This window comes from Chloroflexota bacterium (genome assembly GCA_018825785.1).
Taxonomy (GTDB): Bacteria; Chloroflexota; Dehalococcoidia; order JACVQG01; family JAHKAY01; genus JAHKAY01.
Window position 1 is genome coordinate 54597 of the sequence record JAHKAY010000029.1, and the last position, 49867, is coordinate 104463.

Sequence of the window (49867 nt, forward strand, 5' to 3'; positions counted from 1 at the left end):
CACAACCCCCTGGCCTTCACCCGGGAGGCCCTCCGTGATTACATTGATACCGCCTGGGCCTGGGCCCAGAAGGCCCACCGGTATGACCCTCAGGCCAGGTATTTCTTCTTCATGTGGAACTGCCTGTGGAAGGCCGGGGCCACCCTGGCCCATGGCCATGCCCAGGTGATGCTGGGCCGGGACTGCCACTACGGGAAGATTGAGGGCCTGAGGCGGGCCGCCCTGGCCTATAAGGCCCAGTACGGCTCCAGCTACTTTGATGACCTCTACCGGGCCCACTGCGCCGTGGGCTGTGGCATAGAAAGGGGCGGGGTGAGGGTCTTCTCCTACCTCGCCCCCATCAAGGACAAGGAGGTGATGCTCCTGGGGGCAGACCTGGGCCCCGCCTTCAAGGATGCCCTCTACGATGTCCTGGCCTGCCTGCGGGACAGGATGAATGTCACCGCCTTCAACCTGGGGGTGGCCACCCCGCCCCTGGAGAAGGAGGGGGGGTGGGAGGACTTCCCCGTCCTGGCCCGGGTGGTGGACCGGGGGGACCCCCGCACCACCACCTCCGATATCGGCGCCATGGAACTATATGCCTCCAGCGTCGTCTCCTCCGACCCCCTGGAGGTGGCCCGCCTGCTGCGGGAACATCTCTCCCCCGGGAAGGAGTCCTAGCCGTGCCCAATGTGGTCATAGTGGTGGATATGCTGCGGGGCTTCATAGAGGAGGGCTATCCCCTCTGCTGCGGGAAGGATGCCCGGCGGGTCATCCCCTGCATCCAGCGCCTCCTGGAAAGGGAGCTGAAGCAGGGCTCCAGGGTCATTTTCCTGGCCGACAACCACGACCCCCATGACCTGGAGTTCAAGATGTTCCCCCGGCACTGCGTGGCCGGGACAGAGGAGGCGGAGATAATCACGGAGCTGGCCCGCTACCCGGGGGAGGTGATGCCCAAGAAGCGCTTTTCCGGCTTCTACGGCACCCCCCTGGAACAGAGGCTCAAGGAGCTGAAGCCGGAGAAAATCATTGTGGTCGGTGTCTGCACTGATATCTGTGTGATGCACACGGTGGCCGATGCCCGCAACCGGGACTACCCGGTGGAGGTCCCGGTGGACTGCGTGGCCAGCTTTGATGAGGAAAACCACCGCTTTGCCCTGGACCACATGGAGAAGGTCCTGGGGGCAAATCTGACAAGGGGGTGAGCATGCCTGAGTTTGAAATCCACCCCAGCGTCCTTTCCGGCGAGACGGCGGATATCTATTTTGTCCGCACCCTGGAGGTGCTGAAGAAGGCGGGCCTGAACCCGGTGGCCACCATGGAGGTCTTCCCATCCCGGGGGGGCACGCTCTGCGGCATGGATGAGGTGAAGGCCCTGCTCCAGAAGGTCCTCCCCCCCAAGGCGGAGGTGTGGGGGCTGGGGGAGGGGGAGAGGATGGAAAGAAAAGAGGTGGTCCTGCGCATCAAGGCCCCCTACCAGAGCTACGCCGTCTATGAGACGGCCTATCTGGGCATCCTGGCCCACTGCTCCGCCTGGGCCACCGCTGCCCGGGAGGTGGTGGAGGCAGCCCAGGGCATCCCGGTCATCGGCTTTGGTGCCCGCCATGTCCACCCCCTGGTGGCCGGGCAGCTGGACTACGCCTCCCAGGTGGGGGGCTGTGCCGGTGGCTCCTCGGTCCTAGGGGGCAAGCTCATGGGCCGGCCAGCTATGGGCACCATGCCCCATGCCCTCATCATCTGCTTCGGCGATACGGTGGAGGCCACCCTGGCCTTTGACCGGTATATGCCCCCCGAGGTGCCCCGCATCTCCCTGGTTGACACCTTCAAGGATGAGCCCGAGGAGAGCCTGAGGGTGGCCCAGGCCCTGGGCAAGCGCCTTCAGGGGGTGAGGCTGGATACCCCCACGGAGAGGGGGCGGGTGACCCCGGACCTGGTGAAGGAGACCCGGGCCCGCCTGGACCAGGCGGGCTTCCCCCAAGTGGGGATAGTGGTGAGCGGGGGCCTGGACCCCGAGCGCATCCGCCAGTTCATCGCCCAGGGGGCCCCGGTAACCGCCTTCGGGGTGGGGAGCCATATCTCTTCGGCCCCCCCCATTGACTTCACCGCCGACCTCCACGAGGTGGATGGCCGGCCCATCGCCAAGAGGGGGCGCATCCCCGGCATCACCCCCAACCCCAGGCTGAAAAGGATTATCTAGGCGAAACTCATTTCAGGAAATGTCTGAGAACTATTTGGTTCGTTGCATATTGTGGTAGAGGAATGGAAAGTCTGAAGCTAGGCATCCTGGAGGACCGCGAGGACCCGTTTATTCGGGACCTGATAGCCCATATGGGGGTGGAGGCGGAGTTCCTCAGCTTTGGGGAGGAGGTGGTGGTCCCCTCTCCCCCCTACCGGGTGGTCATAGACCGGGCCAGCTACAGCAATCCCTACCTGAAGGAGATGATGAAGGGGTTGGCCCTGGATGGCTGCTATGTCATCAACAACCCCTTCACCGCCTCGGCCACCAACAAGCTGATGGACATCCGCCTTTCGGCCCATCTGGGAATCCCCGTCCCCCGCACCCTGGTCCTGCCCGACCTGAAGGTGAAGGAGCAATTCCCGGCGATGGTCCGGGAGCCTGTCTGGGAGAGGGTCGCCCGGGAGGTGGGCTTCCCCTGCGTCCTCAAGCCCTTTGACGGCTACGGATGGACAGATGTCTTCGTGGTCAACAGCCCGGAAGAGATGAGGGACCTCTATGGTTCCCAGAACCACATCTTCATTGCCCAGCAGCTCATCTCCTATAGTGTCTATTACCGGGTCTTCTGCATTGACCAGAAGGAGGTGCTTTTCATGCAGTGGGTCCCCCGGCCCCTTGGGGCAGGCGAATACCTCCTCACCGACCCCACGCCCATAGAGGGCCTCAGGGACAAGCTGACTCTCCTGACCACGGAGCTGAACCGGGCCCTGGACCTGGATATCAATGTGCTGGAATGGTGCCTGGACAGGGAGGGCCAGCCCTGGCTTATTGACGCTTTCAACGAGGTGCCGGAGATAAAGAGGGAAAATCTCCCCGAAGAATATTACCGCTGGATTCTGGAGAAACTGGCCGCCTGCGTCCAAGACAAGCTCCAGCACCCGGAGAAGAGGAACCGGGCCGCCCTCGGGCTACCCCTGAACCCCTGAGACTCCGGGGAGCTAGCCTTTTAGCTCCTTCTCCAGCTCCTCTATAAGATGGGTATATTCGTGGTGCTTGTCCTCCCCCAGGCGCTTTTCCACCCCTTCATAGGCCTCCAGGAGCCCCTTCTTGACCCCTTCCGGGAGGATGTTCTCCCCCATGGGGTAGAGAATGTTGTCCTCCTTGGGGATGTGGCTGGCGAGGAGAGCAGCATAGCCCCGAGCGTTCTTGGCCAGTTCACCAGCCGCCACCCAGTCTCCCTTTCCCCAAGCATCCAGGGCCTTGGTCATGCGCCGGACATACTCCCTCCCTTGCTCATGCTCAGAGAGCATCACCGCTACAGGCCCCGCGTGGCGCGGGAGGCCGTGGGCCTCCAGGGCGTGGAAGAGGCAGTCCTCCTCCTTGCCGTGGTGGCAGCGGTCGGCGAAGTTGCGGATGAAGTCCAGGGCCCGGGCAAAGAGGGCAGGGGAGACCTCCTCACTCCTCTCCAACTTCCCTGCGGCCGATTCCAGCACCCGCAACAGGCGTTCAATAAGCCGGTGCTCCTCCATGAGAGTACTGGTAACCTCAATTTTTGTCATTTCCATCGTCTTGCACCTCCACGGGCAATTTTAGGTCCGAGGGGGGGCCTTTTCTGCGACCAAGGTCACAGAGGCGGGCCTTTTCGGGGGCTAGTCCAGGCGAAACCTGAGGTGGAGGACCTGGCGGGTGGTGGGGGTGAGCCGTGCCCTCTGGTCCACTCGGTAGCCCATCACCCAGAGGATGTGGCCGTGGGAGACCACCAGGGGCACCCGCTCCCGCCAGGCCCGTGGCACCTTCTCGTCCACGAAGAAGTCCTGCAGGCTCTTTTCCATATCCATCCCCAGGGGCATAAACCGGTCCCCCGGCTCTCTTGCCCGGACTATTAGCTTTTGCCCGGCGACAGCGGCGTCCAGGAAGGCGCTGAAGGGCTCCTCCCCCGGGACAGGGGGTGCGGGGAGGAGCTCGGCCTCTACCCGCCAGCGGGAGATGCGGGTTGTCCCGGGGATAGCCAGGGGGTGCTCCCCCTCCAGGGGGGGAAGAGGGCAGGGGGCGGGGCCGGGGCCCAACCTCGCCTCCCCGTAGCCCACGGAAAAGGTGAGGCCCCGGGGCAGGTGGAGGACCTTCCCTGGCCGGGGGAGGGTGGAGAGCATCCCTTCCAGATGGACGGCCTGGGCCCCCTGGCCCAGGAGCGCCTCCAGGGCCCGCAGCAGCACCCGGTGCTGGAGGGCGGGGGGAAGGCCCCGGAAGGCCTCCAGGTCCAGATAGAAGCCGTCCCTCTCCCGCACCGCCCGCGCCCAGGCCCTGGAGGTCTCCTCCTCCAGATAGGCCAGGTCCAGGGCCACGGCCCGGGAGAGGCGGAGGAGGGTCTGGCGAAAACTGGGATTGAAGCCCTCAAAGACCGGGAGGAGCCCCCTCAGCCGGCTGCGGGAAAGCTCCGGGGAGATGTTGGAGGGGTCGGCCACGGGTTTCAGGCCTAAAGAGACGCAGTAGGCCTCCGTCTCCTTGCGGGGGACATCCAGGAGGGGTCTGACCACCTTGAGCCCCTTCCAGGAACTGGTGGGGACCATGCCCCGCAGGCCCCGCAGGCCCGCCCCCCGCAGGATATGGAGCAGGACCGTTTCCACCTGGTCGTCGGAGGTATGCCCCACCGCCACCGCCCCTGCCCCCGCCCTCCGGGCGGTGCGGAGGAAGAAATCGTATCGGACCTCCCGGGCGGCCTCCTCCAGGGAGAGGCGTTTTCTTTGCCGGTAGGCCCGCACATCCCGACGGCCCACGGTGAGGGGGATGTCCAGGCCCCGGCAGTGCTCTTCCACCAGGCAGGCCTCCTGGCGGCCCTGGGGGCGAAGGCCGTGGTCCAGATGGGCGGCATGGAGGCGGAGGCCCAGCTCTTCTCTCAGCCCGGCCAGAAGATAGAGAAGGCAGAGGGAATCGGGCCCACCGGAGACCCCCACCAGGACCTGCTCCCCCGGGGAGAAGAGGCCGTGCCTTTTTGTAAAGGCCAGGACCCTGTCTTGCAGGTCCATAGCTACCCCCAGGGGAGGGAGGGGGCGATATCCAGGTCCCTGGGGGCCCGTTCCCCGCGGCCCAGCCGGAAGTAGCCGCAGGCGGCCACCATGGCGGCATTATCGGTGCAGAGACTGAGCGGGGGGATGAGGACGGGGAGGGGGGAGCGGGCCAGGAAGATCTCTCGCAGGAGAGTGTTGGCCGCCACCCCCCCTGCTACCAGGACCGCTTTCACCGGCAGGGAGCGGGCGGTTTCCAGGGTCTTCACCACCAGCATGTCCACCACCGCCTGCTGGAAGCTGGCGGCCAGGTCGGGGACGGGGAGGGGGCCGTCCATCCCCTCCAACATTCGCCTTAAGGCAGCTTTGAGGCCGGAGAAGCTGAAGTCATAGCTCCCCTTAATCCAGGCCCGGGGAAGAGGGAAACGGGCCTCCCCTTGCCGGGCCGCCTTTTCTATGGCCGGGCCTCCCGGGTAGCCCAGGCCCAGGAGCCTGGCCGCCTTGTCCAGGGCCTCTCCGGCGGCATCGTCCCGGGTCCTGCCCAGGGGCTGGATGTCTCCATGGTCCCTCATCAGGACCAGCTCGGTATGGCCCCCGGAGACCAGGAGGGCCAGGGCAGGGAGGGGTGGTGGGTTCCCGGCAAGCCAGAGGGAGTAGAGATGGGCCTCCAGGTGGTTCACCCCCACCAGGGGGAGCTTTCTGGCCAGGGCCAGGGCCTTGGCCAGGCTCATCCCCACCAGAAGGGAGCCGGGCAGGCCCGGCCCGCTGGTGACGGCGATGGCCTCCACCCCCTCAAGCCCCACCCCCGCCTCCCCCAGTGCCCTCTCCAGCACGGGCAGGATGGTGAGGATATGCTGGCGGGAGGCCACCTCGGGGACAATGCCGCCATAGCGGGCGTGGAGATCTACCTGGGAGGCCACGATGCTGGAAAGGATATGCTTTCCGCCTTCCACCGCCGCCGCCGCCGTTTCATCGCAGGAGGTCTCTATACCTAAGACCTTCACAATGTCATTCTATCACCTTCCTTTGACAGTGGGAAACGGCCAATGCTATTATGACCTGGATGTGGAATAACTTCTTCTTGTTTCTCTTGGTTGTGTGCATCGGGCTATCGGCCTTTTTCTCCCTGGTGGAAGCCGCCTTCCTTTCCCTGCCGAGGAGCCGCGTCAGCTACCGGGCCCAGCAGGGCTCCCTGCGGGCGGCCCAGGTGGAGGAGGTGATGCGGCACCCGGAGCGATTCCTGGCCACGGTCCTCTTCGGCAACGACCTGGCCAATACCGCAGCCGGGGTCCTGGGGGCGGCCCTGGCGATGTCCCTTTTGGGGCCCAGCTGGGGGGTGGTGGTGGCCACGGTGGTGATGGCCATCGCCGTCCTCCTCCTGGCTGATGCCATCCCCAAGACCTTCGCCGTGCGCCATGCCGAGGGGGTGGCCCTCTTTACGGTGGGGCTGGTGAGGCTCCTGGAGGGCTGGCTCTCCCCGCTGGTCACCGCCATCAGCTGGGTTGGGGCCCAGGTTACTGGCGGCAAGCCCCTGAAATACCTGACCAGCGAGGAGGAGATACGCTCCATCATCTCGTTGGGGGAGAGGGAGGGGACGGTGGAGAAGGCCGAGGCCCAGATGCTCCACAAGGTCTTTGAGTTCGGGGACCGGCCGGTTAGAGAAGTGATGACCCCCCGCCCCGATATTATCGCCTTGGAGAAGGGAAGCCCGCTGGATAAGCTGTTTGAGACCTATGCCCAGTATCCATACTCCCGCTTCCTGGTGTATGAGGGCTCCCTGGACAATATCGTGGGCCTGGTTACCATTAAAGATGTCCTCATGGGCCAGGCCCAGGGGAACCTGCCCCAGACCATAGATAGCCTTGTCCGGCCCATCCCCTTTGTCCCCTTGACCAAGCCCCTGGGGAGGCTCTTCACGGAGATGCAGGCCTCGGGGGTTCCTATGGTGGCGGTGGTGGATGAATACGGGGGCATTGCCGGCATTGCCACCCTGGGCCGTCTGGTGGAGGAGATTGTGGGGGAGATGAAGGACGAGCTGGCCCTGGAGGAAAAAGAGGTTGAGACCATTGGCGAGAACGCCTTTGAGGTGGATGCCAGCCTGCGGATTGAGGAGGTCAACCAGCAGCTGGGCCTGAGCATCCCCCCGGGGGACTATGAGACCCTGGCGGGGTTTGCCCTTAGCCGGCTGGGCCATGTCCCCCGGGAGGGGGAGCAGTTCAAGTACAACGGCTGGAAGGTACTGGTTGTCCAGGTAAAGGGGCTCAGGATAGAGAAGCTCCTTATCACTAAGGAATAGATGCTGCGCTGGAGGATAAGGTTCTCCCGGGGGGAGGAGCTGAAATACCTTTCCCACCTGGACCTGGTGCGCCTGTGGGAGCGGGGCCTGAGACGGGCAGGGGTGGCCCTGGCCTATTCCCAGGGCTTCAGCCCCCACCCCCATCTCTCTATGGTAGCCCCCCTCCCCCTGGGGTTCACCAGCCGGGGGGAGGTCCTGGAGGTCTATCTCAAGAGGCCTCAGAAGCTCCTGGCTCCCGCCCTGGAACGGGCCCTGCCCCCGGGGATAAAGGTCCTGGGGATGGAGCCGGTGCCCTTGAGTGCCCCCTCCCTCCCCTCCCAGGTCCGCTCTGCCCAATACCGGGTGGAGGTAGCGGGGGACAGGGGGCAGGGGGAGGTAGAAGAGGCCATCCGGGCTTTCCTGCAGAAGGAGAGCCTCCCCTGGCAGCACCGCAGGGACAAAGAGATAAGGCACTATGACCTCCGGGCCCTGGTGCTGGTGCTTGAGGCGGGGGGCTGGGACCCCCAGGGCTATTTCCTTGAGATGAAGCTGGTCTGTTCCCCCCAGGCCAGCGGCCGTCCGGAGCAGGTGGCCCTGGCCCTGGGCCTGAAGCCCCTGGCCGTGGAGCGCCTGGGCCTGGAGCTCGGGCTGTAATATGAGGCTCATCCTGGTCCGGCATGGGGAGACCCCCTGGAACGAGGCGCGCCGGGTCCAGGGGGGAAGGAGCGATATCGGGCTTGGGGAAAGGGGCCTGGCCCAGGTGGAAAGGCTGGCCGTGGCCCTGGCCGGGGAGAATATCCAGGCGGTCTATTCCAGCCCCCTGAAGCGGGCCCTGGCTACCGCCCGGGCCATCGCCCGTCCCCATGGGCTTGAGGTGCGTCCCCTCTCCTCCCTCCGGGAGATAGATGCGGGCCAGGCGGAAGGGCTCCCCGTTGACAGGCTCAAGGAGGACTTTGCCCCTTTCTGGAAGGAGTGGCGGGAGGGCGACGGCCCCATCACCTGGCCGGGGGGGGAATCGGTGGAGCAGGTTGCCCGGCGGGCCTGGGGGGCAATAGCCAGGCTCCGGCGCCGCCACCCTGGTGAGACGGTGGTGGTGGTGGGCCACGCCTTTGTCATCACCTCCATCCTGGTGAGGGCCCTGGGCCTGCCCCCGGGCCACTTCCGCCGCCTACGGGTAGAGGCGGGGAGCGTGTCCGTCCTGGAGCTGAACCAGAAAGGGCCGCTCCATAACCGGCTTCTCCTGCTGAACCATACCTGTCCCATAAGGGAGGATGGACATAGATAGGGAGGGAAAATGATAGCTATCGGTGAAAGCATCCATGTCATCTCGCCCAGGGTGCGGGTGGCCATTGAGGGGAGGGAGGAGACCTTTCTCCAGGAGCTGGCCCTGAAACAGGTGGCGGGCGGGGCCCAGATACTGGACCTGAACATCGGCCCCCAGAAGAAGGCCGGCCCCGAGGTCATGGCCTGGATGGTGGAGATTATCCAGGAGGTGACCGATGTCCGGCTGTCTCTGGATACCACCAATGCCGCCGCCATCGAGGCGGGGCTGAAGGGGGTGAAGAGGAAGGCCCTCATCAACAGCACCGATGCCACCCCTCAGAGGATAGAGGCCCTGATGCCCCTGGCCGCCAAATACAATGCCGGCATTATCGCCCTCACCCTGGCCGCCACCGGCCTGCCCACCACCGCCGATGCCCGGATTCAGCTGGCCTCGGAGTGCATCTTCCCTGCCTGCGAGAGATACGGCCTTCCTATGGAGGACCTCTACCTGGACCCTCTGGTCCTCGCCGTGAACGGGAACCAGGACCAGGCCCAGGCCACCATTGAGGCGGTGCGCTTTTTCAAGCAGATGGCCGACCCTCCCCCCAAGACCGTCTGCGGTCTCTCCAATATTTCCAACGGCGCCCCCAACGAGCTGCGCCCCCTCATCAACCGGGTCTTCCTCCTGATGATGATGGGGGCCGGGCTGGACTCCGCCATCATGGACACCCTGGATGCCGAGACCATGGAGGCCATCAGGGTGGTGGAGGCCAGGGACACCAGCACCCTCAGAGGCCGGCTTCATCTTGCCATCTACGATGCCTACTGCCGGGGGGAGAGCTTTGACCCCTCGGGCTTTGACCCCAAGGACCCCCAGACCCGGGATATTCTCCGCACCGTCCAGATGCTGGAGAACCGGTTCCTCTACGCCCACGGCTACCTCAAGGTCTAGGGCCTTGAAATCTTAAACGGTTCCGTGTAAAATAGGGCCATGAAAAGGCCCTGGACGGCGAAGAAGGTCCGGGAGCTGAGGCAGCACCTGGGGCTCACCCAGGGGGCGATGGCCCAGGAGATGGGGACCCGCCAGCAGACCATCTCGGAGTGGGAAAGAGGGGTATACGTGCCCCGGGGCACCTCCTGCACCCTCCTGAACATCATTGCCGAGAGGGCGGGCTTCAAGTATGAGGCCGCCGGACCCCTAGACCATGACTGAGAAGGAGCTGGCCAGGCGCTGGAGGGGGCTGAGGGGGAGGGAGGTGCTCACCAGCCGGGGGAAGGTGAGGGTGCTCTACCCGGGGAGGGCCAACGGAGGCGGGGGGCCGGACTTCATCGGGGCCGCCCTCCTGGGGGAGAAGGGCATGGTGCGGGGAGATGTGGAGGTGCACCTCTCCTCCCGGGACTGGCGGGCCCACGGCCACCACCGGGACCCCCACTATGATAATGTGGTCCTCCACGTGGTTATGGTGGATGATGCCCCCGGCCCTATCCCTTCCCTGGTCCTGCGCCCCCCGGCGGGGGAGGACCCCCTCCCCTGCCCCCGGAATGCCCCCCCTCCTGTCCTGGTGCGCATGGGGGAAGAGCGCTTTCGGGCCAAGGGGCAGAGGTTGCTGGGGATGGCCGAAGCCCGAGGCCCCGGCCAGGCCCTCTATGAGGGGGTGATGGAGGCCCTGGGCTACTCCCGAAACCAGGGGCCCATGGTGGAACTGGCCCGCCTTCTGCCCCTGGCGGTCCTGGAGGAGGAAGGCCCTTCAGCCCTGGAAGGGAGGCTCCGAGAGGGGGCCGGGAAAATCCCGGGCTGGGAGCTATCAGGGGCAAGGCCCACAAATCACCCCTTGCGATGCTGAACACAATCACGTCTTCCCCCTCAGATTTGCGGTAGCCCTCGCTAACCCCCGCCTGGAGGGCATGCCCCGGTGAATGTTGGGGATCCCATCCCACAGCCCAAGGCTTATCTGGACCCGGAAGAGGTTGAGAAGCTGACAGCCGCTGCCTGCAATCTGAGGGACCGGCTCCTCATCCGCCTCCTGTTCCGCCTGGGATGCCGGGTGTCGGAGGCCCTCGCCCTCAAGGTGCAGGATGTGGACTTCGTCCGGGGCACTGTCACCATAGAGCACCTCAAAGCTCGGATGCGGCTCTCTTGCCCGAGATGTGGAGCCAGGCTGGGCAGAACCCATATTTTCTGCCCGAAGTGCGCTACTGGCGTGCAGGAAGCCCAGCATAGCCAGCACGAGCAACGCCGCATGAGGGCCCTGCCCGTCGATATGGAAACCCTTGAAATGCTCCGGGACTACGTCAGGCGGGACGGCCCCGTCATAAAGGGCGGAAGGCTGCTCATCTTCGGCATCGGGCGTGGACAGGCCTGGCGGGTGGTGAGGGAGGCTGCCCATAGGGCAGGGCTGCCTCCTCTGGCCAACCCGGGGACGGGCCGGGTTGTTGGCGTGAGCCCCCACCGCCTCAGGGACGCCTTTGCAGTTCATGCGGTGAAGCTTGATGATTCCGGCGACGGGCTCAGGCTTCTTCAGGAGCATCTAGGACATGCCAACTTCAACACTACCGCCAGGTATCGGAAGGTGAGCGGTCAGGAGCACCGACGGTGGTATGAGCGTCTATGGAGCGAAAATGACGCAGGTGAACAACTTTCTAGTTGATTATTTTGGCGAATCTAACGCCGCCACCATACTACCCGAATTACTCGACCGCCTGATTGCCCTTGGCGAGAGGGCAAGACAAATTAGCCATACCCTTGACAACAGGGGGCACCGACCGGAGGTAGCGGCAGCGCTAGTAGGATATTTGAAGCGCCAAGCCCATAGATAGGCTGGTGCCTTCTCTTTCTTAACAAGGAGGGCTGGATGAATAAGGAGTGAGGATAATAACGAAATAGCCGGAGGCCAAGGCTAGTCTCCGGTTAAAGAAAAGAAGTAAGAAATACGATGAGGAGGAGATTGAAATGGTTACGTGCGGACTTTGTGGCAAACAAGTCAGGACTGCGCAGGGACTGAGAGGTCATAGAACCTTCGTTCATGGAACTGCCGGTAGTACTCAGCAGCCAGTTGCTCGACTAGCTACTGAGCAGCAAGTGAGTTTACTGGAGGACAGACTCCAGCAGCTCGAACGAGTTACTGGACTACGTGAGGCAGACTCAGGTTTCTCACTGAGTGATACTGAGCCACTCACTGACAGACTAACTAATATTGCTGAGCAGGTGACTAAGCTCGGGGATGCCGTCGGTAAGCTCAGTGACATAGTCAGCAAACTGAGTGGAGACGTAGAACTGGCGAAGGCCGATAGGCTGACGGTAGGCGAATTGAGTCACAAGTTGAAGGAAGCTCAAAACAGCCTTGCTGGTGTTGTTGATAACCGTTGTGATGCCTTCAACAAGAACTTCGAGGTTCACCAGTCTAAGATTGACGGAGTTCAAGGGCTGATTGAAGATCTTGCTGAAGGTCTGAATGAGATCAAGACAAAGCTAACCACACATGGGCACGGCGGTCTGAGTCTAATACCACAGTTGAGCAGTAGACTGCAACAGGTTGGTGAAGAGATAGCGGGGCTGCATCCGGGGGTTGCTAAAGCTCAAGCCCTTGCTGTTCGTAGGCCAACCGATGACTTTGAGAAACTAGAACTGGCTAATGGGTCTAAGCATACTTTTCGGGTATATAAGGGCAAAAGGGGATTGTCTAACCCGCATCGAGTCAGCATAGACCCGTTCTTTGGTGATAAGTATGTGGACTTGGCCGAGCCTGAAGATTAGACAATGGCTGTCGTCTGTATCACTAGACCAGCCCGCGGATTTGGAAAGGGCACAACAATGTCTGTATCAGCGGCCACCATTGAACCAAATGTCCAATCGTTGCGCGCGCGGGTTTCCAACAGAACCCGCTCTAAACTACCTGTCCAGATTTCGGGGACCCTCTCACTGTGCCGACCGCCGGGGAAACGCCGCCCAATAACTCCAGCAGAGTCCGCAGTATCCGGCAACTATTCTTGCTGGACCCCTTGTCCGCCCCTCATCGACCGGAAAGCAAGATCCCCTTCAGGTACTCTACAAAGTTCACTCGTCGAAAGGCGAGAAGTTCGCGTTGCGTATTTGCCACAGCCCATTCCTTTTCAGGTATCTGCCTTCTCATTTCGCCTATCTGGCGCTCAAGTGGCCGGCGTTTCTTTGCCAACTGCTCTCTGGCGCACTGTAACCGCCTAACCAGAGCGGCGCGCTCTTGGCTGGACTTCTGCCGAACGCTGTCCTTCTTTTGCTCCTCACCCTCCCTGACAACGACCTCTTCCTGATCCAGTGCAACACGGTCACGTTCATACCGTGACTCAATTGCAGACTGCTGTGCGTGAGGCAAAGAGTTGGGGATACTGCTTCGCAGTTGAGAGTCTATATGCCTACGCCACGCCAACAGAAGTGCCGCCTTCTTTGGGCCAATGCCCTCCACGTGCACGTTCCCTCGCCCTGGCACTTCGATGTAGGCAACCTGCTGCCAATACCGGCCCCACCCCGTCTGAGTAACGCGAACATTCGCGATGTCTGCGGCGCTTCTGACTCCTGCGGAAGAAAGGCGCTTCTTCATTGTCGCTCCGATGCCAGTGATCGCCGCACTGGAAAGGTAATACTGGGCAAGACGGCTGCTGACGTGCTGGTTCTGAAGACTGCGCAGCGTCCGGGCTAGCTCAGTCGTCTGGGACCGCACGAGAGCGTGTCGGCGCTGGTTCACACTGGCGAGAGCCTGCTGCAGGTTCAGGTCAACAGCTTCAAGCTCCTCCCTTTCACTCTTCGCCGACTCAGCCTGTCTAGCTTTGGAGGTGGTCACCTCCTTGCCTTCGTCTAGGGTCAGTTCTTGGAGTTCCATCTTGAGGCGCTCAATGGCCCGCCTCACATCGTTCATATCAGCCTCCGTGCCCTGAAGTCTCAGCAGCAGAGCTTGCTTCTGCTGCAGTTCGGGCAAATCCCGAAATTGCAGTGCGAATACAGTCAACAGCAGGGCGAGCCCCGCGGCGACAGCTAATGCTGCGATCGTCAGTGCCAGCAGTCCAAAAGCCACAGCAAATGCAAGTAGAGGCGCCACTGACACAAAGCAGGCAAGAAGCAGGCGCTGCCGTGCGAAAGGACCGCGTATGCGCACCAGCGGGACAGGTGACAGATGGTCCTGAATCCAGACAGGAGCCTTTGGTTCGCTGATCTCCGTGCTCATTGCTACCTCCGAAGGTGGAGTGACTCGTTGAGCAGGGAACGGCGGGATTTCGCTGACGTTGAGTGGAGGGATGTCGGGTAGGTCTCTCTGGATGAAGGACTGAAATTGGCGGGCCAGCCGATGGAGGGTCTCATCGTCAGATTGCTTCAGGGCGTACAGCGCCTCGGAGGACGACGGATCCTCAAAGTCTTCACGGCGGAAGAGTAGCCTTTCCTCTCCCGCGCCAAGGCGGTCCCACAAGCTGGGGTCGATGCTCAGACCCAGGAGCGACACATAGATCACCCAAGTCGAGAAGTTGTCCAGATGCGGACCGAAATCGCTTCTCGTTCGTCTCGGGCTTTGGTAGTTTGAGTGGCCAAGCTCGTTGCTTGGCATCCCTTCCAGGCCGGGCACGAACATTCCGTCGTAGTCGATTAGGCGAATCTCTCCATTGACGATAAGAATGTTTCCATGCTGCAAGTCACCGTGAGCAATGTTTAAGCGTCTAAGGTGGCAAGCCAAACGCACGAACCTCTCCGCGAGGGCCCACAAGCCGCGTGGATCCGCGAGGTTTCTTTCCACGTAGGCGCTCAATGTCTCCCCGTTCACCCACTCCATCTTCAATAGAGGATAGGATTGACCCTTAATCTTGATACCCTGTTTGAGGAACTCGAAGTCCACTGTGCAAGGCATGGGATTCCGTTGCAGGTACTTGCTGATTGCTGCGTAGCGCTGTTCTTGGTCAGGGTGATATATGCAGAAACATCTGACTGCCCATTTCCTGTGGCTGCCTGTTAGAGGGAACACAACAGCAAAGTTCCCCGAAATGGCCTTTGGAATTCCAAACCTATCTAACTCTGGCGCACCTTCTCTTAGCTCCGCGTCGGCAAGACACACACGAGGCGTCTGAATAGCCTCCTGGTAGTCGGTCATAGTTGGCAGCCTCATCTCTTATGGATACCCTACATGATGTCAATACGAATCAGGGTAATATCGTCATTGCGCAGCTGTTTCTTTCCCCGCAGCTCCCCCATCCATTCTGTGAAAGATAGCGGCGCGTCGCGAGTGTCGAGATCCCGCGGAATTGCCCAGGGATTGTCCCCTGCCTCATATGTCCTCAGAAACCAGCAAGCCAGAGCGTCAGTCATTAGGTAAAATCTGTCATCTCGGTGCCAATCCCCTTGGCTTCTTCTCAGGACTTCGGGGAATCGACGGTTCCCGGCGGGACCGCTGGATAGAAGAAAGGGCTGGATGTCGAACTGAGTGGAATGATCCATCGGGAATTTCCCTATGAGGGCTTCACCTCGAACTTGGAACACGCAGGAGTCCCCAACGGCGACTGCTGTCCATCGTCCGTGCGATTCCTCTTCGGAATCCATCAGCACGAGGCCAAGGAGTGTGGAGAAGGCGCCAGCTTGCAGTCCGGGCTCCTCGAACCATTGAATCGGTCTCCCCTGCCTCTGTCTAACACTGAGATAGGTTCCTTTCCACTTGTCCCAGCTGCGGGTGGACCGTCCCAAGAAACAGGAGTCTGTTTCGGCTTCTCTGCAAAACGCCCGGACAAGAATACGAGCCCATTCCCCACTCAGTAGTGCTTCGCTCGCGCCATCAGCCACCGCGAAGCGCAGCATATTCCCACGTCGTTCCCCACCCTTCTCAGGGTAGAACGCATCCTCGTACTCGTTCTTTGAATTGCCTGCCTTTGGCAGCCAGAATGCCGAGAGAAAGACGTGCACGCTTGGCCCTAGGGCATCACCGCAGTTCGCGGGCCCTCGTCCCAATATCCAGGAATCTGATCACTGCAACCATATCGGCGTTGAAAACGAAACCTCGCGTGTCCTCGGAGGTTCGGAACCCTTCCTGCTTCGCAAAGGTGCGCATGTATTCCGGCAAGTTGCTCGACATTCCAAACAGCAGACGAGCATGCTGGTCTGGTAGTCCTTCCTCGGCGTCCGGAAACTCAATGGGAGCCGCCTTTTGTGACGAAATGTGCAAGTTGAACAGCAGAGCATTGCCGTCTGTACTGGAAAGCGCCCTCAAGGACCCGGCAGGGATTGAAGGGTCGCCGTCGGTCGCTTCGCCGTCGGTGATGTTGAGGAGTATAGGGGGGAAGCAGTCTGGATGCTGATTCAGCCATCCTTCAGTGATCGAATGCGCACGCGTTAGTGCCTGGCACATCGGAGTGGCCCCATTGGCAACGGCGTCAAACCATACCGGGAACCTCACCTTCTGGTCTACGAGGCCACCCGCTCCATCCTCAACCTTCTTTGTTCGTTCCTCGACCCGCGCTGGCGAACTGGCTATCTCGCTTACGGGGACCAATTCTTTCCCAGATAAGGCGCCAGCAAAAGCAGGACCGATGCGTGCCCCGTAGCCTATCACTCCGACCCAGTAATAATCTCGGACCCCTTCAGCTTTGGCACACTTGATGACGAGGTTCTGCAGAAGGTGATTGATGACGACCGCGACGCCATCCGCCTTCCGCTTACCTGACTCACCGACCCCGAATGGGTCGGCCATTGACCCAGACTGGTCGACCAAAAAGAGGAAGCACGAAGGATTCGCGCGGCTGATTTCAGCTGTGTAACTCATGTTCCCTCCCCTATGAACTTGTTCGAGATCAAGCTTGCCACAACATGTCACGGCTGTAAAGGCAATGGCCCGTCATCCCACTCGGCCAGGACATAATCCCATTGGCACTCAGGTACGAAAGTGACTTCAGAGGGAAGGTGAAAGCGTCTCGGTCTCAGCGCAACGGGAGGAGGTGTGCCGCCGAACTTGGCCCCCCCATGTACTTGAATCTTGAGAGGAAACCGGCCTCTTGACTCCACTTCTCAAGTCCCTTCCTTGTGGCCCAACCGCCTCTTGCCGGGCGCGGTGACTGAACCATCTGCCGCCATGATGAACGCCCTGCAGGTAGAATGCCCAGCTAGGGAGCCGCTGAACCACCTCATGATGTCAGGGTCCTTAGAAAGCAAGAATATCTGGGTTTCCTTTGAGAGGCGTGCGAGGAAATCCAAAGCTCTTGTCAGCCGAGGCTGGTCAAAGTTCACGAAGGGGTCATCCAAGAATAGGGGCACCCTTTCGTGTAGATTGCTCATCAGCCTAGCCAGTTCTATCCTCAGGAAGAAATACATCTGTTCTGTTGTGCCAAAGCTGAGTTTATCGGCGGTTATTATCTGCCCTGTCTCTGGCTCCTTTACGGCGACATTGAACTCGGCCGGGTCCACATACACAGTGGAATAGCGGCCGCCCGTCAAAGCAGCCACTTGCGCGCCGACCGCCTCGGCCAGTCTTGGTGCAAAATCGCGGTGAAGTTCGCCAGCAGCATCCTCGATCGCTGTTATTGCAGCTTCCAGAGATCGCCGAAGTAGCAGAAGCCTTCCAACTTCCCTCTGGTATCTGGCGATGTCTTCTTCTATCTCTGCACCTTCTCGGTGTGCTGACAAGCCCGCCTTGACCTTCTCGTCTCTTATCGCGATTTCGCGTTCCAGACTCGCCTTCCTATCGCCAAGATTGGTGCATTCCCCCCTTAGCGAATCCAAGGTCTTGTCCAGACGCAGCCCTGCCAACTCAGGGTTGGTGGCCAGAAGAGCATCCTTTTGTTGCTGCAAGTTCCTGTGCCTGCCTGCAAGCTCATGCGGGCTTTCCGTTCCCTGCACTTGGCTCTTTCCTTTTTCGGCTGCCTGGAAGTCGTCGTTCGCATGGTCATAGCGAGTCTTTCCTTCGTACGCTTCGTCAAACATGGCTGAGGCCTTATCAAAGTCTCTCTCTTGAATGTGTGCCCTCTGGAAGATGCCGAGCAGTCTTTCGCGCTCTGCATCCACCGCGGATTGGCCTTCGCCCACTTGCTTATTGAGAGAATTTAGCTCCGCAAGAGAACTGCCCAATTGAAAATAGCGAAGCCTCTTCTTTTCAAGCTCCTCCAGACTTTCAACTTCGTACCTCTTGAGCAATGCCTCCAGCCTAGTAGTGGCAAGAGTCTGCTCAGTCTGCAAGCTGTCAGAAGCTTGCCGAACGCCTTTCTTCTCCTGCTCGAGAATCCTCTTGCTCCTGGCTCGCTGCCACAACAACAACGGGATGCCGATAGGCGGAATCAAAATGGCGAGGGCAAGAACCCAAGTCTTCATTCTTGCGCGGCGGGTCTCTAGCTTCTCAAGAAGGCGTCGCTTTTCCTCAATACTCTCAGCCAATCGAATCAGTTCCTGTCGGATATCCTGAAGGTCACGGTATTCGGTATCCAACAGTTGTCCTATGGTCCCACTCAGCTTCTGGTGTTCGCTGATTGCCCCCACCTGAGCTAAGCTGGTTTCCTTCTCGGCTAGCGCCCTCCGCAGCTCGGAAACACGCCCAGCAGCATCGCTCAATGACTGTCTTCCCCTGATCGCCTGTTCGTGAAGACCCAATGGAAAATCGGAATACTTGCTGAGCCCGTCCCGTTTTGCTTTAGCTTCGTCCATACGCTGGTCTAGCTGGCCAATCGTTCGAAGGCGATCCTCAACATTCTCGATCTCTCTGCATATGACTGAGAAGCTAGCCCTTTGCAGGTCTCGTTTGCATTCGTTGAGCTGCCCGGAAAGCTCTTCTCTCTCGGCGGCTGCGTTCTGGACAGCCTCTTTCGCCTCCCTGTACTTTCTCAACTCCTCTTCGTACTCGCTCACCCGCCTCTTGGATACGGCGAATGGGGTCGTGCGGCTCCTATCGGTACCCACCCTCTGCCTGACGGCGCTGTCCAGGCTTTGGATGGCTCGTGCTGCCGAGATATCCCGTTTGCCTGTGTCGGCAAGCCCTACTATTGTGTCTCCGAGGGCACCCGTCGTGTCGAGTTCTGCAATAGCGCCCTGGCTGATGAAAGCGCTGGATCGGAATACGGGGTGAGACATTCCAAGCTGCTGCCTGGCAACCGGAACATTGCCGTGGCGGCCGACACCAAATTCGCTTGTGACATTCTGCCCGGTAGCGAGGTTGATAACCTTAGTTGGTACGTCGTCAGTCCCAAAGTCCCTTTCGATACGAAAGCACGTGCCGTCATCCAGGCAATACTCCAGGGTTCCCCCATAGCGTGCTGCGTGCCACGGGCGATATATCTCACGTCGTTCATTTTCTGCCTTAGTTGCCCGATCACCTTGGTAGAAGCCATAGAGCAACGTTAAGACGGCCTCTTGCAGCGTAGACTTGCCAGCCTCATTCTCACCAAAGAAGAGATTGACAGCAGGAGCAAGCCCCAAGTCCAGGTCACACAACTTGCCGAACCCCGCTATCTCCAGCCGCCGGATCTTCATACGGGTGCTATTTCCCTTCCGCCCAAGGCTTGCAGTCCGTACAGGAGCGCTCGCTCGATGATGCGCTTCTCTTCCTCCGTGCCACACAGCTCCAAACGCTTGAGCATCTTCCTCAAGAAGAGCCCTCTAACTGTGGATTCCTGCTTGATAGCCTCAATGTCGTAGCCAGGGTAGGTGATATCGTCGACATCCATGAATCGGAATGACTCGTGGCAGTCGCGAAGGATCGACTCCAAGTCTAGTTCGACATCGGGATGCAGCGCGCCCTTGAGCACGACGCGCACCAGGGACTTCCCAAGCTGGCTCTCGCCTCCCATTCTTCGGATCTCTTCCTTAATATCTTCTATTGAGAGAGCTTCGGTTAGGTCGACTTCTATCCTCCGATAGTCAACAGCATTGACCTGTATCAATCGGACGGATGCCCCACTGTCTTCTATCTCTGTGAGCAACACGTAGTGCGGGCCTTCCTCGTCAAACCCAAGCGGTTCAGGACTCCCAGGATAGCAGTAGAGCGCCTTGTCCTCCGGCAATAGTGACGCCCTGTGGTAATGCCCCAAGAGAGCAAGATTGACACCCGTGGTAGCCATCTGATCTGGCGTGAAGGGGCAATGGGCTTCTTTGCCAATCTGCACGCAGCTTGTGTCTGACGCGTGGAGGAGCAAGAGATTGAATCCTCCGCCTTGAACCTTGAAGCGTTCGAGCAACCTCCCTCGAAAGGATGGCGAATCGTGCGCTGCGCCCCAGAGAGTAATGTCAGGAGCCAGCTTGTGCGGAGACAATTCGGGAGAGGGGAAAATGAACACATTGGGAGGCCATTCCGCTTGCCGATAGGGACAGCCCGGCAGCAGTGGATCGTGGTTCCCTGGCGCGATGACGACCGGAAGGGCACCAAGGGTCCCAAACTGTTGTCTGAGGAAGTTCAACGTATCGGGGCTAACCCTGTCGTTCTCGTAGAGGTCTCCCGCGATGGTGATAGCGTCGACACGCAGTTCTACTGCCGTGCTGAGAATGCGCTTCAGGGCGTCGCGCAACTCTGCCCGGCGCTGCCTTGCCACGCTCGGGGACATGCCAGTGCGGGCAAAGGAGGCATCCAAGTGCAAATCGGCGAAATGCAATATCCGATATGCCATGCTACGCTGCTCTCCCTCGTTCCCTCAGGGCGTCACCAGTATACTTCAATCGGACGCGGTGTCATAGGCATGGGCACAATCCCTCATCAACCTTGGCCGTTCCAAAGAGCGAACGAACGCGAGAATTGTCCCTGTGGCCTATGCGGGACAGGGCAACGGCCTGCGTGGAGGCGTCGAGGGCCTCCGACCGTCCGATGCTCAAGGCACCCGCGCTCCTACGTTGGACGGGAAGTCCTGACGCAGCGGTCGAGACGGCGATGAAGATACGACGCAATAACAAGTAGATCCAAGGCGTCTTGCTCTGAAATGGGCCACCTAATCTTTGGGGCGTGCGCCGTGACGTTGCGAAAGACTCCAAACATGCCCTTCATCAGCTGCATCAGGCCGCTGTGCTCGCTGCGTTCGTTCTCAGTCCGAAGACTGTTGAATGCCAGAAGCGGCAGCCCTTGCTGCCCAATACCAAAGGCACGGTCGACCAGCTCGGAGCCGTCTCCGTCCACCTCGGCCATCTCCCTTATTCTGTCGGCCACGCTCTTCGTCGCCTCAAAAACCGCGTGAAAGTAGTTCTCCTGAAGTAGTTCCGGCTGGCAGAAGCGCAACACGCCAAGATGTACTCCTCGCCGGGCCAACTCTGAGCGAAGGCGCCCGGCAGCTTCTTCGGCTTCCGTCAGCGTATGGGCTGGTTGGGCACGCTGGCGTAATTTCCCGTCTTCACCCAAGGAGTAGCCACAGAAGGCGAGGATGGTATTGAGGGCACCGCGCCGCGACTCGAAAACGGGGCGGTTGGCGGTGTAACGCACGGGATTCATTGCCTCCTGTACAAATGCGCCCACGATGTTGCCCGAGTGAGTCTGCTCTTGAAGCTCGGCTAGAGCCTGAAAAAGGCGGTGTCGCTTGGTCATGGCAGGCATTGGGTCAGGAATGCCCAAGTGCGCCAAGAGGCTGCCTATCTCGCTACCTGTGAGCCCGGCCTGCGTGTCAGCGAGAACACCGCAGATACTCTCAAGTTCCGGCTGCCCAAACTCAGGAAGTGCAGGCACACCCGGGCCCTAGTGAGCACCCATTCCGGTTCATCTCCTGTAATCATATCACCACCACGTGCATGCCTCACTTAAAGAGTAGACCATTGTCAGTTTGGTTGAATCAGGTCGCGTGTTGGGACAGGCCCTCCCTGGATTCGCGCGGGGGCAAGGAAGGCAGGGAATCCTGTGTACCTATAGAGGATACACTTCTCCTGTATCCTCTGCCTTCCCCAAGGCTTCTATCGCTTTTCTGAGCACGCTTGGTGCAAACCTGTCCATAGCCTCATAATTGAGTGTCCCCGTATCGGATAGTCTCATCGTAGTCTCTATGTTGAAGAAGCCACACAGCTTCTGGAAATGGGCTCCCAGAAGCCATGCCCCCTTGTTGAAGGCTATTGGGTCGATTTCCTGCTCGAGGCAATGTCTGACTATCTCTCCAGCTATTTTCTCGGCGTCTTGGCTCGTGTTGACGTTGCTCCAGCACTTCTTGGCCAACTCCCTGACCCATCTGTCTACAGGCTGAACGCAGCAGAGGTCGCTATTCTCTGCATTATGCCAACCACCAAAATAGCTGCGAGCATCGCGGAGGAAAAGGGCTGCAATCTTGTGGCCTATCCCGTCGATTCTTTTCAGAAACTCGTATGCATCCCTCAGGGTCATCGATGTCAAGAATGTGACAACGTTTGGTTCCTCTTCGTCTCTCAGCTTCTCCAAGATGGCGTACACCGGCCCCTTCGTGTATTTCTCCATCCTCTCTCGTGTCTCCTCATCCCTATTAGCGACCCCCAGCAATCTCTTGAAATCACTCCACACCGCCTGTGGAAACCCCGGTTCGTCGTACTTGTTGGCGAACTTGGCGTTGACACCAGGGTCTCGAGTATCAGAAGCCCCGATACTCTTCAAGATGGCAATCCTATGTGCAACTGGATACCTGGGGTTCGAAAAAGGTCGTTCGTGTGCGTACATGGTGAAAAACATCATTGCGTCGAACGGCTTTGAACCAAGGGCTTGGTAGTCGATAGTGAGGCCAGCCCTCCTATCCCATACGCGCCTCGCCGCATCAAAGGTAGAACTGAACTCTTGTATCTTCTCAGCCAGCCGACCGTTCACATCCGACCTCCAAGATTCTCATGTGCCATCATCTTGCGATTACCTCTGATTTCGGGACAACCTCGCATGGTGCAATAGTACACACCCTTTCAGCCTGCCAGTCCAGCAGTCCTTCGCCTGCCCAGGGTAGCAGCAAGTTCCTTCCAAGGGGCCCCGTTCCCCCACCACCTGCGAGCAGCCGGAGATGTTGAAGGGAGCACCCACATGGCCGTGAGCCCCACAGATTCGGGCTGTTTCCCGTACTGCGCCGGGTGGCGAAAGAACGCTTCCGCAGCTCGTTTCCCGTTGAAGGCCAGGGCCTTGGGGGTGACTGCGTCTATCTTGCGGCGTAAGACATCTATGTTAGACTGCGAAACGCGGATGGAGCGATCGCTCCCTGCCTTGTCCTTCACCAAGTCTGTGAGCCCAACGCCAAATCCGAGAAGAGCGCGAAACTCATGAGGCTTCAGTCGGCGAGGAGTGAGGCCAATCTTGTGCAGAATGTCCCAGAACTGGTTCCGAGGCTCTGCGTAGTATGCCCCTTCACATGCCGATCTGGGCCCAGCGGCCACGCCGCAGAAGACCACCCTCAGACCCGGCTCAAGAACATCTTCTAGCACGTCCATCTCCTTCCCGCCTGATTCAGATGGACCGTCAAGGACGAGGAGTCCCTATGTCGAGTTACAGGCTCCAGGCCAAGACAGTCTGTCTGGCGACCTTGGCCGGTTCCCCGAGCCAGCTTCCGCGAGCCCCGGGGTTGCCAGGCACCGTCAGTCTCGAGAACATGCCCCACCCTCTACCTGAGGAAAACGAAGCACCTTGAGGTCCTCTGCATGCTGGCACTCAGACAGAAACTCCTCCCAGTTGCGCACGACAGTCCCGTTCACCGCAACGGAGTAGGGCATGCCAAACATCTCCGCCTCTGTAAGGGCCCCCAGCTCCGCAGTTCGGGACCGATGTCCCGATGCACAAAGGGTGACTATCGTCACCGTTCTCTTGGCCTTCATATCACTCCTCCTCCAAATGCCTGAGGTCTTCTGCTATGCGACCTATCGCCGCAACGGTGGCTTCCCGTGGAAATACCTGCTCCAGTATCTCCATGTGGCTCGGCTCCAACGTGGAAATCGTGCTTCTCGTCTCGGGGTCGGCAAGGGCCAGCATCTTGCTCGCTATCATATCGTCCAACGGCAACCGCAGAACAGAAGGGACCTGCGTGCACACCTCTTCACCGGCAAGCAGCACACCTGCATTCCTCGTTACAAGAACAACTCCGCCTGCCAGGAATCCATGCGGAAGGCGCACAAAGCCGAGTTGGCCCGCGATTATCTCTCTCACTCTGGACGCATTGCGACTAGCTTCGTCCCTCCCCTCGTAGACATCCCTTATACTCCGATCCAGGGCCGGGTGCTCAAGCAGAGGAACACCAAGCCAGTCGTGGAAACCGCTCAGATAGGCATTCAAGGCGACAAGGAAGCCAGGCAGGCGCTCTCCCACAAGCTGGCCTCTGAGAGGCCGGCGGGCTTCGATGACTTCGTATCTCTCTGGATGACACCTGTGTATCGGTCCATGACAGTCATCAGCAGGGTCATCGTACTCATGCCGTAGTTCCGAGAAGGATCTGGCTCCGGTCTCCCTTGCCTGGCTGGCCTGCACCATCTCTTTGAGGGTCATGTTCATCAGACTATCCAGGTTGCCGCTGGGAGACAGCAGTCGCGCCATTTCGCCGGTCACCTTCGCCTCAAGCTCTTCCAGCAGGAGCGCCTCTGCTCCCACGACTGGCCAATCCCGATAGGGGGGAAGGAAGGGCCTCAGGCCCTCCGAGCACCTGATGACCACGAGTTTGAAGTTGTCGGCGTGAACAGTGCAGCCCACCATCGATTGCACAAGCATACGGGGAAATCTGAGACCCCTGAGCGGGCCGTCGCAAAGCCATGCCAGTTGAGTGATGGCCTCCCCAACGCCATGCACTATGGTGATGCTGAAGACATTGTTGGTGGCAACTGCTAAGTCCGTGTGGTGGGTCCTTCCCAACGTCCCGTCCGAAAGGACAAAGACAGACCCCAGTCCCTCGAACTTCCATTCTTTGACCGCCGTGACAAACCTGAACTGCGCGCCATCTGTCAGCGTTACGGTCAAGTAGTCCGGGTGGCGGCGGCACCCGCTAATTGTTGGCAGGAAGGATCCCAGCGGAGGCGAGCCTAATGCCAGGAGGCCGGCGTAACCCCGAACCTCACCCAGGAGGTCTCGCTCCCTCTTGTCAACCGGGTCGGGAGGTTTCCGTGCCATGCCTATCTCCAACTCCCTATGGCCGAAGCGCGGGCGGCCAAGTCATAGTGTGACCCGCGGCTCAGTGGCATGTCAAGGAACAGTGTCCAGATACGATTGTGAATCTGAACGATAGATACAGAATCATGTTCCCAGAGGAGCCACTAATCCAACGTTATGGTTGATCGTCGTCCTCGGGTCGGGGCCAATGAACTATGGTCGTCTGTGCTTGCTTCATAGACAGGGCCCGAAGATGGAGATAGGTCCAAGGCTGCGGGAGAGCCTGTCCGAGATAACGCGCACAAGTGGGCTAACGACGAAGAGTATGAGCAGAAACAGACCAAGCAAGATGCCGAACGCTGAAAGCATGCGATTCCAACCCTTTCGACGCGCAAGCGGTCCAGCGACGGAGAAAGACAGGAGCCCTGCCCAGACCACTGTGATGGCTAGAAAGCCGTAGAGAACCGACAAAGCGGCCGGCGCTCCCCAGGTTACGGCAAGAATCCGGTACGAGATGATCTCATCGGGCCTAATGCCGGCTGTGACAGACGAGACCCACAAAGCCAAGCCGTAGTTCATCACCATGAGGAGTCTCTGCAGGAGAGCGTAGCCTGCCATGGAGAAAAGGAATAGGCTCCTAGAGGATGCCGCAGAGACGTATACCAAGGTCAGTACCAAAGCGACAAGGAGATTGACGGCGGGGCCGCTCGCAACTCCTGCTAGGTAGCGTGGGTCGAACTGAATGCCACCTTCTGGAGTCGCCTCGTTGAAATAGACGCATGTTGGGATGCCAGACAGGTGCCACGCAGTCGCGTGGCCCACTTCATGGAGAAAGTTCAGAAGGACAGCGAATAAAGTGAAGGGTAGAGAATATAGGACAACAATCAGACCGCGTTTCACCAGTGTGGATTATAGCAGAGACAGCTCAAGCAGCCTTCCGCTGAATGATGGCTTCGGATGAACAGAATTGTGGTGTGTTGGGCTGCGGAGGTGGCGGACGATTCCTCTCGTCACCAGCCCGCGCGACAATACGCCCTTTTGTTGTATCGCCCCTTGGTTCAAGCCTGTAGGCATGGGCCAGCCTTCAGACCACTCTGGTCTACCTCGAGATTCTTACCCGACCCCTGGGGGATATCGAAAGAGTCCTGCAAAGGCCGCATCGTAAGCTGGCTGGGACTGATTTTGGCCGATTGCACTCGCTTTGACAGCCAGGAACCAGAGGTCTAGCATTGTTTCATCAGGTCTTTGGAGTCGGCGAAGGAAGGAGGGTAGAACAATGCTGCAAGTTTCAGGGGCGGTTGCTGTCATTACGGGAGGGTCTGGTGGTATCGGTGAAAGTCTGGCTAGATGCTGGGTCAAGAATGGAGGCAAAGTTGTCTTGGCTGCGAGGAACCTTGAAAAGCTTCGTCGAGTGGAAGAAGAGGTAGCGGAAATGGGAGGAGAAGTGGTGGTCACAGCCTGTGATGTGACCAGAGAAGAGGACAACCATGCCCTCGCCCGTCTCGCCGTGGAGAAATTCGGGGCCATCAATCTCATCGTTCCTGCCGCTGGTATTATCAACGATAGCTTCCTGGTTTCTATTGACCAGGATACAGGCAAGGCGGCAGAGAAGATGTCGCTGGAACAGTTCCAGTCAGTGCTGGATGTCAACCTCACTGGTGTTTTCCTGACTGTGAGGGCGTGTGTCGTACAAATGATTAACCTCGGCTGCAGGGGACTAATATGTCTGATTTCTTCGACCGGTTCTTTGGGAACGGCTGGCCAGCTCAACTATTCATCAAGTAAAGCAGCCATGTCAGTGATGCCCGATGTACTTACAGCCGAGTTTTTCAGAAGAAATATTGCCGATAGAATTCGGTGTGTGGCGGTAGCGCCGGGCTATGTCGCCACACCCATGGTGAAGGCGGTCGTTCAGAAGGTTCTCGATAGAATTCTAGAGCAAGTGCCTATCAAGCGCCTGATAGAGCCCGACGAGGTGGCTACTCTGATAATTGACCTTTACCGCAACGAGGCCTGCGCCGGGGAAGTGTTTTATATTCATGGAGGATTACGCCTAGGCTCGAGAGGTTAGAATATTCGCCCAATGCAAAGTGGATGTTCTGGCTTCAGGGATAGTGGCATCACGAAAATGGTCCTCTGGGCGCCTCTGGGCGCCTACTGCCTCGGTCACGTCACTCTGGGCGAAGACGCACGGAAAGGTTCCAGCATCTCCCCTGGCAGCACCACGTCGCGAATGACGCCGGTCTTAGCCTCTCGAGCCCAGATGTAGTCCTCCATGAATATAAAACACTTCCCCGGCGCAGGCCTCGTTGCGGTAGAGCTCGCCTATCAGAGAAGCCACCTCTTCAGGCTCTACCAGGCGCCCGATGGGCACCTGCTCCAGAATTCTATCCAGGGCCTTCTGGTTCATGCCTTTCACCATGGATGTGGCGACATAGCCCGGCGCTACTGCCACACACCGGACTCTACCGGCAATATCTCTTCTGAAAAACTCGGCTGTGAGTACTCTGGGCATCACTGACATGGCTGCTTTACTTGATGAATAGTTGAGCTGGCCAGCCGTTCCCAAAGAACCGGTCGAAGAAATCAGACATATTAGTCCCCTGCAGCTGAGGTTAATCATCTGTTCGGCACACTCCCTCACCGTCAGGAAAGCCCCTGTGAGGTTAACATCCAGCACTGCCTGGAACTGTTCCCGAGACATCTTCCCTTCCACCTTGCCGGTCTCCCTGTCAATGGCAAGCATGAGGCCATCTTTGATAATGCCGGCGCAAGGAACGATGAGGTTGATGGCCCCGAATTTCTCCACGGCGAGACGGGCGAGGGCATGGTTGTCCTCTTCTCTGGTCACGTCACAGGCTGTAACTGCTACTTCCCCCCCCATTTCGCCTATGTCCTTTTCTACGCGTCGAAGCTGTTCTATGGCCATGTCAGCTAGGACAACCTTGCCTCCATTCTTGACCCAGTGCTTGGCCACAGTCTCACCAATACCACTACCCCCTCCGGTGATCACAGCAACCGCCCCTGAAATCTCCAGCATCGTTCCTACCCTCCTACAGCACTATCTTGGCTGCTACAACAGCGACTTTCCTAGGGACACAAACGATGTGTATCCGGTTAAGGCCAGATGGCCATCATTCTGCCTGCTTCTTTGCCGCCTGCTTCTTTGGAGACCCGGCCTTCCTGGCGCCGGGGGAGACAGGCTTCTCTGGCAGTTGTGACCTTGTCGACAGCCACTCTGCTATGGCTGGCGCCAGTTGCTTCTGCGATTGAGCGCTCACATAGATTCCGATATGACCCCCGCGAAAGGAGAGAATAGACTTGTCCTGACTGGAGACTGCATCATTGAGTGGTTTGCTTGCTGACGGAGGCACAAGATGGTCCTGCTCAGCAAATATGTTAAGAAGAGGCATGGTGATTCTCTTCAGGTCCACCGTCCGAGTCCCTATCTTGAGCTGGTTCTTGATCAACAGGTTCTTCTTGTAGAGGTCGTTTACAAATTGCCTGATTGTTTCTCCCGCTTGACCGGGACTGTCGAATATCCATTTCTCCATGCGCACAAAGTTCTCCGCTGTTTCCTTGTTGTCCAGATTGTCCAACATGCCGACATATTTGTCCAGCATCAGAGAGAAGGGTCTAAGCATAAGAAAGCCGAAATTCATGAAATCCCCAGGTACGACTCCAAAGGTATCGACCACATTGTCTATGTTCAAGGATTTGGCCCAGATATGAAGCAGGCCATCACTGGTGTCGAAGTCTATGGGGGCGACCATGACGACAAGATTCCTTACCTTCTCGGGGTAGAGGGCTGCATATATTACAGAGAAGGTCCCGCCCTGACATACACCCAGCAGGTTGAGCTTGTCCAGCCTGCTCTGCTCCCTAATTCTATTTACAGCGTTGTTAAGGTATCCCCTGATGTAGTCTTCAAGGTTAAGGTAGCGGTCACCTGGCCCGGGGTATCCCCAGTCAATCATATAGATGTCCTGCCCATGTTGCAGAAGGCGCCTCACCAGGCTCCTGTCCTCCTGCAGGTCCATCATATATGGACGGTTTACCAGCGCGTAGTTGATGAGCAGGGGGACCGCACAAGGCTTGTCCACCAGGGGCCTGTAGTGGAAGAGCCTCATCCTGTCCTCGGTGTAGACCAAGTCCCTGGGCGTTGTACCTGTATCCACGTTGGAGATGCTGGTCAGCAACTCCATGCTCTTCAGCAGCTTTCGATTGGTAGCGACAAGCTCACTGGCAAGCTGTTCCATGCTATCCGAGAATGGGGTTCTCATGGCTGCTCCTTCTTTGTTGCCCTCTCTGCTCTTTTCAGTCTGCTCTGCAGTTCAGCCACCTGCTTGGTGTTTCTCCTGACCTCTTGCTTAAGCAGGTACACGCTCTTGTACAGGTCGTTCATCTCGGTCCTGGTAGGTATCGGGAGAGCCTTAAGGTATTCCTCAATGATTTCATGGTAGCGCTTTCGGACTAGCATTATGGCGTCCACAACCTGACCGAGGAGACGGGAGAACTCGGGGGTCTGGTAGAGCTCCTTGACGGCCTCCTCGTTGGTGGTCCACCACAGCTTGTAGAATTCCCTGAAGGTCTTGGGGGCTTGCCCCTTGTCCGACATGCTGCCCAACTCCGTCATCACCTTCTGCATGGCCTCTGTGCTTACCCTGGAAAAGGCCGACCCGAAGTCCGTCGAGACGGAGAAGTAATTCACCAGGGCCTCCGCACCTTGCTGCAGCAGTCCAACGGTCTCTCGCATCGGACCCAGGGCAGGCATTCTGAGCAGCCTCCCCCAGGTCTGTTCATAGGCCGGTAGCCACCAGTTGAGGGCCTCGCCATAGGCTTGAGGGCCTTTTTGCAGGGCCTCTGCCGTCTTCTGCGGCAAGCCCTGTAACGCCGCCGTCCAGGGCTTGGAGAACTGGGATAGGGCCTCGGCGTACATCGTCATCAAATCCGCCGGCGCAGCCAGTGGCCACTTCATGGGTTCCGGGAAGGAGCCTGTGAAAAAGCCCCCCAGCGATGCGTTGTAGCCCTTCAACCAGGAGCTATAGAAGTCCTGGTACGTTTCATGCACCGTCTTCCCTTCGGGCGGTGCCCCGGAGAGGATCTTGGCCGCGTTGGCCCAGAATTCATAGAGCTTGCCGTAGACCTGGGCAGCGCCGAGGGTCTTGGCAAAGGTCTGCCCTCCAATGGCCGAGGGGGTCCCTTTCCAGTATTCCCCGAACATCTCCTGGCACATCCTTTGCCACTCATCATAGATGCGCCCCGTTGCTTCCCACCAGGGACCGGGAGACCCTTTCGCGGCCTCATCCCCTGGAGTGGCCCTGGGGAGTGCAGACAGGGTGTCGGCCCACAAGCGCATATAGCTTCTTTGGGTCTCTAACCACGCCCCCAGGAAATCCTTTTCCCTTCCGTGCTCTGTTGTCATAGGTGAGTCTCCCTCCTAGTTCTGGCTAAGGCCTGACTATGGGGACCGGCGACACATCAGGTAAGAGACTATCTTCGCTCAGGCAAGGCAACCCCGGATGTGCCACCGGTTCTCAGATTGTCCGTCTTGAGGGCTACGCCCTCTTGGACAGGTAGTCCTCTAGCTTCGCGAGATTCGCTTCAATGGTCTTCTGGAACTCATCGCTCGCCTTCTTGTAGGCAGACACCCACTCGCGGGTGACCTTGGTCCCTTCGTCATATCTTGTCTGGCCCTGAGTGAGCGCCGTCTCCAGCAGCCTTTCGCCCTGGGTCTGCAACATGGCGGCGCCGTCCATCCAGTTCCTGAAGGAATTCCTCATGAAGTTCACATATTCCAAACCGGCTTTCTCCACGCCAAATTCTAGCTTGTCCATTTTCGGTTCCTCCTTTCTTGGTTGTTTTTCCTGGGACTTCTTCTCTACCACAGTGCACCTCCTCTCGTTTGGGCTCCCTATCTGTTCTGTCTCGTTGTTTCCCCTATTTCGCCTCCTCCGCCTTCGCAGGGGCCGCCCTATGGGCGTCTTCTTTGCTGGCGAGTCGCTGTCCCTGGGAATAGACTTCAGTGAACCTAACTAATAGCCCCTGGTACTGCCTCAGGGCAGAAGCCCAGGTTCGCAGGAACTCCTCCCCTGCATCTGTAAGGGAATAGACTCTCTTGGCTGGGCCGGAATCCCCCGTTTCCCAGGCAGACATGATCAGCCCGGTTTTCTGCAGCCGACGCAACGTGCGATACACGGTCGTCGGCTCAAAGGAAGCCAGTCCAAACATGGTCAGGGTTTGCATCAGCTGGTAGCCATGCATGCTCCAGTTGCGCAGAACAAGCAATACCCAGGGCGTCAAGAAATCCCTGGGAAACTCAGGGGGCGCCCCAGAACGCGCTGGCGCACCATCCCGGTTCCCCACCCTGTCCGATTTATTCTTCTTCATCTGAAGCATCTACGTGCAGTATGCACTTACATACCAATGCCGTCAACGGCGCTGCGGGCCGCGGAACTGAGCGGGCGGGGAATCACAGCCTAGGGCCGAGCACTTGCTCACGACAGCTGCCATATTCTGCCATTCTCTTTATCTTGCGCGTCCGCCGGCTTTTCTTAGTGATAGGCAGGTGGAACGTAGGGTCGTTATCAGGCCATCTCCACAATCATGCTCACCCCTTCCCCACCCCCCACGCAGAGGGAGGCCATTCCTCGCTTCCCGCCCCGGTCCCTGAGGGCATATAGGAGGGTTACCAGCAACCGGGCCCCGGAACAGCCTATGGGGTGGCCCAGGGCAATAGCACCCCCATTTACATTCACTTTCCCCTCATCCAGTCTCAGCTCTTTGATAACAGCCAGGGCGCCGGCGGCGAAGGCCTCGTTTATCTCATGCAGGTCAATATCCTCTTCCCTGAGCCTCGCCTTTTTCAGCACCATAGGTATGGAATTCATGGGGCCGGCGGAGAAGATACTTGCTTCAATGCCAGCAGAGCCGTGGGCGATGACCCGGGCCATAGGCCTAATCCCCTTCTCTCTCGCCTTCTCCGCCGCCATTAGGACCAGAGCGGCGGCACCGCTGGAGATCTTCGAGGCATTTCCGGCGGTGATGGTTCCCCCCTCCTTGAAGGCGGGGGATAGCTTTGCCAGGGCCTCAAGGCTGGCCTCCCGCTGGGCTACTTCATCCTTGTCAAAAAGCTGTGGGGGCCCTTTCCGCTGGGGGATGGGGACAGGGACTATCTGTTCCCGGAACCGGCCCTCCCTGGTGGCCTGCTGGGCCCGTTGATAGGACTGGAGGGAGAAGCGGTCCTGGTCCTGGCGGGAGACGGACCACTTCTCGGCTACATTCTCGGTGAGCCGGCCCATGTGGGCACCGTGGGTCAGATCCCACAGGCCGTCATGGACCATCCCGTCCACCACCTTCCCATCGCCGAGGCGATAGCCGGAGCGAGCCTGGAGTAAGTAGTAGGGGGCCAGGGACATGTTCTCCATCCCCCCGGCCACAATGATGTCGGCATCGCCCGCTTTTATGGCATATTCGGCCAGCATGACAGCCTTCAGCCCCGAGCCGCAGACCTTGTTGACGGTGAGGGCAGTAGTGGTGTGGGGGAGTCCCGCACGGAGCATGGCCTGGCGGGCGGGGCTCTGCCCCAGGCCCGCAGGCAGCACATTCCCCAGAATCACCTCGTCCACCTGCCCCTTTTCTATACCTGCCCGCCTTATGGCCTCCTCAATAACAACGCGGCCCAGCTCCAGGGCTGAGGTATCTCTCAGGGCCCCTCCAAAGTCATCCATGGCGGTCCTCACCGCGCTGACAATGACTGTCTCCCTCATGTCCTGACCTCCTCTACTCACTTCCGACTCCGACAATACGGGGGACAGGAACTGCTGACCGCTCTGCGCTCCGGCCTCCGCCGTTCCCCCCCCCCCCCACTTCTGGTCTCTCTCGGCTGTGGTAGATGCCCAGACCTACTGCCAGATCAGACTCCCGGCAGTAGCCCGGCCTGCTCCATCCCTATCCCGTGATGGGCCATTCTATCACAACATCCCTTTCTTCTGCTGGCAAGCTTCTGCTGCTGACAAGCTTCTGCTGGCAAGACCCCTTTCTTTGGGACTGGCCCCGGTCGCCGTCTCCCCCTCGGCGGCCTCAACTCGGGCTGCCATGCCCCTAACTGGGCGGGCAGAGGCGGCGTGGGTAGCCCCCGGGGCAGAATGCCAGGGACGGCTGCCAGAGCCCGCTGAAGGAACGCCGAATAAGGCACTGGGATGTCTCTGGCACCGGCTGTATGTTGTGGGGCAACTGGACGAGAGACCGATGGTTGGTCCATGACCATATCTCGCCCTCTGGCCTTTGGGCCGAGCGCGTGCGTCCCCAGTGCCAGATGCGATGGCGATCGGCACTTCTCTTCAAGCAAGCGCCACTGCCCGAGGCGTGCATGGCGAAAACATGGTCTTCTCTTCTTATGACAAACGGACAGATTGTCTCGCTCGGAAGCAAGAAGGGTAGATCCAGCATCCTGCGGATCCGTTTCGCAAGATTCTCAGCCGGCTCTCATCCTCCGCAAGTTTCAGGACCAATACGCAAGGTAAACACAGCGATTATATTAGCCTCGTATCACTTGGCTATTTCTCTGAGTAGTTCGTCTACATGCTCACCTAAGTGTAGACATCTACATACTCACTGGCCTGTGACCCTCCCCCCAGCAACGATGCGACTCGCTAATTTAGTCCCGCTCTCCCGCTACCGCTCTATGTGGAGAAGGCTAGGCTGTATGGGGTCCTGTGTGCGGTAGGCTCACCCCTGGAAACCGCCGGAGATTGCTGAGTTTGCTCACATGCAGGTCAAGGGCCATCGGGGCACCAGCGACACCGACCAGGAATCCTATTCTGTAGGGTGAGTTCCCGAAAGCCCCGGCTGACTTTATCCGTTAGCTCGTTCAACTTCCGCCATACCCTATCTTTGTTCCTTCTGAGCCTAACCAGCTTCTCCTCTCGCGACCGAACCCATTCCGGCGAACCCTCAAAGTGGTGAGGTAGAGGTGCTATCCAGCACCAATAAAATTGCCTCAGCGTCTGGTATCTATTAAAGTCCTTCCAAACTTCCGTTCCTCCAAGGTGCTCCTTCAGGGCTAAATACACAGGGTCACTGTCAACAGGCTGCCCAGCTCTGAGAGTTTGACCCGCATATGGCATTGCCACTTCGCCACGGCTGGTCAGGGGCACCGGCCTACTCCAATCCCTAATCCAATCATCTATGTGGGCTATCATCTTTCGCAACTCATCTTGATGGGGGCCAACCTCTGGCTTGCCGGCAGCTTGCTCCTTGAGTTTCGGAAATCCCCCACCTCTTATTCGCTCCAGCTCATCTTTATGAACCCGCCAGGTGCTGCTATGCGTTATTCGGCTGCCCTTGATATCTCCCTGCCTGAGGTATTCGTATACCCTGTCCAGAGACAGGTCCAGGATCTTGGCTACTTCTTCCACACTGTAGAACTCTTTCTTCACCGCCATCGCTAACCCCAAAGATGCCTTAAGATGCCTTAATTTGAGCAACCACAGACGTACCCTCTATCCTATGATTATAGGCTGTTATAAGGGGGGCGGTAAAGGGAATATATGGGGACAGGGCAGGAACGTTCAATTATAGACTTGGGACGAGGCAGCTCTGCTATTACGCTTCCCAAGCCCTGGCTCCGTTACCGCCGCCTACAGCCGGGCGAAAGAATGCTGGTCGTGACCGGCGGCGGGCTAAGGGCAGGAGTTATCAAGAGGAAGCCGGCTGTCCCTGAAGGGCCAGAGCCGAGAGAGGGTAGCGGTGGGCAACCGCAAGCCTAAAGAAGCCCGCCTGCCCCCGGTACGGGTGCTCGTTCAGGCGGGGCCGGTCGGCCCAGCACAGCGGGCAGCCTGGGCCCGGCTTTGGGCAAAGCTAACTCAGATAGACAAAGCCCCGGCTCCTGGCGGCAAACCGGGAAGCCCTCAAAGCTAGAGCGAGGGGAATATGACTCTCACCAGAAAACCAGGTGATTTTTCCTAAGGCCTCCAAAAGCAGGCCCCAAAGCCCTTGACAGGGCACTACAAGGGCACTACAATAGGAGCATGGGACAGTATGTCAGGGTGGACAAACTCAAGGGAGGCAAAGTTCGGTATTATCTGGTGGAATCCCATCGGGAAGGAAAGAAGGTAGTCCAGAAGCGCCTAAAATACTTGGGGACCGAGCCCCCGGAGGGCTGGCGACCAAAGAAGGGAGAGGAGGGGAAATGAAGATAGCAGCTGTCTGGGCAAGGGTATCCACGCAAGACCAGCGGGAGTTGTCTCTGAAGGGGCAGGTGGAAAGGTGCCGGACAAAGCTAGAGAGCCTCGGCTACCTCGTGCCGCCAGAGCGCATCCTGGCAGTAGACTGGACATCATTGGACCTTTACGCCTGCCCCCAGTTTCGGGAGCTACGACGGTGGGTGAAGGCCGGGGAGATAACAGCGCTGGGGGTGTTGGACCGGGACAGACTCAATGCCCAGGGCCTTCAGCGGCTGAACCTCCTGGCTGATTGTAAGGAGGCCGGGGTAGAACTAATCCCATACCAGGGGCCGCCGATGCTGGAAGGGCCGGAAGGACAATTGGTGGAGCTTGCCCTAGCTATCGGCAAAGAGCGCTCTGTTGAAAGGGCGCAACAGGGAGCGAGGGATGGACTGAGGGACCGGGCGAGGCTCAAGGGTCTCCCCCCAGCACCCAAGAACCCGTATGGGTACGCTTGGAATAGTACAAGGACGAAGCTACAGGCCACCTCAGAGTTGCCCAACGCCGAGTTTATTTGCCGGGCCGCGCTGGAGGGGGTGCCCATCCGTCGTATAAGTCAGGAACTACACCGCCGGGGTACTTCCTCCCCTTCGGGCAAGACGTGGTGGCCGAGCCCCACTATCTATGGCATCCTCACCAATCCCATATACGGTGGCCGGTTTTATGCGCTCCGCCGGGAGATGGTGCTGCCCCGTCACAGAAGGACTCAGAGCTATGGCAAGAGTAGCGGTCGACACAAACCTATCGAGGAGGCCTTCCTTCTCCCCAATATTATGGTAGAGTGCCCGCCACTGACCTGGGATGAATGGCTGGCCCTTCAGGGCCGCCTCAAGGTCAACAAGCTTCAGGCGCAACGTAACGCCAGGCGGGACTACTTGCTGCGCTCCCTCATTATCTGCGAGACCCACCGCCGCCGCTATCGGGGTTCTGTCCATTGTGGGAAATGGCGCTACCAATGCCCCACCTGCTATGACCAGGCAGGCAGTCCCTGCCCCAGGCCCTACCTTTTTGGGCCCGAGCTAGAGGAGAAAGTCAAAGCTATATGTCGGCAGGTCCTGTCCTCTCCCGAGGTGTTAGAGCAGGAAATACGCCAGAGGGCAGGTCGGGTGGAGGCCACCTTGGAGTCTCTGCAAAACAGCCTCGCGACGCTGGACAGAAGGGGGGCCCGCAACCGGGACATGGAGGCCAACCTTCTGCTGGAACGGGCAAAGGGGAACGCCTCTCCCGAAGCGTATGAGCGCTGCCTGGCAATGCTGAAGGCGGAGCGAGTCTGGATTGCTGAGGAGCGTCAGCGCCTCCAGGCCCAACTGGACACAGCTCGGCAGGGGGAAGCTACGCTCTTCGCGTTGGCTCAGGTAAGGGAGAAGTTGGCGACCAAGCTGGATAGTGCCGCCAATGAGGACTGGCGGCTAATCTTCAGCGCCTTGGCCCTGGAGCTCCATGTTACCGAGCAGGGGAATGTTGAAGTCGCTCTGGCTTTACCTGTGGAAAAGCCCTCAATTGTATCAAGCGCCCCTTTGTCCGCCTCCGGGCCATGGCCGGGCTCCTCGGCCGCTACCGGGAGGGGGGGCTTTTTGAGGGCCTGAAAAGTGCCGTGGCCCTGGCGAGGAGCGCTTCTCAGGTTGAGGCCGCTCTCATGGTGCCCGGGCTGGGGCGGGCCAGGGCGGCGGCCATAGCGGTGAATGTCCTCCTGCCCTTCTTTTATGCTCTGGGCCTGGAGGGTGCCCGGGAGCTCTTCCTGGCCTATCCCCTGCGGGAGGAGAGCGGTCTGGTGCGGCAGATGAGGGAGCAGCTGGGGCTGGGGCCCCTCTCCCTGGCCTGCCAAGAGCAGGGCCTCCTCAGACTCTACCAGGCCTTCTGCCGGGAGGGAAGGTGCGGGGAGTGCCCGCTTTCGTAGTCCACCGCCACCAGGCCCGCCAGCTCCACTTTGACCTGCGGCTGGAGATGGAGGGGGTGCTGAGGAGCTGGGCGGTGCCCAAGGGACCGCCCCCAGCCCCCGGGGTAAAGCGCCTGGCCATCGCCGTGGAGGACCACCCCCTGGGGTACGGGGCCTTTGAGGGGGTCATCCCCGAGGGGATGTATGGGGCGGGGAGGGTGGAGATATGGGAGCGGGGGCAATACCATCTGCTGGAGGAGAAGCCCGACCGCCTGGTCTTCCGCCTGGAGGGTGAAAGGCTGCGGGGGGAATATGTCCTGCTTCATACCGGGGGTGACCAGTGGCTCTTCTTCCAGAGGAAGGCTTAGTTGCGATAACTCCCTAACAGAGTGAGCCGAGACCCTTCGCTTCGCTCAGGGTGACAACATAGCGTGTCATTCTGAGCATGGCGAAGAATCTCGTAGCGCTAAGTAGATACTGCTATCTTGCCAGGAGCAGTTTTCTGGCTATCTCCTCCACCCCCTGGCGCAAGGGTGAATCAGGGGGAAGCTCTTTCACGGGCTGGCCGCGGGCCTCCAGGTCGGCGAGGGCGGGGTCTTCGGGGAGGCGCTGCACCAGCTCCAGGCCCCCCTCCTCAATGACCTGGGATATCTCTGCCGAGATGGGCCCCTTCACCCGGTTCAGCACCAGGGCCACCCGCCCCACGGAAGTCCTGAGTTCCCGGATAAGCTCCTTCATCTTCCGGGCGGTGTAGACCCCCTTTACCGTGGGGTCCGATACCAGGAGCAGGAGGTCTATGTCCCTGGTGGTCTGGCGGGAGAGGTGCTCCATCCCGGCCTCGCAGTCTATCACCACGTAGTCATAGTGGCTCCCCAGCCGGTCTATTATCTGGCGGAGCATGTTGTTGGCGGCGCAGTAGCACCCCGGCCCCTCGGGCCGGCCCATGGCCAGGAGGTCTATCCCCGGGGACTCCGACAGGGCCTCCCGCACCTTCAGCTCTAGATAGTCCTGCTTGGGCAGGGAGGGGCTGAATTTTCCCCCCTTCACCAGAGTGAGCATCTCCTCCCGCGCCTGCCCCACCGTCTCCCCCAGGGAGAGGCCCAGGGCCAGGGGCAGGTTGGTGGAGGGGTCGGCATCTATGGCCAGCACCGTCCCCTTTCGGGAGAGGAGCTCAATGAGGAGGGCGGCCACGGTGGTCTTGCCCGTCCCGCCCTTTCCGGCCACGGCAATGCTCAGGGTCATCCCTTCTCCTCCAGCTGGGCCTTCACCGAGGGGAAGAGGTTGATATCAGTGTGTGGGAGGAAGAGGGCGGCGGTCATCTCGTTCATAAAGGTGTTGTCAGCGATGAGCTCCAGGTAGGTCATGCGGCGGGCTATCTCTTCGGCCTGGGCCCTGGCGTACTTGGAGATGAGGACCTGTATGGCCCCGGCCAGGGAGGTATTGCCCAGGAAGTGGAACTTTTCCCAGGGCAGGTCGGGGAGGAGGCCTATCTGGATGGCGCTCTCCACATTTATGTGCTGGCCGAAAGCCCCGCCGATGAGGACCTGCTCTATCTGGTGGAATTCTATGCCCAGGGTCCGGGCCAGGACGGCGATGCCGGCGTAAATAGCGGCCTTGGTGCGGAGGAGGCTGTTGATGTCCACCTCGGAGATGGCGATGTCCTCCCCCGCATCCGTCTCCTCGGCCCAGGCCAGGACATACTCGGTCCCGTGCTCCCCCCGGCGTGCCCGGGGGCGCTCGGGGGTGCGGGAGACCACGAAGTCCCCGGCGATCTTCCCCGCCCGGTCCATGACCCCGGTGAGGAACATCTCGGAAAGAACGGTTATCAGGCCGGAGCCGCAGATGCCCTGGGGGGGCCTGTCCCCAATCACCCGGAGGGTGGGCTGGAGGGTGGCGGAGTGGATGCGGACCTCCTCTATGGCGCCGGGGATGGCCCTCATCCCCCACCTCATCCCCGCCCCCTCAAAAGCAGGCCCCGCCGAGCAGGCGCAGGTGGTCATGAACTCCTTGTTCCCCAGGACGATTTCCCCGTTGGTCCCCACATCCAGGAAGAGGGTAAGCCTGTCAGCCCGGTAGAGGCAAGAGGCCAGGACCCCGGCGGTGATATCCCCCCCCACATAGGCGGCCACGGCGGGGAGGGCATAGACCGGGGCCTGGGGGTTGATATTGACCCCCACCTCCCCCGCCCGGACCTCGGGGAAGAAGGAGGTGGTGGGGACATAGGGCTCCTCCCTGATAGGTTTGGGGTAGAGGCCCAGGAAGAGGTGGGTCATAGTGGTATTGCCCGCCACCACCATGGCCTCCACCTCCCCCGGTTCAAAGCTGTGGGCCCGGGCCAGCTCCAGGAGGAGGGAGTTGATGGTGTCCGTCACCAGCCCCTGGAGCTCCTTGAGCCCTTCCCCCTTCTCGCTATAGACGATGCGGGAGATGATGTCCTCCCCCCGCAGGACCTGCCGGTTGCGGGCGGAGGCGCCCCCCAGGCTTCTGCCGGAGCGCAGGTCCACCACCTCCATGACCACGTTGGTGGTCCCGATGTCCACCGCGAGGCCCAGGAGGGGCCCTTTCTTCTTCCCAGGGGAGAGGTTGACCAGCCGGGCCTCCCCATCGGGGAGGTAGAGGTCCAGGGTCACCTTCCATTCCCCTTCCCTGAGGGCGCGGGCCAGGCGCTGGAGGTTGGGGAGCTCCACCCTGAGCCGGTCCAGGCCCTCCTTCTGGGCCAGGGCACGGCGCAGGCGGTCCAGGTCCGTGGCGGGGTCCTCCAGGGTGGCGGGGGGTAGCTCCAGGAATACCTGGCGGAGGGAGGGATAGAAGGGGAGGGGACAGGGGACGGGGGCGGCCCGGCGGCTGGCGGCGCTCTCCACCGCTACCCTTTCCCTTTCCTTTAGCGGCGGCACCGTCAGCACCAGGTCCCCTGCCACCCGGGCAGTGCAGGCCAGGACCCAGCCATCCTGCTGCTGTTTCTGGGTGAGGTGGGGGTTCTCCCGCCGGGTGGCCTCACCCTCCTGGATGCGCACCAGGCACCGGCCACAGCGCCCCTGGCCCCCGCAGGGGGTATCGATGATGACCCCCGCCCGGGTGGCGGCGTCCAGGATAAGCGTCCCGGGGGGGGCCGTGACCTCCCTGTTTTCAGGGAGGAATAGAATCCGGCAGGCCCCTTTCTCCAAATCGTCCTCCCTGAGGTATTCTAAGGCGCTCTCAGGTGGGCTGCTGGTCTAGTTCTTCCAGTGCTGCTTCAGGAAGCCCCCGATGTCCATGGCCTCGGGGGGCCCTACCAGGACCTGCCATCCGGGCAGCTCCTCCTCCAGCTCCCCCTTGAGAACTGCCACCTTGCCCGGGAGGATGAGGGAGTGGTGAGAGACCGTCTCCCCCGCCTTGAACTCCTTCACCGTCTTGGCTATCCTGGCGGCATCAAACTTCCCCGCCGCCCAGGCGGTGAGGACGGAGAGCCCCTCGGTGTCGCACACCAGGAGCCAGGAGGGGAAGCCCGAGGACTCCAGCTCCCCGGCAATTGAGAAATAGGTGAGGGAGAAGTTGGTGGTAACACACAAGGGGCTGGCCTCCTTGGGGGCCCCCAGCTGATAGACCCCCGGCTGCACCTGGATGGGCTTCTGGGGGTCGGTATAGATGTTCAGGCGCAGGGCGAGGAGGGGATAGGCCAGGGAGGGGGAGAAACGGTCCAGCACAATAACCCCGGCGTATTTGGCAACCTGCTGGGCCGCCAGGAGGGCCTCCTCCTCCTGGTCCTTTGCCCCCTCCCCGGGGAAGGTGATGACGGGGTGGCCAAGGGGGCGGAAGTTCTTTTTTAAGGCCAGCCTCCTTATCTGAGTAAGGGTGACCAGGGAGGAGGCGAAGTCCCTGGCCCCCGGGTCCAGGACGATGTCCTCCACCCCCTTCTGGCTTATCTTCTCCACCTGCCCTGCCAGGGCCTCCAGGCCCGAGGGCTCCGCCACCGCCAGGGGGCACTTATACTTCAGGGCCAACTCTGCCATAGCCTCCCAGTTGTCCCTGGTGGCGGCGTAGAGGAGGGGGCGGCGGGGGGCAACCTTCTCCAGGACCTGGGCCAGGGCCCCCGGCCCCGCCATGAGCACCAGGGGGAGGTCCCCCTGCCCGTCCACCGCTTCCAGGGCCCTGGCAAGGGCTGATGGGTCCCCGGAGGCGTTTTCCAGGGCCAGGCCGTCCAGGCCCAGCTTCATCCCCACCCTTTCCACCTGGTAGGAGGCTATCTCCTGGGCCCTTCTCTTCAGCTCCTCTACGGGGGTGGTGTCCTTAAGCCGCACAACAATTCCGGGGGGGTGGTAGAAGGTCTTCTCGTGGCGGAACATCACCACCTCGTTGCCCACCTCTATCTTCCTCTTGTCGGCGCCGATGGTCACCAGGTGGATGGGAGGGCGGGCGGCGGCCTCCAGAGCGGCCCGGGCCTCTGGTGAGAGGTATGGGCACTGGGTGATGGGCACCGCCTTCTGGGCCACCTTCATGGCGAAGGCCAGACAGGTGGGGAAGCTGCATTCCTTGCAGTTGGTCTTGGGCAGGTGTTTGTAGATCTCTATCCCGGTGAGGGGCATTTTTCCCTCCTATTTACCCGAGAGGGCCTGGATGGCCCTCTTCACCTTTTCCACTGAACGGGGGTGGCGCAGGACCACAATATCCGAGCCGGCGTGGAGCAACCCGATGGCGGTTATCTCCTCCCAGAGGAGGGCCCGCTCCTCCCACTCCCCCCAGGAAGGGGGCATCCCCCCGGCGGCCCTGGACTCCTTCTGCCGCCAGGTCTCCTCTCCCACGGTGTTGAACATGGGCATGGCTGTCATCTTGTCCCCCGTGAGCCCGGCCAATCTCAGGCGCTCCATAACCGAATAGCTGTATTCCAGGCCGTAGCCCAGGGCACCGGTGGAGGGGTCAACAAGTACCTGGTCGGGGGAAAGGCCCAGGTCCAGGAGGAGGATGTTGAGCTGTTTGGCCAGGTTTATCTCAATAGGGGTCTTGGCGATAGCCACATGGCCATCAGCCAGACAGGCGGCGGCGATGGTGCGGTAGTTCTTCTCCACGCAGGGGCCGAGGGCCACCCGCTGCCCCCGGGCTACCTCCGAGGCTGCCACCAGGACCTCGTTGTCCTTGGCCGGCACCTCGGGGCCCAGGATGATGAGGGGGAGGTCCACCGCCCCCAGCACCGTCTCCACCACCCGGCGGGCCTGGTCGGCCCCGGTATCCCCTTCTTCGGGATGGGCGCTGGCCAGGCGGAGGCAGATAATCTCGGCCCCGAACTGGGTGGCTTTTTTTGCCCAGGCGCCCGGGTCTTTGAGGGCATCACCCCAGGCCCCCGAGAGAGGGGCGGGCCAGTCCCTGGGTTCCCTGTCCCGGACCTCTATGGCTACCACCGGGGGGTGAGGGAGGGCCCCCTCAAAGCGGAGGAAGGGGAGGGTGGTCTCCCCGCCCACCACCACCTCCCTCCGGCCATTGCCTCCCAGTCTCACCTCATGGACCTGGCCCACCCACTTCTCTACGGGCACCTCTGCCACGACTGCCATCCTTCTCCTTTCAGGCCACAAAATCTCCCCTCACCTGGCGGGCGAGGGGAGGCATTTCTCTAGAGGATAGGGGGCAGGGTCAGGGCGGGGTGGCCCACCTTCTCCAGGAAGGGGACGAGCTCCTCAACGGTGGTGACGCCAGTGCCATCGGCTATCTTGTCCATGAGGTCCGGGACGCCCTCCCGCTCACACACCTGCTGGAGCTCTTCCGCCATCTCCTCCTTCAGGTTCTTGCTCATCCACACCACCCTCTTGATGCCCCCTTCTGCCTTGATGAACTTCTTGCTGGTGACGTAGAACTTGCCGTGCCCCATCATGCCCGGGGTCTGGAGCCCCCCGCCCACCAGGCCCATCAAGGTGGTGAATGTCATGCCCAGGGGGGTCATGCCGTAGTCGTCCCGGGACACAATCATCACCCCGTTGGCCTCGGGCAGCAGCGCCATGACGCACTCGCAGCAGCCGCAGGTGGTCATGGGGGCATCCATCAGGGAATAGACGGTGAAGCGGTTCACATTGTTGTGGGAGCACTCATAGATGAAACTGTTGACCCCCTCCCACTCTCCCTTTTCCGCGTCAATGACCTTTTTCTTGGGGATGGGCTGGTTGGAGCCCCTGGGGTTTATCTCATAGGCGGCCCGGCAGTCCAGCCAGTTGTAGGCCCCGCACAGCCCCACTCGCTCCGGGTTAATGACGCAGACATGGTTGGGGGCGAAGGACTGGCACAGGGTGCAGCTGTAGTAAGTGTCCACCGCCTCATCGGTGAGGCCGGCGGTGCGCACATTGCGCTCCTGGTAGACCTGGCGGGCCTTCTCCAGAAGCTCCCGCACCTTGCTTTCCTCTGTGTAGAGGGTTATCTGCACCTTGTCCACGATGGCCCCGAACTGGTTGTGGAAGTTGGTGTGGAGTATATCTCCCAGGTGTTTTATCCTGAAGCCCTTGGCCACGGAAGGCTTGGCGAAACGGATCCAGGCGATGTCCCTCTGGCCCATGTGCTGGATGCCCTCGGCCCCGTTGATGAAATGGTGTATCTGGCGCTCCAGGACGGGCTCAAAGTCCTTGTTCATCTTCCTGCCCGCTACCTCCACCAATATCCCCAGGGGGACCTTGCCCGGTGGCAGGGTATCTATATCCGGGCCCACCACTGTAATCTTCCCGTCCTCCACCTCATCCATGCCCCTCATGGTGAGCCATTCAAAGCAGACCCCGCCCTTGCCCCCAAACTCGTGGGAAAGGTTCTCCTTCCTCACCACCTCCCCCTCAAAGGCCGGGCCGTAGGCCACAGGGATGGGGACCTTGGCAATCTTTACCTTGATGCCCCGCACCTCAATGCAACGCTGCACCAGCCTCTCCGCCCTCTCCATGTCATCCTTCCCGGGGATGTCGTCAAAGGGCAGGCTTACCACGTGCTCATACCTCGTAATCCCCACCGGCAAGATATTGGGGATGGCGGTGTCAGCGATGACGGGGAAGCCATAGTTGATGGCCCCGGCAGCGGTGGCGTATTTGAGTTCGTCCACCGGCCCCAGGGCCAGAGCGAAGGCGAAGCAGCGGAACTTGTTGTAGAGCAGTATCTGGCGGAAGTCCCCGGGCTTCACACCGCCAAAGCTGATGGCCGCCCGGCTGGCGTAGCCCAGGGCGTAGACAGCCGAGATGGTGTCGGTGCCAAAGGGGACCGTGAAGGTGTCATACCCCAGGTCCACCCCCGACTCCAGGAGCTGGTCCACAATGGAGCGGCCCTTGTTATTGCCCGAAAGGAATATGAGCTGGCCTTTGGACTGGAGCTCCCGCACGATCTTCACCGCCACTTCGTTGCTCTTGGCGGCCCCCACGATGGCGGCAAACCCGGGCATGCGTCCGTCCACCATCTGGATGCCCCAGGCCCTCATCTGCACATCGTCAATGGGGCCGTTGAAGCGGAAGCCGTTCCTCGTCTCCGGCTGCTCACCCCGGGCAAACCTCAGGCCCTCGATAATTTCCTCGGCAAAGAGGGTGGCCATCCCGGCGTCCAGGGTCTCTCCCAGGTAGGGAAGCCACACATTGTCCCGGGGCACGTCCGGGAGCAGGCTCTTGGCGAGGTCCAGGGGGACCTTCAGGTCCGAGAGCTTGGATACCTTGTGGCCGGTCATCGTGTAGATGGTAGGGAGAAAATAGGCCGTGTTGGGGAAAGCTATGGCGACATCGCGGCCCAGTTTGACCTCTGTTTCCTTGAGGAGCCTCTCGGCTTCCTTGACCACGCCGTGGGCCCCCTTGATAGCCTGGGTAGCTATAAAGCGAGACATCTGGTCCTCTCCTTTTTCTGGGACTAATACCTGCGGAAATCGCCAGTCATCTTGGCATCTACGGGGTCGGTAGCAGTCATCCGCTCCGCCCGGGGAAAGCCGCCCTCAGCCTTCTCCCCCGGGGTCACCTCCGCCCGGAGGAGCAGTCGGCGGACCTCTCCCTCCTTTTTCTGGGACTGGACAGTGAGCAGCACCCCTCCCAGCTTCAGCCCCATCTCGTAGTAGCCCAAGACATCCTGGGGCAACTCCAGAGTCTTCAGAGGGGCCTCCTCATTCTGGGCCAGGGGGCCTAAGGCTATCATCTCCCCCACCCCGGCGAGCTGCCGGCGGGCGGGGTCCTTCCCCATTTTCCCGGCCAGTTCCAGGCCGACATCGCCCTTTACCAGGATGCCGATCTCCTCGGACTTGAAACCCTTCGCCAGCAGGTCTGCTACTGCCCTTGCGGCGTGGCCGGGGTCCCGGAAGAGCTTAACTATCGCCTTAGACATATCCCCCCCTCCTTGTTCAAATCAGGGTATTTTAGCACCTCTCCCTTCAGGGCGTCAACCGCCCTGAAGGCTCCTGACCTTTTGGCCCAGGGCCAATAGCGTTTCTGTTGGAGATGGGGCAGAGTCGAACTCACACCGAAACGCGACCTCGCCGTAGTCCTGATCTTGTCCAGGGAAGCGACTCGACGCCTGCAGCAACAGCACCCGCTGTCCAGGCATTGGAGCAAAACGGGATACTCGGTTACGTTCAAATCCCCTTGATGGGGCAAGACATCGGCATATGGAACCAATTGCTTCTTGACAAATGCGCCTATTTTCGCTAAAGTTTAGGGGAGCCTAAGTGTTAGGCAACCCTAACCGGAGGGGTGATTGACATGAGCGCTAGTACTGAAGAATATCTGGAGGCCTTGTACACGCTAACCCAGGGTAACAAGGCTGCGACGACCTCTCAAATATCTAAACGCATGAAGATCGCACCGGCGAGCGTAACCGAGATGCTAAGAAAGCTGGCTGATACTGGATTCGTAAATTACTCACCCTATCAGGGAGTCACTCTTACCGCGAAGGGTTTCGAGATAGCTGAGAAAATGGTGAGGAAACACAGGCTCCTGGAACGCTTTCTGCATGATGTTCTTAGAATCGGGGATGACCGGGTCCACAAGCAGGCGTGTGACATGGAGCACGTGTTGTCCGATGAAGCTGAACGAGCTCTTTGCCAGACCCTAAAATCGCCAGACAGATGTCCCGACGATGAGCAGGTTATCCCGCCGTGTAACCTAGGTTTTGCCACCTGCGAGGAGTGTCGGAAATGGGATGGAGATAATCTGGAAGAATTGGGCAGGAAAAGACTAAACGTGGTCTCAATGTCCACACTGAAGGAGAATCAGGCGGTCACAGTTGCTTTTATAAGGGGAGACAACAAAGTGCTTCGCAGGCTGTTGGACATGGGTTTGACACCCGGAACCAAAATACGCGTCAGCAGAATTGCGCCTCTGAAGGGTCCGGTGGAGATTGCGGTGAGAGGTTCAAAACTCGCTCTCGGGGATGAGATAGCATGTAACATCTTTGTCACAAATGATTCAGGTGATTCGGAGATAGCGAGTGGCTAATCTGGCATCATGTCATTCGACGCAGACTGTAAGGAAAGATAGCCGCGGCAAAGGGAACCGCCTGACGATTGCTCTGGCCGGAAATGCCAACGTCGGCAAGAGTGTAATCTTCAATCAACTGACGGGTTCGCATCAGACCATCGGGAACTGGCCCGGGAAAACCGTGGAGAAGGCCGAAGGGCTGCTACGCTTGAACGAACATGACGCCATTGTTGTAGACCTGCCGGGAATCTATTCTTTGTCCACCTTCTCTCTGGAGGAGTTGGTCACAAGGGAATACATCGCCCATGAAAAGCCGGATGTCATCATCAATGTCATTGGCGCTGCAATTCTTGAGCGAAACCTCTTCTTCACTCTGCAGCTGATGGAGATGGATGTCCCGATGGTCATTTGTCTCAACCAGATGGACATCGCCGAGGGAAAGGGAATAGTCATTGATGCGGGCAAACTGGAAACCATACTGGGTGTACCAGTAGTGCCAACCATAGCTGCCAGGGGGAAGGGAATACGCGAGCTAATCGAAAAGGCCATTGAAATTGCCCGTGCCAGACAAAGGCCCCCAGGAAAGACCATCAGGTTCAACGGCGGCGTGGAAGCGTATATAGAAGAGCTGACCGACTTGGTTGAATTGGAGCAGGTCAACCTTAATCTTTCTTCCCGCTGGGTGGCTATCAAGCTACTTGAGGGCGATTCGAATATCAGGGAACTGGTCAGTCTGAAGTCGGAAAACGTAATTCGCGCCTCCGAAGCCGTGGCCAAGAAAATAGAGGAAGTCTACCAACAACCTGGCTTCACTGTGGTTGCTTCGGAGAGATATGCGCTGGTAAATCAGATTGCACACGAGGTCCAAAAACAGGAGGTGGTCAAGCCCGCATTTTCAGACCGGCTTGATAGATTTGCCACACACAAGGTGTTTGGCTACGTTGCAGCCTTTACCGTGATTGCCATCCTGCTGCTGTGGACATTCATCGTGGGGAATCAGCTCTCCACCTGGTTTTCAAATGCCTTCAACTTCTTCCAGCCCATAAACCCGAAGCTGAGCGGAACCTTAGTAGGCATCTTCTGGAATGGCATCTTTGGTGGCTTTGTAGCCGGAGTCACCCTGGTCATACCTTACGTTATCCCGTTCTATTTGATGTTGGCCGCGATGGAAGATTCGGGCATCTTGACACGCGTGGCCTTTATGCTGGACAGTGCCATGCACCAAATTGGACTGCATGGGAAGGCCATCATACCTCTGATCCTGGGGTACGGGTGCAATGTGCCCGCGATATACTCTACCCGAATCATGGGAACCAGGCGGGAACGCTTGATCGCAGCATTCGCAATCACCTTTGCCCCCTGCACTGCGAGGACCATAATCATCTTTGGCCTGGTGGCCGTATTCGTGGGCATTGAGTGGGCACTGGCGCTCTATGCGATTAACCTGCTCATAATGGTTGCAGTGACCAAGCTGGCCGTGAAGGTGATCCCCGGTCAACTGACCGGACTGATAATGGAGATGCATGCTTTCAAGACTCCCTCTCTGTCCGTAATAGGCACGCAAACATGGGCCCGAACCAGGTCGCTGGTACTCATGGTCTTCCCGTTGTATATGCTCTCGACTGCTGCGGTTCAGGGAGCATATGCCACAGGCTTGCTTGAACCACTGAATAGCGCCATGTCCTTTCTCACTGTGGGGTGGCTGGGTCTTCCAGCGATTGCGGGAACACTGTTGATATTCGGTGCGGCTAGGAAGGAGTTAATTCTCCTCGCGCTGGCAGCTATTGTCGGCACTAATCTAGCCTCGGTTCTCACACCAGTTCAGTTCATCGTGCTAGCCCTGGTGGGTACAATATACCCGTGTATGGCAACTGTTGGCGCACTGAACAAGGAATTCGGCTGGAAGGCTGCGGCCTCAATTATTGGGGCGAACCTGGCTACAGCCATATTGGTTGGAGGTGTTGCCGCAAGGCTACTGACTCTGGTGTTGTGACCGGGCCACTGAGGTCTTTGGCCTGAATCTATGCAGCGAAGTGGCTAGAGTATCGGCGTTAGCAGGGTGATGAAAAAGTCCCGTAGAACGAGACCTTAGCTTTGGACCTGTCGGATATTTCGTATCTGCGTTTGGTTGGGCACCCCCTTTTTCAGCACCCTGCTAGAGAATATGGCTCAATAGTATTCTAAATCCAATCGCAATGTTGTGAGGTCGTCCGGAGGCTTGATTCAGAGGGTCTGACGACGTACGATAAGGGACCGAAAGGAGGGCAGTATGCTCAAAGATCTCAAGGCGTTCATCATGAGGGGCAATGTGGTGGACATGGCAGTAGGCGTCATAATCGGTGCTGCTTTTGGTGCCATCATAGGCTCACTGGTAAAGGATGTTGTTATGCCGCCCATAGGTCTGGCCCTGGGCAAAATTGATTTTTCCAACCTGGCTGTCATTCTCAAAGAGGGCTCCACTCCTGGACCTTATGCGTCTGTGGCTGCCGCCCAGGCCGCCGGTGCTACTTCAATCAACTACGGCCTCTTCATAAATACCGTTGTCAACTTTCTGATAATTGCGGCGGTCGTATTCTTCTTTATCGTCCGTCCCATCGCCAGATTACAGGCTCCCAGGAAGGTGGATGTAGCGGCTGCACCGATAACCAAAGAATGTCCCTTCTGCTTTACCAGTATTCCAGTCAAAGCCACGCGTTGCCCCAACTGCACCTCACCACTGACAAAGTAGAGGGGAACCTCCTGCAAAGCTTTCGGCCATAGCGCCCTGGTGGTCCTCTCCAGCAGGCCCAACTGGAGGAGGCTAACCACCTGGTCGGGGAGCAGGAGGTTCGTTCAGGCGGAGGATGAATGCATCCTAGGAGCCGCCCTGGGCCTGGCCAGGCAAGGCGCCGTTCGTAGCGCCCACCACCTGACGGCAGAGCCCCCCCCCAGGCGCAACCTCCCCAACTGGGAGACCCATACACTTGTTTCATTATAGCAGGAATAGTCAGCAGAAGCAAATAGGACAGCGACCTCCGCCGCTTGTCAATAGTCACATCGACATGTTCCTTGCTCCCACTTCCCTCTTGCCCTACCGCTGTCAATAGAGATGTGATAGAATCGCTGCATGTTACGAACCCAACCTCAAATGTTGGAAGGAGGCTTCTTGTGAGTGAATCCTTGAAGCCACAATGTTTTGTAATAATGCCATTCTCCAAGACAACCGATAAACACACAGAAGAGTATTGGAATGAGCACTTCCAAGAATTCATTAAGCCTTTGATCCAAGAACATCCACTCCAGCCGCACCGGTCAGATCCACTCAGAGGAGACATCTTGCGCCAAATTGTTACCGACCTCGTAACTGCGCCAGTCGTTGTAGCCGATCTCACGGACTTGAACGCAAATGTTCTCTGGGAATTGGGAGTTCGCCAGAGTTTCAAACACGGCACCATTACTATTGCTGAGGATGAAGGCGTCAGATTGCCTTTCGACCTAGCAGGCTGCTGAAAAACTCCCTTGAGTTGACTGACATGGCAAGCAGATTGTGGAGGCCCTTTCGGAACTATCCTGACGTTCAGCCGGATGTACGCCGAAGTTGGCCGTCCGTCCATACCTCCCGAGCACCTGCTCAAGGCATGTCTGCTGATTGTCTTATACTCAATCCGCTGGGAGCGGTGTTAGCGGAAGCGCGTGACAGGAAGCTGCTGTCGGAAGACCACTTCACCGTGGATGGCACCTTACTGGAA

47 protein-coding genes (1 of these 47 running past the window's edge) are annotated in these 49867 nt (G+C 59.4%); 20 read left to right on the forward strand and 27 right to left on the reverse strand.

Annotated elements, in window-relative coordinates:
• The 4 genes from KJ624_04620 to KJ624_04635 all read left to right on the forward strand — a co-directional run.
• Positions 1–660: the 3' portion of a hypothetical protein gene (locus tag KJ624_04620; GenBank protein MBU2009110.1), read on the forward strand. The gene continues 450 nt to the left of window position 1, outside the view; only the last 660 of its 1110 coding nucleotides appear in the window; its start codon lies off the left edge, out of view; the stop codon is at positions 658–660.
• A gap of 2 nt (positions 661–662) precedes the next feature.
• The gene (locus KJ624_04625) at positions 663–1184 is read left to right on the forward strand and encodes a cysteine hydrolase (protein MBU2009111.1); all 522 of its coding nucleotides are present in this window, start codon (positions 663–665) and stop codon (positions 1182–1184) included.
• Between the two features lie 2 nt (positions 1185–1186).
• A complete protein-coding gene (locus KJ624_04630) occupies positions 1187–2176 on the forward strand; it encodes a nicotinate phosphoribosyltransferase (protein MBU2009112.1) in 990 nt (329 codons plus the stop codon).
• A 62-nt stretch (positions 2177–2238) separates the two neighbouring features.
• Positions 2239–3141, forward strand: a complete 903-nt coding sequence (locus tag KJ624_04635; protein MBU2009113.1) for a hypothetical protein — start codon at positions 2239–2241, stop codon at positions 3139–3141.
• A 12-nt stretch (positions 3142–3153) separates the two neighbouring features.
• On the opposite strand, the gene KJ624_04640 is transcribed toward KJ624_04635, so the two are convergent.
• The 3 genes from KJ624_04640 to tsaD form a co-directional block, all read right to left on the reverse strand.
• On the reverse strand, positions 3154–3705 hold the full coding sequence (locus KJ624_04640; GenBank protein ID MBU2009114.1) for a hemerythrin domain-containing protein: 552 nt from the start codon (positions 3703–3705) through the stop codon (positions 3154–3156).
• A 99-nt stretch (positions 3706–3804) separates the two neighbouring features.
• The gene (gene tilS / locus KJ624_04645; GenBank protein MBU2009115.1) at positions 3805–5178 is read right to left on the reverse strand and encodes a tRNA lysidine(34) synthetase TilS; all 1374 of its coding nucleotides are present in this window, start codon (positions 5176–5178) and stop codon (positions 3805–3807) included.
• Positions 5179–5180: 2 nt separating this feature from the next.
• Positions 5181–6161 carry a tRNA (adenosine(37)-N6)-threonylcarbamoyltransferase complex transferase subunit TsaD gene (gene tsaD, locus KJ624_04650; protein ID MBU2009116.1) on the reverse strand — a complete coding sequence of 327 codons (981 nt, stop codon included), beginning with the start codon at positions 6159–6161 and terminating at the stop codon, positions 5181–5183.
• A 77-nt stretch (positions 6162–6238) separates the two neighbouring features.
• Between tsaD and KJ624_04655 the strand changes: the two genes are divergently transcribed.
• From KJ624_04655 to KJ624_04690, 8 genes are all read left to right on the forward strand, one after another.
• Positions 6239–7453 carry a hemolysin family protein gene (locus tag KJ624_04655; protein ID MBU2009117.1) on the forward strand — a complete coding sequence of 405 codons (1215 nt, stop codon included), beginning with the start codon at positions 6239–6241 and terminating at the stop codon, positions 7451–7453.
• Positions 7454–8086: a TIGR03936 family radical SAM-associated protein gene (locus KJ624_04660; GenBank protein MBU2009118.1), complete on the forward strand. Its 633-nt coding sequence runs from the start codon at positions 7454–7456 to the stop codon at positions 8084–8086.
• 1 nt (position 8087) lies between these two features.
• Complete coding sequence (locus KJ624_04665; GenBank protein MBU2009119.1) at positions 8088–8717, forward strand: histidine phosphatase family protein; 630 nt, start codon at positions 8088–8090, stop codon at positions 8715–8717.
• A gap of 9 nt (positions 8718–8726) precedes the next feature.
• Positions 8727–9647: a dihydropteroate synthase gene (locus tag KJ624_04670; protein ID MBU2009120.1), complete on the forward strand. Its 921-nt coding sequence runs from the start codon at positions 8727–8729 to the stop codon at positions 9645–9647.
• A 39-nt stretch (positions 9648–9686) separates the two neighbouring features.
• Positions 9687–9908, forward strand: a complete 222-nt coding sequence (locus tag KJ624_04675; protein ID MBU2009121.1) for a helix-turn-helix domain-containing protein — start codon at positions 9687–9689, stop codon at positions 9906–9908.
• A complete protein-coding gene (locus KJ624_04680) occupies positions 9901–10539 on the forward strand; it encodes a DUF2851 family protein (protein ID MBU2009122.1) in 639 nt (212 codons plus the stop codon). The genes KJ624_04675 and KJ624_04680 overlap by 8 nt, the downstream gene beginning before the upstream one ends.
• 87 nt (positions 10540–10626) lie before the next feature.
• Positions 10627–11343 (forward strand): tyrosine-type recombinase/integrase, encoded by a 717-nt coding sequence (locus tag KJ624_04685; GenBank protein ID MBU2009123.1) that lies wholly within the window; start codon positions 10627–10629, stop codon positions 11341–11343.
• A gap of 557 nt (positions 11344–11900) precedes the next feature.
• Positions 11901–12449 carry a hypothetical protein gene (locus tag KJ624_04690; protein MBU2009124.1) on the forward strand — a complete coding sequence of 183 codons (549 nt, stop codon included), beginning with the start codon at positions 11901–11903 and terminating at the stop codon, positions 12447–12449.
• A gap of 256 nt (positions 12450–12705) precedes the next feature.
• Here KJ624_04690 and KJ624_04695 read toward each other — a convergent pair whose 3' ends face one another.
• From KJ624_04695 to KJ624_04745, 11 genes are all read right to left on the reverse strand, one after another.
• Positions 12706–14802, reverse strand: coding sequence for a hypothetical protein (locus tag KJ624_04695; protein MBU2009125.1), 2097 nt, complete (start codon positions 14800–14802; stop codon positions 12706–12708).
• Between the two features lie 29 nt (positions 14803–14831).
• Entirely contained in the window at positions 14832–15605 is a 774-nt protein-coding gene (locus KJ624_04700; protein ID MBU2009126.1) for a protein phosphatase 2C domain-containing protein, read from the reverse strand.
• A 16-nt stretch (positions 15606–15621) separates the two neighbouring features.
• Positions 15622–16461 carry a VWA domain-containing protein gene (locus KJ624_04705; protein MBU2009127.1) on the reverse strand — a complete coding sequence of 280 codons (840 nt, stop codon included), beginning with the start codon at positions 16459–16461 and terminating at the stop codon, positions 15622–15624.
• Positions 16462–16703: 242 nt separating this feature from the next.
• The gene (locus KJ624_04710) at positions 16704–19151 is read right to left on the reverse strand and encodes an AAA family ATPase (protein ID MBU2009128.1); all 2448 of its coding nucleotides are present in this window, start codon (positions 19149–19151) and stop codon (positions 16704–16706) included.
• Positions 19148–20281, reverse strand: coding sequence for a metallophosphoesterase family protein (locus tag KJ624_04715; protein ID MBU2009129.1), 1134 nt, complete (start codon positions 20279–20281; stop codon positions 19148–19150). The genes KJ624_04710 and KJ624_04715 overlap by 4 nt, the downstream gene beginning before the upstream one ends.
• A gap of 215 nt (positions 20282–20496) precedes the next feature.
• The gene (locus tag KJ624_04720) at positions 20497–21321 is read right to left on the reverse strand and encodes a TIGR02391 family protein (GenBank protein MBU2009130.1); all 825 of its coding nucleotides are present in this window, start codon (positions 21319–21321) and stop codon (positions 20497–20499) included.
• Between the two features lie 174 nt (positions 21322–21495).
• Positions 21496–22413, reverse strand: a complete 918-nt coding sequence (locus KJ624_04725; GenBank protein MBU2009131.1) for a hypothetical protein — start codon at positions 22411–22413, stop codon at positions 21496–21498.
• A gap of 89 nt (positions 22414–22502) precedes the next feature.
• Positions 22503–23018: a mismatch-specific DNA-glycosylase gene (locus KJ624_04730; protein MBU2009132.1), complete on the reverse strand. Its 516-nt coding sequence runs from the start codon at positions 23016–23018 to the stop codon at positions 22503–22505.
• Positions 23019–23162: 144 nt separating this feature from the next.
• Positions 23163–23399 (reverse strand): hypothetical protein, encoded by a 237-nt coding sequence (locus KJ624_04735; protein ID MBU2009133.1) that lies wholly within the window; start codon positions 23397–23399, stop codon positions 23163–23165.
• A gap of 1 nt (position 23400) precedes the next feature.
• The gene (locus tag KJ624_04740; GenBank protein MBU2009134.1) at positions 23401–24678 is read right to left on the reverse strand and encodes a hypothetical protein; all 1278 of its coding nucleotides are present in this window, start codon (positions 24676–24678) and stop codon (positions 23401–23403) included.
• Positions 24679–24891: 213 nt separating this feature from the next.
• Positions 24892–25557 carry a hypothetical protein gene (locus KJ624_04745; GenBank protein MBU2009135.1) on the reverse strand — a complete coding sequence of 222 codons (666 nt, stop codon included), beginning with the start codon at positions 25555–25557 and terminating at the stop codon, positions 24892–24894.
• 376 nt (positions 25558–25933) lie between these two features.
• On the opposite strand from KJ624_04745, the gene KJ624_04750 reads away from it, so the two are divergent.
• Positions 25934–26728 (forward strand): SDR family NAD(P)-dependent oxidoreductase, encoded by a 795-nt coding sequence (locus tag KJ624_04750; GenBank protein MBU2009136.1) that lies wholly within the window; start codon positions 25934–25936, stop codon positions 26726–26728.
• A 174-nt stretch (positions 26729–26902) separates the two neighbouring features.
• On the opposite strand, the gene KJ624_04755 is transcribed toward KJ624_04750, so the two are convergent.
• The 7 genes from KJ624_04755 to KJ624_04785 all read right to left on the reverse strand — a co-directional run bounded on the left by KJ624_04755 (position 26903) and on the right by KJ624_04785 (position 34103).
• Positions 26903–27697, reverse strand: coding sequence for an SDR family oxidoreductase (locus KJ624_04755; protein MBU2009137.1), 795 nt, complete (start codon positions 27695–27697; stop codon positions 26903–26905).
• A gap of 94 nt (positions 27698–27791) precedes the next feature.
• A complete protein-coding gene (gene phaC, locus KJ624_04760) occupies positions 27792–28916 on the reverse strand; it encodes a class III poly(R)-hydroxyalkanoic acid synthase subunit PhaC (protein MBU2009138.1) in 1125 nt (374 codons plus the stop codon).
• Between the two features lie 20 nt (positions 28917–28936).
• Positions 28937–30082: a hypothetical protein gene (locus KJ624_04765; protein MBU2009139.1), complete on the reverse strand. Its 1146-nt coding sequence runs from the start codon at positions 30080–30082 to the stop codon at positions 28937–28939.
• Positions 30083–30215: 133 nt separating this feature from the next.
• Complete coding sequence (locus KJ624_04770; protein ID MBU2009140.1) at positions 30216–30545, reverse strand: hypothetical protein; 330 nt, start codon at positions 30543–30545, stop codon at positions 30216–30218.
• 52 nt (positions 30546–30597) lie between these two features.
• Positions 30598–31047: a helix-turn-helix transcriptional regulator gene (locus KJ624_04775; protein ID MBU2009141.1), complete on the reverse strand. Its 450-nt coding sequence runs from the start codon at positions 31045–31047 to the stop codon at positions 30598–30600.
• Between the two features lie 197 nt (positions 31048–31244).
• The gene (locus KJ624_04780) at positions 31245–32426 is read right to left on the reverse strand and encodes an acetyl-CoA C-acetyltransferase (GenBank protein ID MBU2009142.1); all 1182 of its coding nucleotides are present in this window, start codon (positions 32424–32426) and stop codon (positions 31245–31247) included.
• Positions 32427–33434: 1008 nt separating this feature from the next.
• Positions 33435–34103 (reverse strand): helix-turn-helix domain-containing protein, encoded by a 669-nt coding sequence (locus KJ624_04785; protein ID MBU2009143.1) that lies wholly within the window; start codon positions 34101–34103, stop codon positions 33435–33437.
• A gap of 585 nt (positions 34104–34688) precedes the next feature.
• Between KJ624_04785 and KJ624_04790 the strand changes: the two genes are divergently transcribed.
• Genes KJ624_04790 through KJ624_04805 form a run of 4 tightly spaced genes read left to right on the forward strand, consistent with a single transcriptional unit; the run spans position 34689 to position 37127 of the window.
• Positions 34689–34853 (forward strand): hypothetical protein, encoded by a 165-nt coding sequence (locus KJ624_04790; GenBank protein ID MBU2009144.1) that lies wholly within the window; start codon positions 34689–34691, stop codon positions 34851–34853.
• The gene (locus KJ624_04795) at positions 34850–36469 is read left to right on the forward strand and encodes a recombinase family protein (protein MBU2009145.1); all 1620 of its coding nucleotides are present in this window, start codon (positions 34850–34852) and stop codon (positions 36467–36469) included. The genes KJ624_04790 and KJ624_04795 overlap by 4 nt, the downstream gene beginning before the upstream one ends.
• Positions 36418–36780 (forward strand): hypothetical protein, encoded by a 363-nt coding sequence (locus tag KJ624_04800; protein MBU2009146.1) that lies wholly within the window; start codon positions 36418–36420, stop codon positions 36778–36780. The genes KJ624_04795 and KJ624_04800 overlap by 52 nt, the downstream gene beginning before the upstream one ends.
• The gene (locus KJ624_04805) at positions 36765–37127 is read left to right on the forward strand and encodes a hypothetical protein (protein ID MBU2009147.1); all 363 of its coding nucleotides are present in this window, start codon (positions 36765–36767) and stop codon (positions 37125–37127) included. The genes KJ624_04800 and KJ624_04805 overlap by 16 nt, the downstream gene beginning before the upstream one ends.
• A gap of 112 nt (positions 37128–37239) precedes the next feature.
• Here KJ624_04805 and KJ624_04810 read toward each other — a convergent pair whose 3' ends face one another.
• Genes KJ624_04810 through KJ624_04835 form a run of 6 tightly spaced genes read right to left on the reverse strand, consistent with a single transcriptional unit; the run spans position 37240 to position 45048 of the window.
• Positions 37240–38001 (reverse strand): AAA family ATPase, encoded by a 762-nt coding sequence (locus KJ624_04810; GenBank protein ID MBU2009148.1) that lies wholly within the window; start codon positions 37999–38001, stop codon positions 37240–37242.
• Positions 37998–39923: a DUF4445 domain-containing protein gene (locus tag KJ624_04815; protein MBU2009149.1), complete on the reverse strand. Its 1926-nt coding sequence runs from the start codon at positions 39921–39923 to the stop codon at positions 37998–38000. Before KJ624_04815 ends, KJ624_04810 begins: the two co-directional genes overlap by 4 nt.
• A 48-nt stretch (positions 39924–39971) precedes the next feature.
• The gene (locus tag KJ624_04820; GenBank protein ID MBU2009150.1) at positions 39972–41321 is read right to left on the reverse strand and encodes an acetyl-CoA decarbonylase/synthase complex subunit gamma; all 1350 of its coding nucleotides are present in this window, start codon (positions 41319–41321) and stop codon (positions 39972–39974) included.
• 9 nt (positions 41322–41330) lie between these two features.
• Entirely contained in the window at positions 41331–42281 is a 951-nt protein-coding gene (locus KJ624_04825) for an acetyl-CoA decarbonylase/synthase complex subunit delta (protein MBU2009151.1), read from the reverse strand.
• A gap of 59 nt (positions 42282–42340) precedes the next feature.
• Positions 42341–44560, reverse strand: coding sequence for a CO dehydrogenase/CO-methylating acetyl-CoA synthase complex subunit beta (cdhC, locus tag KJ624_04830; GenBank protein ID MBU2009152.1), 2220 nt, complete (start codon positions 44558–44560; stop codon positions 42341–42343).
• 23 nt (positions 44561–44583) lie between these two features.
• The gene (locus KJ624_04835; protein MBU2009153.1) at positions 44584–45048 is read right to left on the reverse strand and encodes a general stress protein; all 465 of its coding nucleotides are present in this window, start codon (positions 45046–45048) and stop codon (positions 44584–44586) included.
• Between the two features lie 374 nt (positions 45049–45422).
• On the opposite strand from KJ624_04835, the gene KJ624_04840 reads away from it, so the two are divergent.
• The 3 genes from KJ624_04840 to mscL all read left to right on the forward strand — a co-directional run bounded on the left by KJ624_04840 (position 45423) and on the right by mscL (position 48867).
• Positions 45423–46157, forward strand: a complete 735-nt coding sequence (locus KJ624_04840) for a metal-dependent transcriptional regulator (GenBank protein ID MBU2009154.1) — start codon at positions 45423–45425, stop codon at positions 46155–46157.
• A 1-nt stretch (position 46158) separates the two neighbouring features.
• A complete protein-coding gene (feoB, locus tag KJ624_04845) occupies positions 46159–48132 on the forward strand; it encodes a ferrous iron transport protein B (protein ID MBU2009155.1) in 1974 nt (657 codons plus the stop codon).
• A 276-nt stretch (positions 48133–48408) separates the two neighbouring features.
• A complete protein-coding gene (gene mscL / locus KJ624_04850; protein ID MBU2009156.1) occupies positions 48409–48867 on the forward strand; it encodes a large conductance mechanosensitive channel protein MscL in 459 nt (152 codons plus the stop codon).
• Positions 48868–49867 lie beyond the last annotated feature (1000 nt).

Excerpts from the sequence above, each read along its gene's own strand:
- KJ624_04630 (MBU2009112.1), top strand. The coding sequence starts at position 1,187 with ATGCCTGAGTTTGAAATCCACCCCAGCGTCCTTTCCGGCGAGACGGCG.
- KJ624_04635 (MBU2009113.1), top strand. The coding sequence starts at position 2,239 with ATGGAAAGTCTGAAGCTAGGCATCCTGGAGGACCGCGAGGACCCGTTT.
- tilS (MBU2009115.1), bottom strand. The coding sequence starts at position 5,178 with ATGGACCTGCAAGACAGGGTCCTGGCCTTTACAAAAAGGCACGGCCTC.
- KJ624_04660 (MBU2009118.1), top strand. The coding sequence starts at position 7,454 with ATGCTGCGCTGGAGGATAAGGTTCTCCCGGGGGGAGGAGCTGAAATAC.
- KJ624_04665 (MBU2009119.1), top strand. The coding sequence starts at position 8,088 with ATGAGGCTCATCCTGGTCCGGCATGGGGAGACCCCCTGGAACGAGGCG.
- KJ624_04670 (MBU2009120.1), top strand. The coding sequence starts at position 8,727 with ATGATAGCTATCGGTGAAAGCATCCATGTCATCTCGCCCAGGGTGCGG.
- KJ624_04675 (MBU2009121.1), top strand. The coding sequence starts at position 9,687 with ATGAAAAGGCCCTGGACGGCGAAGAAGGTCCGGGAGCTGAGGCAGCAC.
- KJ624_04680 (MBU2009122.1), top strand. The coding sequence starts at position 9,901 with ATGACTGAGAAGGAGCTGGCCAGGCGCTGGAGGGGGCTGAGGGGGAGG.
- KJ624_04695 (MBU2009125.1), bottom strand. The coding sequence starts at position 14,802 with ATGACCGACTACCAGGAGGCTATTCAGACGCCTCGTGTGTGTCTTGCC.
- KJ624_04705 (MBU2009127.1), bottom strand. The coding sequence starts at position 16,461 with ATGAGTTACACAGCTGAAATCAGCCGCGCGAATCCTTCGTGCTTCCTC.
- KJ624_04710 (MBU2009128.1), bottom strand. The coding sequence starts at position 19,151 with ATGAAGATCCGGCGGCTGGAGATAGCGGGGTTCGGCAAGTTGTGTGAC.
- KJ624_04715 (MBU2009129.1), bottom strand. The coding sequence starts at position 20,281 with ATGGCATATCGGATATTGCATTTCGCCGATTTGCACTTGGATGCCTCC.
- KJ624_04730 (MBU2009132.1), bottom strand. The coding sequence starts at position 23,018 with ATGGACGTGCTAGAAGATGTTCTTGAGCCGGGTCTGAGGGTGGTCTTC.
- KJ624_04735 (MBU2009133.1), bottom strand. The coding sequence starts at position 23,399 with ATGAAGGCCAAGAGAACGGTGACGATAGTCACCCTTTGTGCATCGGGA.
- KJ624_04740 (MBU2009134.1), bottom strand. The coding sequence starts at position 24,678 with ATGGCACGGAAACCTCCCGACCCGGTTGACAAGAGGGAGCGAGACCTC.
- KJ624_04750 (MBU2009136.1), top strand. The coding sequence starts at position 25,934 with ATGCTGCAAGTTTCAGGGGCGGTTGCTGTCATTACGGGAGGGTCTGGT.
- KJ624_04755 (MBU2009137.1), bottom strand. The coding sequence starts at position 27,697 with ATGCTGGAGATTTCAGGGGCGGTTGCTGTGATCACCGGAGGGGGTAGT.
- phaC (MBU2009138.1), bottom strand. The coding sequence starts at position 28,916 with ATGGAACAGCTTGCCAGTGAGCTTGTCGCTACCAATCGAAAGCTGCTG.
- KJ624_04765 (MBU2009139.1), bottom strand. The coding sequence starts at position 30,082 with ATGACAACAGAGCACGGAAGGGAAAAGGATTTCCTGGGGGCGTGGTTA.
- KJ624_04775 (MBU2009141.1), bottom strand. The coding sequence starts at position 31,047 with ATGAAGAAGAATAAATCGGACAGGGTGGGGAACCGGGATGGTGCGCCA.
- KJ624_04780 (MBU2009142.1), bottom strand. The coding sequence starts at position 32,426 with ATGAGGGAGACAGTCATTGTCAGCGCGGTGAGGACCGCCATGGATGAC.
- KJ624_04785 (MBU2009143.1), bottom strand. The coding sequence starts at position 34,103 with ATGGCGGTGAAGAAAGAGTTCTACAGTGTGGAAGAAGTAGCCAAGATC.
- KJ624_04790 (MBU2009144.1), top strand. The coding sequence starts at position 34,689 with ATGGGACAGTATGTCAGGGTGGACAAACTCAAGGGAGGCAAAGTTCGG.
- KJ624_04795 (MBU2009145.1), top strand. The coding sequence starts at position 34,850 with ATGAAGATAGCAGCTGTCTGGGCAAGGGTATCCACGCAAGACCAGCGG.
- KJ624_04800 (MBU2009146.1), top strand. The coding sequence starts at position 36,418 with ATGGCCGGGCTCCTCGGCCGCTACCGGGAGGGGGGGCTTTTTGAGGGC.
- KJ624_04810 (MBU2009148.1), bottom strand. The coding sequence starts at position 38,001 with ATGACCCTGAGCATTGCCGTGGCCGGAAAGGGCGGGACGGGCAAGACC.
- KJ624_04820 (MBU2009150.1), bottom strand. The coding sequence starts at position 41,321 with ATGCCCCTCACCGGGATAGAGATCTACAAACACCTGCCCAAGACCAAC.
- KJ624_04825 (MBU2009151.1), bottom strand. The coding sequence starts at position 42,281 with ATGGCAGTCGTGGCAGAGGTGCCCGTAGAGAAGTGGGTGGGCCAGGTC.
- cdhC (MBU2009152.1), bottom strand. The coding sequence starts at position 44,560 with ATGTCTCGCTTTATAGCTACCCAGGCTATCAAGGGGGCCCACGGCGTG.
- KJ624_04835 (MBU2009153.1), bottom strand. The coding sequence starts at position 45,048 with ATGTCTAAGGCGATAGTTAAGCTCTTCCGGGACCCCGGCCACGCCGCA.
- KJ624_04840 (MBU2009154.1), top strand. The coding sequence starts at position 45,423 with ATGAGCGCTAGTACTGAAGAATATCTGGAGGCCTTGTACACGCTAACC.
- mscL (MBU2009156.1), top strand. The coding sequence starts at position 48,409 with ATGCTCAAAGATCTCAAGGCGTTCATCATGAGGGGCAATGTGGTGGAC.